Here is a 41,390-nt window from a genome sequence, read left to right as displayed (position 1 = left end):
TTGGGCATTGGGCATTGGGCATTGGGCATTGGGCATTGGGCATTGGGCATTGGGCATTGGGCATTGGGCATTGGGCATTGGGCATTGGGCATTGGTTATTCCCCTTGTCTGCCTCATCCCCCTCATCCCCCTCATCTCCCTCATCCCCCCTCATCCCCCCTACTCCCTACTCCCCACTCCCCACTCCCTCCTCTCCAGCATGATAGGAACTGCGAACCAGAGGCCCAGAACGAACATGATTGAATCCCATTTCCCATGCTAATCTGGCGAGTTGATCAAATTCCTCTGGAGTCCAATATTTTTGGACTGGCAGATGTTCAAGAGTTGGACGCATATACTGCCCAATAGTCAAACGATCGCACTCCACAGCCCTGAGATCAGCCATTGCTTCAACGACTTCATCAAGTGTTTCTCCATGTCCCAGCATCAAACCTGATTTGGTGGGAATTGTCGAATCGATTTCTTTGACCATAGCCAGCACCAACAGCGAGCGATCGTACTTGGCTCCCCGGCGCACTGGGCCAGTTAACCGTTGCACTGTCTCGATATTGTGATTGAAACAAGCTGGTTTAGTTTTCACAATCATCGCTATGCGCTGGCGTTGACCTGACTCCCCAACACCAGCACCACCCCAAAAATCTGGGGTCAGTACTTCAACTTGAGTCTCTGGGTTCAACTGGCGAATAGTCGCGATCGTTTTTACAAAGTGCGCTGCACCCTGATCGGACAAGTCATCACGGGCTACAGAAGTCAGTACCACATAACGCAATCCCAAAAGCTGCACCGCCTCGGCTACCTTTTGGGGTTCATCTAAATCAAGAGGCATTGGTGCATGACCTTTATCTACTTGACAGAAAGCACAAGAGCGTGTACAAGTAGGCCCCATTAGTAAGAATGTTGCAGTTTTTTGGGCGTAGCACTCTCCCCGGTTGGGACAGCGGCCTTCTTCGCAAATTGTGTGAATTTGGCGCTGCTTAATAATGCGTTGTACGGTAGAGATTTCACTGGCTTTGGCGATCGGGCGACGTAACCAGCTAGGCATTGCCGTAATTTCAGATTTTAGTTCGGCTTGTTGTGACGAAATCATAGAGATTCAAGCAAGATACGGATATGGAGTAGTGGTCTGTCAATTAACAAATGATAGATAAGAATAGACGCAAGGAGCGGGAACCCTCTTAATCAAGTCACCATGTCCCTTATGCCCTAGATCAAAGCTAAAGCCTTAAATATCACCATGACACAAATTGAAAAGAGCGCCAGCAAAAGTTTTGCAAAACACCTCTAGCAATGTCATTTATACCGAAATATACTATCCCCCAATTGCTAAGAATTTTGTATATAGTGGGAGAATTCTCAAGGACAATCGGCAAAGTCGCTATTTACACTTAAAGTTTCTATTAGAGAAAACAGTCGTGGCAAGCAACAAAATTTTAGTTATCGATGACACTACAGTTGTCAGGGTAAAAGTACGAGAAATGTTGCCTCCGGGCAATTTTGAGGTACTGGAAGCAAAAGACGGTGTGGAAGGACTAAATTTCATCCTTCATGAAAAACTCAGCCTGATTATGCTGGATTTTCTGTTGCCTAAAATGAGTGGCTGGGAGGTTTTCCAGCACGTCCAAGCCAACCCAGAGTTAAGGAAAATTCCTTTGGTGATCATGTCTGGTCGCAAGGAAGAGGTGACTGAGAAAATCACAGAACCATTTGAATATTTTGAATTTCTGGGCAAGCCTTTTGATCAGAAGCAACTAATTAGCGCAATTAAGTTAGCTATGACTAAGGCGAAACTACCACGCCCAGAAGTAGTCCCAGTAGCTGTAGCGGCTGGTGTAAAAAATAGCACAGTTGCAACTTCTGGTGTCGCTAATGCTACGGCAGTAGCCCCTAGTGTCACAAAAACGGCGATGCCTACGGCGGCAAGCAACGCAACCCCTAGTGTTGCAAATGCGGCGATGCCTACGGCGGCAAGCAACGCAACCCCTGTTGCGGCAAATGCAGCGATGCCTACGGCGGCAAGCAACGCAACCCCTAGCGTCGGAGGAGCCTCCAACGCCGAAATTAATGCGTTGAACGAGAAAATGGTCACAATGCAAGCAGAAATTGATGGCTTGAAGAAACAACTAACTCAGGTTGTGACTTTTATTAAACAAAAAATTAAGTAGTGTTTGTACTCATTATTATTATCGCAGCCGAAAATACCCCGTCTTTAATAACGGGTGTCCGATTGAAAGCGGGTAAAAATAGTTAGTTCAAAAACACTTACAGCAGAATTCAGAATTCAGAAGTAAACCAGGGTTTATACCTCGCTTTGGGACTTAGTATGTGTACTTCACTTTCTTTGAAATCTGCTGTATGTTGACAAATCATCGTTGACAATAAAATTCCAAAACAGGAAAAAATAACTAGCGATTAATTGAACTCAGTTGTTAGTCCAGCAAAGTAGCCCAATACCCCCTAAACCTGCCATAGTTTGCTCTGAAGCAAAGGAGAACGGCAGGCTTTTTTGTTATTTGGGCTGCTACTACAAACTTAATGCCTCAAATTGCTGCCAACAAAGGTATAATGCACGCGGTACGTGAAAACATCCTTTCCATTTCCCACCTTTAAGGTTTAACAATACTTCTCCACGCCGATTGAGATAGCCAAACCACTCACCGTATTCTGAATCGGCAAAATGTGACCAGGAGTAATCGTGCATCTTTTGATACCATTCCCAACACACCTCACGCCGGGTCAAGCGATAGCCCATCGCTAATGCAACCAAAGACTCTAGGTGAACCCACCACAGCTTTTGATCCCATTCCAATTGTTGTGGGGGATGACCGTCTGCATCCATAAAGTAATACAAGCCGCCGTACTCGCTATCCCAAGCAAAATTCAGGATATTTAACACCACATCAACGGCTTGGTTAATAGTTTTGGTGTCGTTTTTGCGACGGGCGATGTCCATGATGAACCACATAGCTTCGATACCGTGACCTGGGTTAATCAGCCGTCCCTCAAAACAATCAATGTGGGAACCATCAGGGGCAACGTTTTCGTACATTAGTCCCCGTTCTTGGTCGAGAAAATCGGTCATCACTTCGCCCTGAGTCTCAGCTAAGACATTATCTAATGTTTCTTTTGGCAGCAACCATTCCATTTCTAGAGTCAGGTTGGCTAAAATCATCGGTACAGCTAATGATTTCATCGGGCGTGTATCGGGATAGGTTTTATTATATTTGCCTTTCGGGTTGTCCTTGCGGCGTAATACGTTGTTATAAGCTTGCATTGCCACATCTTTTGCCCATTCTTCACCCCCAGCGAGTGCATATTGACTAAATGCCATCGCCGCAAAGCAATCAGAAAAGATATTGTAAGGCTGAACCAGTGGTTTCCCTTCGTCGGTGAGGGCAAAGTACCAGTTACCATCACTATCTCTGCCATGTTGGGCGAGAAAGTTAGCGCCATTGCTGGCAATTTTCAGCCAGTTTTCGCGTTTTTCTAGCTGGTTGTAAAGCATTGAAAAAGCCCACACCTGGCGGTTTTGCAGCCAGATGAATTTGTCTGTATCATAAATTTTGCCGTAGCGATCGAGGCTGGTGAAATAGCCGCCTTGCTGCCAATCGAGAGAATATTTTTCCCAAAATGGGAGGACGTCGTTGAGGAGGGCGTTTTTGTAAAGTTCAGCGTAGGCGTAGCCCGCCGGAGGCATCGCTTGAAAATTATACCCCATAAATTTCCTCCCCTTTTGTGCTAAAACCAACAGCTTAACAGTTATCACATTTTGGCTCAAACATGGAGCCGCAGCTACGCCCGTCGTAGACATCGCGTCAGTCTCTGACAAGATTTACTCAGCACAAGGTATACTTCTATCTTGTATCTTGCATTATTCTCAATAACCGTAGGATGAGCATTATAGTCTCCACCCGACAAGTTTTTTAGATATGAGGTTGTTATGATGAGTCAGATTGAGCGGGTTGCGATCGTTGGAGGAAACCACGGAAATGAGTTAACAGGAGTACATCTAGTCAAAAAGTTTCAGCAATATCCTAATTTAATCAACAGAGCAAGTTTTGAAACTCTGGCATTACTTGGCAATCTCAAAGCTATTGAAGAAGGCAAACGATACATTGAAAAAGATTTAAATCGTTGCTTCACCAATCAAGGCTTACAGAATCCCCAACTCTTAAGTTATGAAGATACGCGGGCGAAAGCAATTCACCAGATATTGCAACCGCAAAATCAGCCATTTGTAGATGTAATTGTTGATTTGCACAGCACAACTGCAAACATGGGGTTAACTCTGATTTTTTGTGATATGCACCCTTTATTACTTCGGTTAGGTGCTTATTTAAGTTCTATTAATCCTTTGGTGAAAGTCTGTATTAATCAGGAATCTAAAGAAAATGGTTTTCTCCGTTCTTTATGCGAATTAGGTTTTGTTATAGAAGTTGGTGCTGTGGCTCAGAATGTTTTAAACGCCGAATTATTTCAGAAAACGGAACAGCTTATTTATGCAATTTTAGACTATTTTCAAGGGTGCAATCAAGGTAATATTTTGCAGAAAAAAACTAAGCTTACATTATATAAAAATATTGAAACTATAGATTATCCTAGAAGCGATGTTTATGACGGGCTACGTCTACGTGGGGAGATTCAAGCCATGATTCACCCCCAGCTTCAGTTTCGGGATTATGAACCTATGAATCCCGGTGATCCAATGTTTCTGACTTTTGAAGGAAAAGATATTTTCTATGAGGGAGCGTCTACTGTTTATCCTATTTTTATTAATGAAGCAGCTTACTACGAGAAAGGAATTGCGATGTATTTAACTCAAAAGCAGCAAGAGGTAGTTTAATTTATTCGCCCTTCTAACCAAGATTGCAAATCAGCCAAGGTGGTAAAATCAAGCAGTGCATCGCTCAAATCTGCGAGAACAGACAAAGATAAACCAGAAATGGATGAGCGCATTTCCTCAGACAATTCTCCAAGCCGCTTAGTCAATAGTCGGGAAATAGCATTAGCCATCGCTTCTCGTCCTTCTTCTCGTCCTTCTTCTCGTCCTTCTTCTCGTCCTTCTTCCTTGATTTCTCGGTAAACTCGCGTTTGCTGTAGTGTTATTTCTAGCATAGACTCTACCTCCGCTTGGCTCAATTGTTCAAACCTGTACATCATTATCGTCGTTACCATTTCTATTATGGCGCGACTCCCTGCTAATGGTACTTCGTGCCGAGTTCTTGTTAACAAATACCTTGCTTCTTCAGGTGCTTGTTCTGACTCTACCGTAGTTAGTACCATCAGTGCCACCCATAAAGGTAATTGGCGAATATCCCCCAATTCATCCAAATACACCCGATGCACTTGGTTACTATTGAGAAATCCACGATGAGGGTAAATGTTACTTTGCTCGGTATTGCGAGATGGATAAATTACAACTGCTTGCCAGTCGTTAAATCTGGCGCGGTTGCGGTAGAAATATAGTGAAGATTCAGCAAATACTCTTTCATAAAGCTGTTCATCTTTTTGAAACTGTACCTCACAAAAATATACAACTCCTGGAGTCTCGCTTTCTGGTGGTAAAAATACCCCGTCAATTTCAAATTTGGGTTCCTTGACAGCTACCGAATCAAATCGATAAGCATCTGCGTTTGTCGGGGGATTTGTCAAGAGTTCAAATAAAAGAGTGGGGGATTGTTGAAACAGTTTGTAAAAAATTGAGTCTCGACGCATGAAGTATTCTATTTATTTCTTAAATCTGCGAAACATTTAATCACATATTTTTCTACATATAGCAATCTTAAATCAAACGCGCAGAAACAAGATCCCCGACTTCTTTGAGAAGTCGGGGATCTGCGGCTTGGTTAAGCTTAGAGTCAAAGCTGTTTTATGTCGTAATTACTGTAAATACTCAACTCGCCAGCCGATACACAATCACTTTTCCTTTCCAATTTTCTTCCACAAATACCAGATACTCACCATTTGAACGTCGAAAAGCGCGGATACCGTAAGGTATATCAATCCAGCCACTTTCGCTTCCAACTTCTGGGCCTGGTTTTAACTGTTGTACTTGCACTCCCGTTGTGGCATTGTAGACATATACCTCTGCGGTTTTAACTGTCACAGCGAATACATAGTCTTTTGCCACACTCATTGCAGCTGTAGACACTTCGCGTTTGCCAGTGGTGTCGTAGGGAATCACAATCCGCCACTTCGGAGTACGATTACCTTGACTCCAATTGTCAAAACGGGCAATCTCAGATCCAGCAACTCCTGTATCGTCGCCGAAGGCGGGGTGATCTACTGTGAAGCCTGACAAATACATGGTATCTGTTTGGGGGAAATATTCGAGCCGCCGCAAGTCGTTAAATATTTTGGGAGTAGTTTGCTTTTCCATCGAACTATAGCTGTAGATGGGGTTGCCTTTGGCATCTATTCCCTGTAACGGATAGTGTCGGATAGCAGTGCCATCTTGTGTTCGCAAAGCTTTCCAAACATCTCCTTTGCTGTCTACCCACCAGCCGCCGAGATAGGGATAATCTTTGCTGGTATCATATTCGTTGTTTTCAAATTTCCCATTACCGTTGCGATCGCGCCAGATCCATTCCCCTTGTTCTGGTTGATGCGGTGGCCAATTTCCGGTGAGAAATTTTTTATCTCCGCCACTACTACCGACAAACATTCCGGCTGGGATGGCAACTTGGCCATCTGTGGCTGGATTGAAACGATATATTTGCAGAAAGCTGCTATACATATCTGTGAGGAACAAAAACGGTTTCCCTTGGATGCGGCGAACAAAGGTTCCATCTGGTGATGTATGCAGACGTGGATCTTGAGGATATTTGAAAGCATTTAAGGTGTAGCCTTTGTAAGTCCATTGTTTACCAGCAGGCTTACTGTAGTTCATCAGATAGTGTTCTTGTTTGGTGAATAAATCTACACCATCACTTTTAGGATCAGCATCTGCATTATCGACGAATATCAATCCCAGCGATCGCCACATTAGTTTTCCCGATGGCGAAAATTTCCGCAAATCTGTTCCTGATTTGTTGAAACCATCACTATTTATATAGATATTACCTGAAGCATCTGTACCAACTCCGGTAAGTCCATAAAGTTTCAAATCTCCAACTTCTCCAGGAACTCCTGCATAGATACCGCCTTTACTGCCAAAACTACCCACCTGCACCGGCTGATCTTTGATGTCATAAATTAACATTTGCTGACGTGGGCCGTTTTCTGCCACTAACAGCTTACCTTGATGATCAACTGCGATCGCTGTTGGTTCGACAATATCTGCAATCTGTTGGGGCAATTGCTTTCCACTCTGAGAATAATGTATAATTTTGGCAGGATTACTACCATTTTTGCTTTGAATAATCCACAGACTTTTTTGTGGATCAATAGTTATTGCTCCCGGATTAGCAACGGTAAAGCTGCGGAGTTCCTTCATCGTATCAGTATCATAGACACGAATTCGGTTAGCAGCAAAATCACTCACATACAACTCGCTTTCCACAGTTGCTAATCCAGTGATTTCACTTTTAGTGCTGGTAATCAACATACTTTTATCCCAGCCACGCCCATTAGGAAACGGTGCAGGTTTTCCCGACAAGTCATAACGTCTAACACAATGCCAACTTGTTCCATCAGGGGGGTAATCTTCATTTGTTTTGCCCCTCGAACCTTGATTCATGGCAATGTAAACATATTTACTATTTGCTGTTACCGCTTTGCCACCACCACGACTCCAGCCGTGAGTATCTCCAATGGCATTAATAACTTTACCATCCTTATATATTGCTGCCTCCATTCCCGCTTCATCCCAATGGCTGTTGGTATAAACTGTCCCATCAGGGGCAACATACATTGCCTCAATATTGTTTTGTACCCGCAGATTTCCACTGCCAATAGTATTACCTATCCACGATGTTTTGTAAGTAAGCTTGGGTGTTCCAGTATTGTTTTGCACCCGCAGATTTTCACTGACAATAGTATTATTTATCGACGATGTTTTGTAGGGAAGCGTGGGTGTTTCAGTATTGTTTTGTACCCGCAGATTTTCACTGCTAATAGTATTACTTATCGACGATGTTTTGTAGGTAAGTGTGCGTGTTCCAGTTGTCGCCCAGTCTGTTGTAATTCCAAGGGTAGTAACAATGACTGCAACTGTCAGACTGAGTAAAAAGTTGAAAGTGTTACTTCTTTGTAAATATCTAGTCTTAGATATTTTTTTGATGTGCTGATTGAGCTTGTGACGCAGTTTTCCTAACTGCGTCAGTAATTTATTTCTCATATAATTTTTAAGCTTTTAATTATTTATATACAAACATTATTTATCAAATCCGCACAAAAAAAGATAACTATTTTTAACTGGATAATATACAAGTCATTTAGAGGGAGAACATCTGATGATATATCAATAACAAATATTCCAGATTAAAATTTTAATATTTACATAAACTTTATAAAAATCACATGGTTATTTAAAACTTCAGTTAATATCTTAAAAAAGATTGTTTAATGTACTAATGGTTACTTGTTTTTCCATAAAAATAGTAAGAATTAATACAAAATCCTTTGAAAATTATTGATTTATAGTGGTTTATCCCTCTTCCTGTCTAGCATTCACCTTCCTGATTGGTAAATATCATATCTGTCCTAGTCAGTGTTATCTGGTTAATAAAAACACATACTTTAATTCATTGTTGACGTTGGCATATAAATAGTTTATAAATTGGTGTTCTATGAAAAAACTGTTATTGGTAATGTGTATTCGTAAATTCTAGTAATTCAGATTGGGATAGAACAGGCTGTAGGGGCACAGCATTGCTGTGCCCCTGTTTTAATACATTTATAGGAGACACATCAATGGAAAACAAACAAGAAAGTTTTGCGTCAGCATCTGCATCTATTCTCACCCTTGGATTAGGCTGGTTTCCCAAAAGTCCTGGAGGATTAGAAAGGTATATTTATGAACTAACTCATAAATTAGCCGCAAATCAAGACCAGGTTGAATTATGTGGAGTCGGTCTACCAGAGGCGGAACTAAATTCACCAATTAAGCTGACTAACTTGGCGAGTCCCGATAGTGCTATTTGGCAAAGATTATGGTCGATTCGCACTAATTTTCAGAAAACAAGAACAAGCAAACCAGATGCTATTAATTTGCACTTTGCATTATACAGCTTTCCTATTTTAGATATTTTACCAAAGGGAATACCAGTTACTTTTAACTTTCATGGCCCTTGGGCTTCTGAGAGTCAGCAAGAGGTGGTTAATAAAAATCTCAGTCTTTTGATCAAGCACTGGCTAATAGAACAAAACACTTATAATCGGTGCGATCGCTTCATTGTTTTGAGCAAAGCCTTTGGGAAAATTTTACATCAAAAATATCAAATACCGTGGAGTAAAATTAATGTTATTCCTGGTGGAGTTGATATTAACTGGTTTCAACCAAATTTATCACCCCAAGAGGCTTGTAAACAGTTAGGCTGGCCAAATAATCGCCGAATTATATTTACATCACGCCGCTTAGTACATCGAACGGGAGTTGACAAATTATTGCAAGCTCTGGCTATAATTAAGCCCAGAATACCAGATGTTTGGCTAGCGATCGCAGGTCGTGGTCACATCCAAGCTGCACTACAACAGCAGGCTACAGAATTAGGTCTAGACGACAACGTTAAATTTTTAGGTTTTCTACCTGATCAGCAATTACCTATAGCTTACCAAGCTGCTGAATTAACTATCATGCCAAGTCAATCTTTTGAAGGATTTGGATTAGTAATAATCGAGTCTCTAGCCTGTGGTACTCCTGTTTTATGTACTCCAGTTGGGGGAATGCCAGAAATTTTATCAGAATTTTCACCCGATTTAATTACTACTTCAATCGAAGCCTCAGCTATTGCTGAAAAATTAGAACAAGCACTCTTGGGAAATATCCCCATACCTTCACGATCAGACTGTCGCCAGTACGCCACCACACACTACGACTGGAATCAAATCGCCCAACAAGTACGGAATATTTTATTAGCTTAAACAAGTGAATCTAATAAATATTAGGGGCGCTACGTGGGTAAAATTAGATAAAATAGAGGTTTAATGAGAATTCTTTTTCTAGACCAAAGCGGTAAACCAGGCGGTGCCGAATTATGTTTAATAGATATTGCTAAACCTTATGGCGATCGCGCTATGGTAGGTTTATTTGCAGATGGGTCATTTAAAGATTTACTACAGCAAAATAATATTCAGGTGGAAGTTCTCGCAACTCAAGCAATCCAAGTTCGCAAAGAAAGCAGTTTAGTACAAGGATTAAAGAGTTTGGGACAACTACTACCTTTGATTACTAAGGTAGTTAAAAAAGCGCGTGAATACGATTTAATCTACGCCAACACCCAAAAAGCATTAGTTGTCGGAGCATTGGCAAGTTTTTTCAGTCGTCGCCCTCTAGTTTATCATTTACATGATATTCTTTCCAAAGAACATTTTAGCCAAACTAATCTTCGCATTGCTGTTAACTTAGCTAATCGTTTTGCATCATTAGTAATTGCTAATTCCCAAGCTAGTCAAACAGCTTTTGTGCAAGCAGGAGGACGCCGAAACATCATCGAAGTTGTCTATAACGGCTTTGATCCAAAAACTTATCAAACTGATGAGTCTGACATTAAGAAATTGCAGCAACAGTTAGGATTAGAAGGTAAATTTGTCGTGGGACACTTTAGCCGTCTTGCACCTTGGAAAGGACAGCATATTTTAATTGATGCCCTTGCCAAATGTCCGCAAGAGGTGACAGCAATTTTAGTGGGTGATGCACTGTTTGGCGAACAAGATTATGTCCAAAAGTTACATCAACAAGTTGCTGAACTGGGATTAGAAAACCGCGTCAAATTTTTAGGATTTCGCTCAGATATTCCTCAATTAATGGCAGCTTGTAACTTGGTAGCACATACCTCCACTTCACCAGAACCCTTTGGTAGAGTGATTGTAGAGGCAATGCTATGTAGAAAACCTGTAGTTGCAGCAAAAGCTGGGGGTGTAATGGAATTAGTAGAACATGGATTTAATGGTTTTCTAGTGACACCAGGAGAACCCCAGGAACTTGCACAAGTAATTAACACCTGTCTTCAAGAGACGGAAATAACTGCAACTATAGGCAATAATGCCAGGACTACGGCTAGTCAGCGTTTTGATGTTGCAACTATTAATCAGCAAATTGCCCAACTGCTGTCCCAGAGATTCTAGTTATCTGATTACAGCAATTTTCATGTATTTGAACCACATCTGTCGTAGGGGCACAGCAGTGCTGTGCCCCTACCGCGTGGTCTATTTAGTTTTGTTATTATGAGCATATTGCAAACTCCCGCTTCGTTGCTATCCCGCCCGAAAATGAATTTTCTTTTCTTATAGCTCAAGTCGGTTTCAACCGACTAATCACAGTAGTCTAGTCCGTTTCAACGGATTTTTGCTATTAGCCAGTGACTTGAGTCACTGGCAGTTCTGGTGACGCAGATATTCCAGGCGATCGCATCGCTTAACACAGTATATTCAGTTTAATTCCCCAGCAAGACAGGCAGCAAGTTTTGATGTCTAAATCTAAATCCCCTATGCATTACTTAATTACGAATTACGAATTACGAATTATTTAAGCCGCTTCCCGCAGTTGTGGTTGTGACGGCACACTCACCTCTGGAAATAAAAGCGAGAGTTGTTCGGCTTGAGGTACCGCCGCCTGCTCCAAAACTTGAACTTCGATATTCACGCTCACCAAATAACTGCCTGTATCAGCACCAACCGCTTCAGCAATTAATTTGGCAATGTCTGGGCGTTTGGCAGTCAGAGGATCACGTAAAATACACCGATCCCATTCATGTTTGGCAGTCGGATTGAGGTTGAGAATGTAATGTTTCATCATCGAACTAACCCTTGAATCCATCTTCCAGAAGGTTTTCACAGAGCCGTTATGCATTTGGCTAGGCTTTGTGGACGCTATCTCCATTATAGTATATTTGTACTAAAAATGGGCAATGTCTGAGTGAAAAAGTAGGGAAGATAGACCATTAGTATGAGCGTACAGGCGTGCATTAGCGATATTCCCGTGTTATACCTCATTGTTTTAGGGACTATGTTTGAATCGAGACGCGAATAATGATAGGACTTACGCAAAATATCTCTCAAACTCTGATTTCTCCGTGTTCTCTGCGCCTCTGCGGTACCCTTCGGGAAGCCACTTCGTGTCTACGTTATTCCATAACTCGTGCGTAAGTCCTAAATGAAAGTGCGATGCCTACAGTGGGCAAAGCCAACGCCAAATTTATCTATTCCCTTCTTCTCCAATTTGGTAGCCGATCCCAATCTCCAATCCCAGAAAATCTACCTATAGGTTATTTATAATAAAAAGCTATTGCAACTAAGCTTACAAAGCAACACCTAATTTTTATATAAATCGCTATATGGTAGATATCTATATTATTGACCTATTTGTGATTGGTCTACTTTTGCTGATGGTAACATTAGGGTCAGGTTGGATTGTTCGCTTACCTCTTTCTTTTGCCATTATCTACCTACTAGTTGGTATTTTTCTAGGCCCTTACGGCTTCGGGCTGATTCAATTACGTCGAGATGAAGTTTTCAACGCCCAACTGCTGGAGAAAATAACAGAACTCGTAGTAATTATTTCTGTGTTTGGCTGCGGCTTAAAAATTGTTCGTCCTCTCAAATTGGGGGTTTGGGATATTACGGCGCGATTGATTATATTTCTGATGCCAATTTCAATTTTTGCTCTGGCTGTTGTGGGTAAATTGTTTTTAGGGATGAATTGGGGAGAAGCAATTTTATTAGGAGCAATTCTTGCACCTACCGATCCAGTATTAGCATCAGAAGTACAATTGACCAATACAAACGACCAAGATGAGTTGAGATTTGGTTTAACTTCTGAAGGGGGGTTAAATGATGCTTTAGCTTTTCCGTTCGTTTATTTTGGCATTCATGCCTTAGAAGATGACAACTGGGGCAACTGGTTTCAACAGTGGATTACGGTTGATTTAATTTGGGCGATCGCCAGTGGCATTGTGATGGGAATTGTTGTTGCCAAATCTATAGTTTGGATTGAACAAAAAATTCAAAAACGCCGTGCTGCCGATGAGTTAATGGAAGACTTTATTGCTATCAGCACAATTCTATTAACTTATTCCTTAACAGAAATGGTTAATGGCTATGGATTTCTGGCAGTATTTGTTGCTGGGTTAGTTGTCCAACGCAGTTACAGAAATCCTGAAAAACCGCTAGCAGAATTGGAATTTATTGAGCAAGTTGAAAAGCTGCTGGAAGTTGGGACAATTTTACTATTAGGTTCAATATTATTATTGAAACCAATGCTGAATTATGCTATGCAATCTTTGTTAGTGATAATTTTGTTATTTTTGATCATCAGACCTGTAGGAGTTTGGATTAGCACAATAGGTAAACGCCCTCTAGATTCAGAACGCCGAACCTTCCACCCAGGAACTCGGTGGTTATTTGGATGGTTTGGTATTCGCGGTGTTGGTTCTTTATATTATCTAGCCTATGCCTTTCGTCATGGCTTAAAAGGTGAAGCAGCCGAACAAATTGCTTGGATAACTTACACTACTATTGTAGTATCGGTGATTGTGCATGGAATTAGTGCAACTCCATTAATGAAGTGGTATGAGCGCAATCTTGCTAATCAGAGAAAGGCTACTTCATAAATGTAGGGTGTGTGATGCCAAAGGCTAACGCGAGCATCTCAATGAGTGTAAAAAGCCTTGTAAAACCTCACCCCAACCCTCTCCGTGGGTTCGGAGAGGGAGCAAGAGTCTTGTTTCTCATCTGGTATATTTGCACTCATTGAGATGCTCCCAAGGCTAACGCACCTGAAGTTGTTATGCCGTACTTTCGGCGGTAACACACCCGACAATTTAATTTTCTAAACTTCACTCAAAACCGGAGAGAGGCTTTGAGTGAAGTTTGGCTTCCTTTGTAGGAAATAAGTTAGAGGTTAGGTTTTTATTCCCTATTTACCCGTTACCTTTTCAAGAACTTCTTTCGCTTTTTCCCCAAAACTTTCTGGGGGATTTTGCTCTTTCTCAGCCTTCAAATTCCTTTCGTAAGTCTTCTCTATAGTATTAAGGTTTTTGGAATCTTTTATTGCTTGCTCATAAGCTTCTTCTCGGTTTTCTTCTTGAACGCCAACACCTGGGTCATATTCATTAGCACGATTAATTTTTTCTTCAGAATTTGGTTTATACTCTGGCGGTATTAGTTTTAATTCTTCAGTAGTAGTTGCATAACTAGCTTGCTGAACGAAAATGAATGAACCTGACAAGCTGATGGAAATCATCAAGCCAACAACCAAAAAGCTTGACAATACTTGTTTTAAAGTTAATAGAATTTTTTGCATGGAAAAAACCTCCTATTTTCTGTTATGAGCCTTGGTCATGTGTAAATATATTCAATATTCAAGGCTCACAGGCATCCTAAATGTTTAGGTACAGTTCTTCCTTCTACCGCAGGGTATATTAATTTTTACCTATAGTTCAGTTCATGCTGTCTGAAGCTTTTAGGACTTAGCACTACCTACATTTTTTTATAGTTAAATTGTCGTGCTTACTGATATCCCGCCCAGAACTCAAGTTCTGGGCTAATAGCTCAAGTCCACTCAAGTGGACTGAAATTTTCACTTGATTATATAGCGGTTCTCAATTGCATAGAATACAAACCATTTGTAAGGGCACAGTAATGCTGTGTCCCTAGCCATATTGCATTCAAACGAGAACCGTGAGATTTTCAAATATGGATAATGATAAACCCTTTAGCTTGCATGCTTAACCCAAGCGTATTAAGCTATAACCAACTGTGATTAATTTTAATTCCTCGGCTTTGCATTACCTCTTCAAATAAGTTTGTCGGTAGTGCTTCTTCCACAGGAAAAACACCTGGTTTCTTGAGTTTACCTTCTAGCAATAATTGGGCAATACTACCTGTGCCGCAACCAGAAGCCACGGCTGTATTTTCATGCACTACAGTTGAACAATAAACGGCTGTTTCACCATTTTTTTGGCCTGTAACTTCGGAACGAACTGCTACCCCAATTCCACTAAAATTATTAGTGACATTTGTCATGGAATGGCTAACGTGAGACAGAAATTCAATCATGTAACGGCGCTGCATTAACCACTTGGGGAAAATGTGTGCCGCAATCCAAGTTAGGTGATTGTAAAAATCGGGAACAGAGCCAAACTTAGTAATTACAGTTTTTACTGATGGGAAGGCGTGGGGTAGTGTAAAGGTTTCTGGCATATCAAACCAGTAAACTCCGGTGCGTCTGTATGGAGGTGGAAACTCAACTATTTCTCTTTCACTATAAGGCTTGACTATCTCCCATTTCCCATCTATCCAAGTCTCAAAAGGATATTGTAACCCCAGAAAAGTTGTTCGCATCACTGTAATGCCAGCACCGCCAGAACCCGAAACCAAATAACTTAAATGGATCTTTTCTGGTTTATCAAATTGTTCAACGCCTTCACGTACCATGCTGTTAGAAATACCAGGAAAAATGCCAGTATTAATAATTGCCGTCACACCAGCAGCAGCAGCTTGTTCATGATATTTGAGAGCTTTGCTGGTATAGGAACGATGGTCGCTGACATCTAGATAATTAACGCCTTGAGCAATACACATTTCAAGAACATTAGTATCTCGATAGTGAAATGGGCCAGCACAGTGGATGACTAAGTTAGAGTTTGCGATCGCATCTCGCAATTTGTCAACTTCTGCCAAGTCCAGTAACAAAAACTGCACTTGTCCCCCCGAAGACAAGCTAACAGCCCTCCCAAACTCCGCAGAACGTCCAGTAATCGTAATTTGTGCGTCCGTATGGGTAGCTAGATCGTGAGCAACAGTGCTACCAATCCGCCCCCGTCCACCAAGAATTAAAACGCTGTCTGTCATTACTCCAGATTAGCAATACTAACCTTATTTCATCAGTTTTCCGTCCTGTTTGCCATCGGTTACAAGGATGAATTGCTTGCTAATCAAGGAGGATTTTTCAATTACTGGTAGTTGATAACTTTTTGCGCCTCAATTTGCCTGACTACCGTTAGCGCCGAATAACTCACCCCAGCAGTACCTTCGCCTGGATGGGTGGAGTCACCAACTAACCATAGATGCTGGATTGGTGTACGATTGGCGAACCCAAAGGGGCCAAACGTCGGAATCCTTTGACCAATACCACCAACTATACCGCGATCGCGGGCTGTAAAATGAGCAAAGGTGCGCGGTGTTGCGGCTTCTTGATGAATAATAGTTTCTGGCTTGAGATAGAAGTATTGGGCAAGACAAGCGATCGCTTGCAGGGTAAACTTTTGTTTGAGTCCTTCATAATCATCAGTTTGCCACCACGGTGTCGGGTCTACAAATGAAGAAGCGATAATTGTTGCTTTCCCCTCCGGTGCGCGACCGTCTCCAGGATGACTGACGGAAACAAATAGAGAATTATTCTCGCCAATGGGGCCATTGACATCGTACATAAATTGTAGGTGGGGTGGACATCCAGGCGGAATCGCACTGGCATCTACACCCAAATACACCACAAACGCGCCCGATGCTTGGGGCAGTTTTTCCACCCGATTTTTATAACCAGATGGCGCTTGTTCTCCCAATAACTGCACCACATTTTGCACGGTGACATTGCTAACTATGTGGTCGGCTGCTTCTGTCCAGACTTCGCCAGTTTTCTGATTTCTAATGACTACAGCAGTAGCTTTGGTATTCTCTACTTTTATTTGTTCTACAGTGTGGCGCATTAATAATTTGCCGCCATCTCTTTCTAAAGATTGTACCAAGCGATCGCTTAATACCTGCATACTTCCCTGGAGGTGAAACAATCCTTGGGGCAGTTGGGATACACTCAACGCTGTGGCGGCATAAAGTAATGCTGTCTCCTCTGCATCCACCTGCGAGTATAGCTTCAGTTGCAAATCCAAAAAAGTCCTCAGTCGTTGGTCATTTGCCAGTCCACATAATCGTAAAGCGTCTCCTACCGTCAACAAAGTAAAGGGTACGGTAATTAATGTACTGGGACGCACCGCTTGCGTTAGTTGCCACAAATCCCATAAATTACGTGGTGGTAGCACCGGATCGCGTCCTTGAAATTCCCAACTGGCATTAAATAAAGTTGCCATCAATTGCCAGAACGGTTCGCTACCGGGAAACTGTTTTTGTCGTTCCTCTTGCCATTTCTCTTGGTCGCGCCAGATATTAATCGGTGTGCTTTCTCCAGGTAAATACACCGCACAAGCAGGGTCACAAGGCGTTGCTTCCGGTAAATCTATTTCTAATTCTGAGAAAATGCGGTGATGAATTCCCCCTGGTTCCAACCCCGCCACCTGAGTTGCTCCCACATCAAAGGTAAATCCTTGCCGTTTAAACGTTGAAGCACAGCCTCCTGGTACGAGAGCTTGATCCAAAATTAAGACACTGTAACCTTTATGAGCTAATAATGCTCCAGCAGTCAATCCACCTATTCCCGCACCGATAACGACAACATGAGAGTTACTTTTGTCAAGAGAAGTGCTGGACATTGATTAGCTTCTTTAAAATTCTTAATACTTTTACTTATAATTTTACCTTAATCTCTAAGCGTAGGCGTAGCCCGCCGCAGGCATCGCAGATAAAAGGGCGGTTAGAAACCGCGTCTACACGAGGCTTTACCCACCGACGTGGGTTAAAAAACTTTGATTTGACCTTATACCATTTCTTTATGAGGCTGCGCCAAACCCTTTTAACTTCTTTCTTTCTTTCTTTCTTTCTTTCTTTCTTTGTGTCCTTTGCGTCCTTTGCGGTTCGTTTTTCTTTGTTGTACTTAAATATGGTTTAGCGCATCTTCATACAAAATTGGTATTAGTCCACGAAGGTGGACTTTGTTTGTGTAGCCGCGAATTCCATTCGCTATTTTCAGGTAAATAAACCACGCGGATACGGGCACAGCAATGCTCATAGGTGTCAACTTAACGTGAAAGTTAGTCTAGAAGCAGCTTTTAGAGATTATCTCGTTATCTCGTTCCCAGTCTCCGACTGGGAATGCATTCCGGGAGGCTCCGGCTCCGGTAAAGGCTACGGCTCCGGCAAAGGCGAAGGCAAAGGCAAAGGCGAAGGCAAAGGCTACGGTTCCTAAACCTGTTGTCAAACCCTTATAAATGGTAATAATCCAAAAAACCAGCATCACAATTAGGGAGACTATCCCCGCGATGAAGTTTGCAGTCCTTTGGGCTTCGGTGTTAAAAAGATATGCTACAAATACACCAAAAGTAATTGAGAAAAACCCTGATATTCCTGATAGCAGCCATGAGGCTATAAGCAACCCAATAGTCCAACGTCGCTGTAGTCCAGCCTTAGTACCTGTGAAATCAGCATCTTTGAGAATCGCGTTGGTAAAATCTACCCCTTTAATATCCGCCTTGCTAAAGTTTGCCCCAGTCAGGTTTTGACCTTTAAAAGAGCGATCTTGCAGATTTTGACCGGAGTAGTCTGGCGACATAATTGCGTCAGCAAGAAGTTTTTAATGAGATTTTATACAACTGTACTCTGCAATATTTCGGATTTTGGGAAAATAAAGAAAATACAAAAATTTTCGATGTAACACGCGGTATAGGCGCATAACTGTGCGTGCTTACCTTTGAATGCTTAAGGTGTCATCAGCAATATTAAATAAGTTGGTATAACCATACTTAAGCTGTAGTTATGAATGTTGTAACGGGAGCGGTCTACATCGTGACGGGAGCGGTCTACATCGTGACGGGAATGGTTCCCTAACTTATGGGAGCGGTCTACCTTGCAACATTACTAACTAATACCATTTCACACAAACTCTGATACATATAGATTTCTCGTAGGGGCACAGCAATGCTCATGCGTGTCAACTTAAGCTCAAACCCCTTTAAAACCTCGTTTCCAGCCAGAGGCTGGAAATGCACCTCATTGCGGCTCTGCCGCTAGTCTTGAGGCGGAGCCTCAACGACAGGCATTCCCAGTCAGAGACTGGGAACTAGACTATCTCTAAAAGCTAGTTCTAGACTGGCTTTAACCTTAAGTTGACACCAATGAGCAATGCTGTGCCTCTACCAACGTATTTGTATGATTATTAAAGTAAAAGGGTATAAGACCCAATTTGCTAGTTAATACAACTTACGCATTGACAGAAAATACCAAATATATGTGATGGAAAAAACCGCATCTGTCGTAAGGGTAAAGCATTGCTCATACGTGTCAACTTAACGCAAAACTTATGTCCCACAAGGAACTTCAGTTCCTTGCTAATAGCTCAAGTCAATCTGTTGCATCAGCGATAATTGTTTGTAGCTACTCAACTACTCTAAAATTACATTACCCGACCAAACAAAAATCTCAAGATGGCTAGAGAATTCAACGTCATTATAGAACGCGACTCTGAAGGTTATTTTGTTGCCTCTGTGCCTAGTCTTGCTGGATCGCGTCGCGACCCAAGCCAAATCTCTAGACCAACTGATAGAGCGGATTAAAGAAGCGATTGAACTTTGTTTAGAGGTTGAACAAGAAAATGCCGAAGTATTAGAGTTTATCGGTGTGCAGAGAATTTCTGTTTAAGTGTAAGCAAACTACCGAGTTTGACTGGACGCGAGGTAATTACAGCTTTAAAAAAAGCAGGTTTTGAGGTTGCAAGAATCCGAGGTAGTCACCATTTTTTGATACACAGTGATGGTCGTCGAACTGTTGTTCCAGTGCATTCTAATACTGCTCGGGTTTTGGTGCATAGTCATTTGAGATCCCCCTTAGTCCCCCTTAAAAAGGGGGAAAAATAAAGCATTTTTAGCCCACCTTGGAAAGGGGAGTTGGGGGGATCGACTTAAAACCTACGCAGTAGTGCAGTGCATTCTGGTGAAACAATTGGTTCTGGTTTGTTAGCACAGATATTCCGTAACTCTCAGATCACCCGTGATGAATTCCGGGAACTATTTTGACGCACTCCCCCGCATGAATGACGGGAGATTCTTTCTTTCAAGCAGCAATTGCAGGTACACCCGTCTTACATTGCCTCGCCCACTGGACAACGCCCTGCCCAGGATATATATCTTATCATTAACGGCTGAAATTTATTCAGCCATCCGTTTATATCCCCCGCATAAATGGACGGGGGCTTTACGCATCACAACTCGTAAAAATAGGCAAAACTCACCTTTCCGGTATTATGGGTTCCTTTATTGAAAGCGATGGGAAACTCAATTCCCTTGAGTGGGTGGTCGAGGTTGCTCCTTCCGTCGCTTGGAGCATTGGACAAACAGGGCATTGGTAACTTCTTCCCCATGCCCCATTCCCGATGCCCAAAAACTCCATCCCCTTGTGGGTGGAGTTTTTTATCTATATAATGTGAGATTATTTCATTTTTTATTTCACCAGAGCTACTACAATTACTATTGATGCTAGATAATGGGAAGGCTTTGACATTTTCTTGCCAATCTAGCCCAGACAAACAGAACTAACACTTATGCGAACTCACTATTGCGGCGAACTCCGAAAAGAACATATAGGAGAAACTGTTACCTTTTACGGATGGATAGACCGTCGCCGCGATCACGGTGGTGTGATATTTTTAGATTTACGCGATCGCTCTGGAATTGTCCAAATCGTCAGCGACCCGCAACGCACCCCAGATTCATATCAGCAGGCGAACGCCCTGCGAAATGAATATGTTGTGGAGATTACTGGTAGAGTAACACAACGTCCCGAAGAATCGCTGAATACCCGCATTCCCACAGGCGAGGTGGAAATCTACGCCGATAAAATTGAACTACTCAATGCTGTTCGCAAACAGTTACCTTTCCAAGTTTCCCTAGCTGACACCGAGACAGTGCGCGAAGACTTACGACTAAAATATCGTTATTTGGATTTGCGACGCGATCGCATGGCCCAAAATTTGCAACTGCGTCATCAAATTGTCAAAGCCATGCGTCGTTATCTGGAAGATTTAGAAGGTTTTATCGAAGTCGAAACCCCAATACTGACCCGTTCTACCCCAGAAGGGGCGCGGGATTATGTTCTACCCAGTCGCGTCAATCCTGGTGAGTGGTATGCTTTGCCGCAATCACCCCAGCTATTTAAACAATTGCTGATGGTATCCGGCTTAGACAGATATTATCAGATTGCCCGTTGCTTTCGTGACGAAGACTTACGCGCCGACAGACAACCAGAATTCACCCAGTTGGACATGGAAATGAGCTTCATGTCCCAAGAAGAAATTATCGAACTGAATGAAAACTTAGTTTGCCATATCTACAAAACGGTTAAAGGAATTGAGTTACAGCGCCCTTTTCCCCGTCTCACTTATGCTGAGGGGATGGAACGCTACGGGAGTGATAAACCAGATACACGCTATGGTTTGGAATTAGTTGATGTCTCAGATATTGTGAAAGACTCTAGTTTCAAAGTCTTTCGGGACACTGTTATCAATGGTGGTATTGTCAAAATCTTGCCCATTCCCAACGGTAACGATGTAATTTCTAATGTCCGCATTAAACCAGGCGGCGACTTATTTAAAGAAGCCAGCGAAGCCGGTGCTAAAGGTTTAGCTTATATCCGAGTTAGGGATGATGGCGAAATTGACACCATTGGCGCGATTAAAGACAACCTCACAGAAGAACAAAAACAAGAAATTTTACACCGCACAGGTGCTAAAGCTGGACATTTGCTGTTGTTTGGGGCTGGCGATGCTGTTACAGTTAATAAAACATTAGATAGATTACGGCAAGCGATCGCTAAAGAATTTAACTTAATTGATCCAGTAAAAATCAACTTGCTGTGGATTACAGATTTCCCGATGTTCGAGTGGAATGCTGACGAAAAGCGCTTAGAAGCACTACACCACCCGTTTACAGCACCGCATCCTGATGATTTGAGCGATTTAAAAACTGCACGCGCCCAAGCTTACGACTTAGTACTCAACGGCGTGGAAGTTGGCGGCGGAAGTCTGCGGATTTATCAGCGAGAAATTCAACAGCAAGTATTTGAAGCGATCGGTTTATCTCCTGAGGAAGCACAAAATAAATTTGGTTTTCTCTTAGAAGCATTTGAATATGGTACACCGCCGCATGGTGGCATTGCCTACGGTTTAGATCGTTTGGTAATGTTGCTAGCTGGAGAAGAATCCATTCGAGATGTCATAGCTTTTCCGAAAACACAACAAGCACGTTGTTTGTTAACAGATGCACCTTCGAGTGTAGATGCTAAACAATTGAAAGAATTGCACGTTGCTTCGACATATAAACCAAAGTCTTAGTAAGGCGCAAGGGGAGCACAGAAAGTTAAAGCAAGCCTTTATAGCTCAGTTACTCTCTAACTCTTCTGTTATGTTTATTATGCTCCCTTTGCCTTTCATCAATTGCTGGACTGTATTTTAAGGGAGGCTCTAAACACTCTAAATGTTCTTTTTGTTCATTTTCATAAATTATGATGTGACGATCATTGGTCATTTTATGGATAGCGTAATACTCAAGATACTCAGCATCATCTTTTATCCCAAAAATAAAATTTATCTTCCAACCAGCTTGAAAAATTGAACCTTTCTGACGCTTTTGTATATTCTCTTCTGGTAAGGTAATTTTCCATTTATAAAAATATCTATTAAATTCATTCGTAATTGCATTTATGTTTCTACTCATTAGCCAAAGTCTTAGTCTAACTCCTTTAAATCCAAATATTTGGATATAAATACTATACTATGACAGTCAAAATAGATTGAATTATTCCAACGTAAATTCTGAATATTTTGATAAAATAAAACAGATGTGGAGGTAAGATTATGACCCAAGCCTTGCCTAAATTACTCACCTTCGATGAGTTTAGCGAATGGTATCCCAACGATGGTAAACGCTATGAATTGCACAAAGGAGTAATTGTTGAAATGCCACCTCCAACCGGAATGCATGAAAAAGTTGTAGGATTTATAGCCCGTAAGCTAACTGTCGAGTTCGATCGCCTGAACCTTCCCTACACTATACCTAAAACCGCATTAGTCAAAACTCCTTCTGCCGAATCCGCTTATTCGCCTGATGTGTTGCTGCTAAATCTTGATAATCTCGACAATGAACCGCTTTTTCAAAAACAGTCAACAGTAAGCCAGGCAGCATCGGTTCCAATAGTTATTGAAGTTGTTTCAACTAACTGGCGAGATGATTACTATAATAAATTTAGGGATTATGAAGAAATGGGCATTCCTGAATATTGGATTGCTGATTATGCTGCGTTGGGTGCAAGAAAGTTCATCGGCAATCCCAAACAATCCACTATTTTTGTATGCGAATTAGTTGATGGTGAATATCAAATGATACCGTTTCAAGCTAACACCGCGATTTCATCACCTACCTTTCCCAAATTAAATTTAACCGCACAACAAATTTTTGATGCGGCTAACTAAACCACATCCTGCTATAATTCATTATTAATCTGTACTAAAATCTCTTCTAACCGCCCATTAAAAGCTTTATTTAATCGGGAGCATCCCTATTTGGCAAAAATAAAATAATCCAGATTATTCAAAGCCTCTCTCCTCGTAGGAGAGAGGTTTGGAGAGAAGTCTATTTACCTGAAAATCGCTGTAAGTTAACACGCATGTGCATTGCAACCTCCCTACAGAGGTATTGTTTAGTTTACAGCAGCACTGACTAAACCATTGTGCCTGAGCAAAGCGATCGTACTTGGTTCACGACCCCGGAAAGTTTTAAACACCTCCATTGGATGCTGACCGCCACCAAGTGCCAGCACCGTATCCCGATAACGCCGACCTGTAGCTTTTATCGCTTCTTCATCTTCTAGCCCAGCTTCTTCAAAAGCAGCAAAAGCATCAGCGCTCAGTACCTCAGCCCACTTGTAACTGTAGTAGCCTGCTGCATAACCACCTTCAAAAATATGTCCAAAAGCACACAAAATAGAATCTTCTGGAAGTGGTGGTAAAACGGTAGTAGTCTTAGCGATGCGATGACGCACCTCTGAGGGAGTTTCATTACTACCAGGGCGATAACGATAATGTAGTTCTAAATCAAGACTGCTCAGGTGAATCTGCCGCAACGTAGCAGTACCACTCATATAATTACGCGCCGCTAGCAGCTTTTGATAATAATGCTCCGGTAGGGCTTCCCCAGTTTCGTAATGTTTCGCCATTCCAAACAAAGTGGGTCGCTCATAGCACCAGTTTTCCATAAACTGACTAGGTAGTTCCACTGCATCCCACTCGACGTTATTGATGCCTGCGGCTCCCGAATAGTCAACCTTGGTTAGCATATGGTGCAATCCATGACCAAACTCGTGGAACAAAGTCTCTACTTCCGAGAAAGTCATCAAACTAGGTTTACCATCTACGGGAGGACTTTGATTACACACCAAATAAGCTACAGGTAAGCGGATGGCAGTGACACCATTTTCAGTGATTTTACCGCGATTGATGCACACATCCATCCAAGCACCACCGCGTTTCTCGGCTGGACGGCTGTAGGGGTCTAAGTAGAAGTAGGCTATGGGAGAACCAGTTTCGTCAGCAATTTGGAAATAACGGACATCTTCATGCCATACTGGCGCTTGACCATCGGCAGAGGTGACAGTGACGCTAAACAGCCGCTTGACTAGTCCAAATAAGCCGTCTAACACTTGGGGAAGGGAGAAGTAGGGACGCAATTGTTCAGAGGTAAAGGCAAATTTTGCTTCTCGTTGGCGTTCCGCCCAAAAGCTGATATCCCAGTGTTTTAAATCCGTAGCTTCTGCTGCTCCCTGTGCTGCTGCAAAAGCTTTGAGTTGTGCCAAGTCTTTGACAGCAGCATCATAACTAGCGCGGCGTAGTTCTTCTAACAGGGCGTTAACGGCCTCAACGTTGGGAGCCATTTTACTCGCTAGGCTCAATTGGGCAAAACTTTTAAAGCCTAGTATCTCTGCGAGTTCTTGGCGCAACTTCAAAATGCGCTCAATTAAGGGGTTGTTATCCAAATCGCCAGCAGAAGCGCGGGTGATATGAGCTTTGTAGAGCTTTTCGCGCAAATCTCGACGGGTGCTGTGCTGCATGAAAGGGCCATAGCTGGGGAAGTCCAAAGTAATCCGCCAAGGGCCATTTTCAGGTGTGGCGTTGCTTTCGCCAGCAGCACGAGCTACTTGGGCTGCTAAACTCACTAAGCTTGGTGGTAAACCGTCAATTTCCGCTTGTGTTGTCAGGGTTAAGCTGAAGGCTTTAATGGCATCAAGTACATGGTTAGAGAATTTGGTAGAAAGTTCTGCTAACTCCATTTGTATGGCGTTGAAACGCTCTCTTGCTTCTCCTTCTAAGCCAACACCCGAAAGTTGTGCATCTCGAATCGCGGCTTCGACAATGCGCTGCTGGGCTAATTCTAAAGTTGCCCAATTATCACTGGCACGGAGTGCTTTAAAAGCATTGTAGATGGGTTGACTTTGACCGAGCTTGTTGATAAATTGTACAACTAGTGGCTGTACGATTTCATGAGCTTCGCGCAGTTCTGGGCTATTTTTAACACCCATTAAATGATTCACCACCCCCCAACTCCAAGTAAGCCGTTCTGTCAGCTTTTCTAAGGGTTCTACTAAACCACTCCAAGTAGGCTCTACACTAGCCTCTAAGATGGCAAGCTGCTGGTCGAGTTCTGCCAGCAACTGATTGAAGGCTGGTACTACTCGTCCTGGTTTAATCTCTGCAAAGGGAGGTAAACCAATGCCTTGAAGTAGGGGATTGTCGGAAATAATGGTACTTGCACTCATGTTTTTGTGTGAACTGCGGATGAATAAAAACCAACAATGATTTTTGTTTATATATCTTCTAATGTAGCGATCGCAGTGCTAAATATTCTTGCCATTGTAGAAAAAAGGCAAAAAAAGCGAGAATTCCTCACAAAAGTATCCTGATACAGCTATTTTGTTGGGTTTGTGAACGATACACTTCTAAAAAGATTAGGGCATTGGGCATGGGGCATGGGGCATGGGGCATTGGGCATGGGGCATTGGGCATGGGGCATTGGGCATGGGGCATTGGGCATTGGGCATTAGTTATTCTTCCCCCTGCTCTCCTGCCCCCTTCGTTTACTCAGCAGTTCCAGAAATATCAGCGAAAGTCTCTGAGATAATATAATCATGCACCCATCCTTTCAACCAGGTGGCTAATTATGACCGAAACAGACTCATGATACAGAGCAACTAAATTTATTTATGGTTACTGAGCTTGTCGAAGTATGGGGATTGTTAATTTTGAATTTTGAATTTTGAATTTTGAATTCGGAGCAAAGCGACGTGACTAGCCTCTTACCCAGTTCTCAATCAACAGAAGTTTTTTACCCAAGCTCGGATGGTGAACCTTTGGCAGAAAGTTATGTTCATTTATGTGCTCTACTGGCAACTTTAGAAGTATTGAGGCAATATTTGCTGGGTCAGCAAGCAACGGTTTTGAGTAACCAGTTTCTCTATTATGCTCAGGGTTTTCCGAGGTTACGGGTAGCCCCAGATGTAATGGTAATTTTTAATGTCGCTCCTGGAGGTCGGGATAATTACAAGATATGGGAAGAGGGACAAGTGCCTGTGGTAATCTTTGAAATGACCTCGGAGGGTACTAGAAACCAGGACACGGGCTTCAAGAAGACGCTGTATGAGCAGTTAGGGGTACTGGAATACTGGTTATTTGACCCCAAGGGAGAGTGGATTAAGGAGCAATTGCAAGGCTATCGGCTGCGAGGCGAGGTGTATGAGCCAATTAGAGATAGCCGATGTGAACCTTTGCAGCTGCGCTTGCAAATAGAGGGGCAACTGATTGGTTTTTATCGAGAAGACACTGGGGAAAAGTTACTGATTCCAGAGGAGTTGGCAGAGGCGCTGAAACAGGAAAGATTGGCGAGGGAACAAGCCCAAGAGCAAGTAAGACAAGCAGAATCGCAGGTGGAAAGGTTGAAGGAACAGTTACGATCGCTTGGCGTTGACCCTGATACTATCTAGCTATAGAGAATGCGATCGCCTATGACGGGTGCTTTGCACCATCACAGAATCCATTCGCCGAACTGAACCTGACAAAAGGCGATCGCTAAAAGACATCATAATGTATTATATCAAATTAACTGAGCGCAATCGAGCCTCCTTGCCGAACCGAGAAGCAAGGCTCTAGATTTATGATTTTATTTGGCAACTCATCTTTTTACTCGTAAAATCGAAGACAAGATCAAGGTAAGTAGAAAAGAGTCCCTAAATTAATGAATACGTTAATCAATCAGGGTGGAAGAGCTATCACTAAATTTCAGATGGTAGACCGAATAAACGATATCGCTTGGCAAGCTCACCAAGGTAGCGTTGCTGCGATTATTCAGCTATTGAATGAAAAGCTAGCCAAGTCTGGTGTCAGAACTAGAGCCATTTTTTCTAATGGTGTCTTACAACTTCTGTGCGAAGCGGCTAGGGTAGAGCAACTTGAGCAATCTCCCGTCGTCGAACAAATCCAGCAAATTCTTGAATCCATCACCCCGCGTCACATTCGCAAAGTCAATATCAACAGTCGAATTGTTCGGGAACAACAATTACTTTGGTTAAAAGAAATAGATAGCGATCGCGAAAACCAATTGCTTTGGTCACACGAAATTACATTAATTCAGCCTAATATTCTAAAGCAACTAATTAAAGATTTCACAGAAGCTCAAGCTGAACTAGGAAAACCAAATTTTCCTAAAACTCAAGTCTCTCGTCCTTTAGTACTCATTAACAAAGAAAAACACAAAAATAAACCTCAAACAACGATATTAGCAGCAGCTGGTTTATGCTCACTGTTGTTGCTTGCTTGGGTTGTTTATGCCCAGTTAGGCAATAAACTAAAAAACCTAATGCAACTAGAAACTTCCAAATCTCTAACTACAGAAAATACTAGCAATAAGAAAGCCGAAACACCATCCCGTGCTGCTAACAATAGCCTTTCTGAGCCATCTGATGACCCATTTCCAATATCTGTGCGAATTGCTAACCAAGCTTCTGTATCTGGCAAAACAGCCACAACCTCAACTCAGTGGTTAGAGATTGCTGCTAAATGGCAACGAGCTTCAGATTTAATGGGCACGGTGCCACAAAACTACAGCCGTTATCAGGAAGCTAAGATTCGGACTCAACTATATAAGAAATACAGTGAGGCGGCGCAGAAAGAAGCCGATAAGATTGACACTCCCCGCGATAAATCGACGGGGATTCTTGGCTCAATGAGATCACTTAACTTAGAGTCCTTGCGTCATCTAAGCCAGAGGTGAGACTCTCCACGCCAGGTGCTTCAAGTCGGCGCAGCCGCCCAACGCACTGGCTCCCAAGCGTTAACTTTCCGAGGCAAGAGCGGTAGTTGCATTGAGTCCAGCAGTGCGTTGGGCGGCTATGCCACTCTTGTTGCAACTGCCGTGCAAGTCCTGTTTAGTTTGAAACAAATAGTCTCAAAATTCTGAGTCGTCACGCTCGGTATAAATCTTTTACCTACTGCCAGGAGGAAACTAGAACAATGCAGTAGAACCGCATAGATTTAATTGTCAAGGAACAGAAAAGCCGTTAGGCAACAAGGTTTAAAGGCCAAGTTGATTACCTTTCCTGCTAGAATTAGCGTAGCATATACAGGCTACAAATGAATAGACCAAAAGTATACAATCTGAGATTTTCAGATGAAGAGTGGGCAAAGCTTAAAGCTTATGCAGAATCTAAGCAGATCACTCCGGCTGAAATTCTGCGTGATTATATTAAGCGATTGCCAAATACAAAGCCGTCGTAGAACGACGGGGCTTTAAACCCAATTTTTCGGTAAAAAAATCGACCTTTGGCAGTAAGGTCGATTGAATCAAGCGGATTGATTCGTGGGGTCAATCCAAAATCCAAAATCCAAAATTTTTATTAACTCAGGAGTTCTCCTGTTTCTTGCAGGGAGTGCAAGCGGCGGTAAATACCCTCGTGACGCAAGAGTTCATTGTGGCTACCCACTTCTACAATCTTTCCTTGCTCCAGAACCACAATTTTATCGGCTTCTCGCACTGTACTTAAACGGTGGGCAATGACGATGGTGGTGCAAGTTCCCTGAATCGATCGCATCGCTAGCTGAATTGAACGCTCAGACTCATAATCTAAACTAGAGGTGGCTTCGTCAAAAATTAGTACGTCTGGTTCCACTAGCAACGCCCTAGCAATTCCCAAGCGTTGTCTTTGTCCTCCAGATAACCTGACACCTCGTTCCCCCACAACGGTGTAATAACCTTGGGGTAACTGCTGCACTACTTCATCGACTCTGGCAATTTTACAAGCTTGGTGAACCTGCTCCAAAGTAGCATTCGTTCTACCGTAGGTGAGGTTATCCAAGATAGTACCGTTGAAAACGTCTACTTCTTGGTGAACGATCGCTAGCCTTCGTCTATACTTACCCACATCCAAAGTGCGAATATCTTGACCATCAATCAGAATTTGACCTTCTTGAGGTTCAAAATATCGCAACAGCAATTTCACTAAAGTAGACTTACCAGAACCGGAACGCCCCACTAATGCCACTGTTTGGTATGGCTCAATCAACAAGTTAATATCTTGCAAAACTTGACGGTTGGCATCATATCCAAAACTGAGGTGGGACAACTCAACTTTTCCAGTAAATTTATAGGGTAATTCTGTCTGATTGCTCTCTTCTAAAAGACTAGCTGAATCAGATGCAGTTGGCTCTTGGAGAAATTCGTGAAACCGCAGCATCGAAGAATAACGACGGGCAAAAACTTCTGCCAAAGTGCTAATAGGTTCTAATTCGGCATAAGCCATGCTAGAAAGAGTCAAGGTCATGATAAAGTGACCAAGAGAAATTTTCCCATGTACTGTTGCTGCTAGAGTCAAACCCAGGATAGTAAACACGCAAAACTGAATTACAGTCCTTTGCCAAGTAGCCAGTTTCACATAACTTTTGTGGATACGATACTCAACCAGCGTTAGTTCACGATCCAAACGTAGCTTTTGCCGTTTCAGTTCCTTAGCTTCTGTAGCAAATGCTTTCACCGTTTTGATGTTGGTGATCAGTTCCGAATTGCGGCTTTCCGTATCTTCTGCATATTTATCCAGAAGAGTTTCGTGCCAAATTATCTGCTGTAAATTCCTCAAGCTCAAGCTAAGGATAACTACAAAGGAAATCAGATATAAAATCGCAATTCGCCACTCAATTACTAAGATAAACACGAAAATTCCCAGTACACGAGCTAATCTAGGAATCAATTGTCCGGCAACTTCGGGATATGTATAGGTGTGGTTAGTTAGACCTCTAGCTATTCTTCCAGCAATGCGTCCGGGGTTATTTTGATCATAAAATTCCAGTGGGAGAGTGAGAATTTTTTCTATGGCTGTTTGGGCTTTCTGGCGACGCAACCTTAAGGATATATCCCAATGAAACCAATGGGTTAACCAAGGTTGTGTTGGCGCTCTCACTACGGTGACAACGAAAATTAAACCCAGTAATACACCCAAAGATAGAGTTTTAGTAACTGGGTAATTGGTGATGTCGGAAACAGTTGCAATCGCACTTTGAAGTGGTTTATCCAACGGTTGACCAGACAAAACGTTTAAAATCTGCCCGATCGCATAAGGGACAACCAAATCAATAATTTCGTAAATGCTGGATGTTGTAATGCTGAAAAGACTCAGCTTCCATTCAGAGTGAAAGTAATTGACAATATCTTGAAATTTAGCCATGATGCACACCGTCCAAGAGCGCGATCGTAAACTTGGAATTTATATACTACAAACGTATTACACTCTAGTCAATAGCTAGATGACAAATCACTCTTTAGGAGTAGTTGGTAGTTCTTGAGCGGAAAATTTGAGGCGATAGCGATAGAGGGCAACTGGTCGAGAACCAGCTTTAAAGTAATCTGGATCTTGGGGTGAAAGATAGACAGCAGTAATTTGATCTGCCTCAATCGCCGGATTAGCTGTTGGAAGTTTATGATAAGCGGTGGTAGATTCTACAGAGTTTAAATAGGGGCGTGAACCGCCTTTGAATAGTTGTTGAAACACTTCTGTAGTGATGAACTTGCCATCAGGCGTAGTTTCTATCGCCCGTGCAGTCACAATAGAAACTAGTTGACGACTGCTACGCAAGAACGTAATCTGACGATTAGGTGAATCTGGATCTACTTTCACTAATAACACTGCTTCATCCCCTAAATAAGCCCTTGCCAAATTCAAGCTATTAAACGCTCTATCTGCTACTAGAATGGGGGATTTGTAATCTATCTGAGGAAATATTTTGAACCCAGTAGTATGTGGTTGCTGTTTCACAAATCTTACTACAAAACTCACAGGCTGATTTAATTGTCGGCGATTACCTTCAAACCCTGGAGTTACAATATCTGGTGCTAAAGGTGCAGCTAAATCTACCAAAGTACTTGTAACTTGCCAATAACCAGCCATCCATTCAGGGTAAACCAAATCACCCGAAGCCGCTTGTACTGAAGTTAATTTTTCCCATTGGGGAAAATTTGCTAACCGTTCAGATAACTCTCCTCCAAGAGCTTCGCCAGTCCACAGCAGAAACGAAATAACTAAGCAAAAAATCCAAGTTTTTCTCATTGCAAGCATTACTAACTTTGTGCTTAATTTTTATTATTTATTAACTAAAAAATCATCAACAGGATAATAATTTAATTAAAGTATTGCTCATGATTATATTAGGCAATGAAACATTGACATTTAATGTCTAGTATACTGCGTTAAATAATTTTTCTTAAAATTTATAATTATAGCCTATAGCAATTCTATCTGAGTTGTGAAAATTACTGTTTTAACCAACCGCAGAGGCGCAGAGAGCGCAGAGAGAGGAATCAATAGAAATTTTCACAAATGATTTAGGACTGCTATATATTTTAACTATGGCAATCATTCTTGTTGCCTTTCACTCACTCACTCACTCATTTATGTATGTATGAGTATTTTTTTGTATTTTTATTTGATTATAATTTTTTAATTTGGAAATTAAGGTAGCTTGAGATTGCTAACATAATTAAAACTTTGAGATAATAAAATCTATATTTTTTAGTTTAACGGCTTTGCCTTAGCTAAATTAAATAACTGGTAATTGAAGATTACGTTTTCCCAATTACCAATTATCAATATTAAATCTCTGCTGGTAAAGGTTGCCAAACTTCCCCATATTGCTCTCGTAAAGCTTGCCAAGCTTCCACCTGTCCTGGTTCATATTCTCCGGGTTTACTCCATTGCAAAAATAAGCTTAAAGCAGGCTCTTGTTTATCATCTAAAAACCGAATAGCATAGGTTGTAAAATTACCTCTCTTCGCTTCACCAGTTTCAAATTTTACCTGAATAATTTTGTCCATATTCAAGTGAAACTCAAAGCCTTCGGTGTGCATATTCGCATACTTACCTTTAGGCAATTCTGCATAAAATAACTTTTCTACTTTACCTCGTGCTTCTAATACAGCAGCACTGCTAGTAACAATTAGACGCAAAGTTCCTAAATTTTCACAAGCGGCTAAAAATTCTTTTAATGTTGTGGTCATTTGTCATTTGTCCTTTGTCATTTGTTAAACGATGAGTCCTAACTAATCCCCCATGCCCAATGCCCAATGCCCAATGCCCAATACCTATTTTTCATATTGCTCATAAGCAGCGACAATGCGCTGAACTAGAGGATGGCGCACGACATCTTTTTGGGAAAATTCGCAAAAGGCAATGCCTTCAACGTGTTTTAGAATTTGTAAAGCTACTCCTAAACCCGATTGTTGGTGAAGTGGTAAATCAGTTTGTGTCATGTCGCCTGTAATCACCATCCGCGAACGGAAACCCAGACGAGTCAAAACCATTTTCATCTGAGCGGGTGTAGTATTTTGAGCTTCATCCACAATTACAAAGGCGTTATTGAGGGTGCGTCCCCGCATATAGGCGAGTGGTGCGACTTCAATCACACCGCGTTCCATTAAACTGGGTACTTTTTCTGGGTCGATGAATTCATAAATAGCATCATAAAGTGGGCGAAGATAGGGATTAACTTTCTGCTGTAAGTCTCCAGGTAAAAAACCGAGTTTTTCACCAGCTTCCACGGCAGGACGAGTTAAAATTAGCTTTTCAAACTGGTTAGCAAGGAGTGCTTGCACGGCGACAACCACAGCCAGATAAGTCTTACCGGTACCAGCAGGCCCAACACCAAAGGTAAGATCACGTCTACGGAGTGCGTCGATATATTGACGCTGGCGGAAGGTTTTGGCGCGGACTTCTTCACCTCGGCGACTTTTGGCGAGGACATCTCGCTGTAAATCTTGCAGTTCCCCTTGCCGATCGCTATCTATGGCTTGACGGGCTGTTAAAATATCGGCACTGGAAATAGTATTGCCTTTAATCCAGAGGTCTTCAAGCGATCGCACTAATCGAGAAGCCAGATCAATTTGCCCTTCGGTACCAGAAATCAGTAATTCCTGTCCGCGTAGCACTAAAATAGCTCCTGTTTGTCGAGATAGGATTTTGAGATTTTCTTCTCCATCCCCGGCAAGAGCGATCGCGCTGGGAACATTCGGCAGCTGAATTGTTAAAGCACCTGCCATATTATTTCTTAATTCGTGAGGATCTGTATTTGACAAAGGTTGATATTTTCTCGCTAACGGCGAAATTAAGCTTTTATTACTTACATTTTGGAAAAATCTTTGCAACAAATTAATTGGCTGTAGGGGCGTACAGGTGTACGCCCCTACTGGTGAAGAGTCCAAAAAAAGATCCAAAAATCTTTTTGCTACTTTCCATCCTGATAAAAATTCTGAGCGGAGGTAACGACAACCGCTCAGACTTGCTCTCTAGTTTTAATCTAGCGGAGGCGGGGTTTAACAATGGGTTTAGGCCCATCATTTCCACGAGGTTCTCTCCTAGTCGGCGGTGGCGATCGCTCTTCTGTGTCTTCATCAAAAGACATACCCTCGCGGCCCGGCGTGGTGCTGCCGTAGATATCCAGGTATACTGATTGCCCAGCAGTAGCAGCTGCTGCGGCAATTACTGTACGAATCGCCTGAATATTGCGTCCTCCTCGACCAAACACTTTCCCTTTATCTGTGCTTTCAAAGGCGATGCGAACCCAAACCCGGTTGAGGGCTTGAGAAATTTCACAATCGACGCTTAAAGTCTCTGGAGATTCCAAAAACGGCTGCACTAAAAACCTAACCAGCCCAACATAATTGGGACTAGCTGTTGGGAGTTTTGTTCCAAAATTATGATGCGGCTGTTGCACTGACCTGTTCAAAAACATTAGCTTTTACTAGAATGCGACGAACGGTGTCAGTGGGTTGAGCGCCTTGTTGTAGTCGCTTGACGATACCAGGAACGTCTAGTCGCACTTCATCAGTTCTGGGGTTATAAAATCCTAACTCTTCTAGGGGACGGCCATCACGGCGAGCGAGGTTGTTAATGGCGACAATGCGGTAACTTGCTTCCCGTTTTTTACCGAATCGCTTCAAGCGCAGTTTGATCATGGTTGAAGAATCATTCTCCTGTTGTTAGATATTAAGCAACTAGTTAGCGAGGAAGTAACCGAAATCTGGCTGTTGCCGAGAAATTGCGGGTTCAGTTTCCTCTGCTCATAAATTCTGAGGTCGAAATGCTAATTTTAGCACTGCCTAGCATTTGCTGCTATTAGTCATTGGTCATTGGTCATTGGTCATTGGTCATTGGTCTACTGACTAGCGACTAAAGATTGCCGAAGCCTTTTTTCTTTTTCTCCTTCTTTTTCTTTTTGGTGGCTGGGGCACCACCACCATAACCTCGCCATCCGGGGGCTGCGGGGCGATCGCCTGCACCGGCGAAGGCATTACCCATGCCGCCACCACCACCGAACATTCCCGGCATTCCAGGGAAGCCACCTTGACCCATTTGCTGCATGAGCGATCGCATTTTTTGGAAATCACCCACCAGTTTTGTGACATCTGACTCTCTATAACCGGAGCCAGAAGCAATCCGCCGCCGACGACTGGGAGAACTGGCTAATAAATCGGGGTCGTGGCGTTCTTGGCGAGTCATGGAGTTAATCATCGCCTCACACCGCTTGAGTTGGGTTTCTCCCTGCTTGAGTTGATCGTCTGAGAGCTTGTTCATCCCTGGAATCATCTTGATCAAGCCTCCCAGAGATCCCATATTCTTCAGCATCCGCAACTGCTTGAGAAAGTCAGTAAAGTCAAACTTCGCTGACAAAATTTTCTCCTGCATTTTCTCCGCATCTGCTAAGTCAAACTCTTCCTGGGCTTTTTCTACCAGGGTGAGAACATCACCCATTCCCAGAATCCGCGATGCCATGCGATCGGGATAAAATGGTTGCAGTGCCTCGACTTTCTCACCCACGCCCACAAACTTAATCGGCGCTCCCGAAATCTTTCGCACCGAAAGCGCTGCACCGCCACGGCTATCACCATCCAACTTGGTGAGAATCGCCCCAGTAATTCCGATCTTGTCATGGAAGGTGCGGGTAAGATTGGCTGCCTCTTGACCAGTCATCGCGTCCACCACCAACAGAGTTTCATGGGGTTGGACTGTTGCTTTGATCCGGGCTAATTCCGCCATCATTTCTTCGTCAATTTGCAGGCGTCCAGCAGTATCAATAATTACTGTGTTTACACCTTCTGCCCTAGCGCGTTCTACACCTTGCCGAGCAATTTCTACGGGATCGGCATCGCTTCCTAGTTCAAATACTGGTACGTCAATTTGCTTACCCAACGTCACCAACTGGTCGATCGCGGCTGGGCGATATACGTCTGTCGCCACCAATAAACAGCTACGATCTAATTTTCGCAGATGTAAGGCTAACTTAGCGGTAGCTGTGGTTTTACCAGTACCTTGCAACCCAGCCATTAGCACAATAGTAGGCTTTTCCTGGGCTTCTACTATGGGAACATTTTCTTCTCCCATCACCTGCACCAGTTCATCGTGAACAATTTTGATAAACTGTTGGTCAGGTCGCACGCCGGTAATCACCTCGGCTCCCTGTGCTTTGGCTTCGACTTCGCTAATAAAATCTTTGACTACCTGGAGGTTGACATCTGCTTCCAACAGGGCGCGGCGCACTTCGCGCAAAGCATCTTGAATGTTGGATTGAGAAATTTTGTCCTGTCCCCGCAGTTTTTTCCAGGCGGATTCTAAACGGTCAGATAATGCATCAAACATAATGTAATTACAGGTAGTTCGCCAATGGGGAATTTTAAATCGCCGATGAATGCGATTTGGAATTTCCGCTAAAGTTTAAACGTGCTATCTACCAGCTTAGTAGTTTTCAGCCCGACTGTAGCAACCAGATACTGAGCATGGGGCATGCGGCATGGGGACTCCGATGCTTGAATACTCGCTAATGCAACCCGATCGCGGCGATCGCTAATTTGTAATATTATCAGTTAGGTGTCTATGCGAGCCAAGATGTCACAGCGAATCAAAGTTTACTCTTACTCGATATACCACTCGTCAAATTCATATATAGGTATTGCCCTTGCCGAAAAAGCATTGCAGGGATTACCTGTTGATATTGAACGACGACCAATCTACATACCGAAGGAGCGAGGTATAAAGGTAGTTGACCTGCAAGGACGAACTGAAAACGCCCTATTATCTTCGTATCACAAAGAAGATTGTCTGCGGTGGGCGAAAAAGTACGGCATTGAAATTCGGCTCAAGGAGTATGAAGAATTTGGTAGGTGGATCAAGCGCTGGGAGAAAATGAAGTTTGGTCGGGAAGAACTGACCGCCAGAGCGTATTACGCTGCTTGTGGAACTGGGAAGGAGCATCTGCTTGATGCTGCTTTCTTTCGAGCGTCGTATATTGACCTGCTTGATGTCAACGATGAGTCTGTGATTAGGAAAGTTGCAAATGATGTTGGGCTGAATGGCGATCGCATTCTGGAATTAGTATACGGCGAAGCAGCTAAACAAGCAGCAGTGGCAGCCTTGGCAGAATACGAGCAATTTGGTTGTCCTGGAGTGCCAACCTGGATAGTGGAAGGCGAAAGGTTTTGGGGAAAGGATCGTGTCGATTGGGTAACAGAAAAGGTCAAACAATTAGTAATTCGTAATTAGTAGCTAATTCTCTTTGGAAAAACTCTGCCTCCGGCTTCCCTCTCCGAACTCATGGAGAGGGATTGAGGGTGAGGTTTGATTTTATGTTTAATTACGCCTACCTACTTAAATTATCATTTTTAACGTAACCATTACCATCCCTTAAATTAACCAAGATAATTTTTATATATTCTTAGTTTTAGTAAATTAGTGCATTTAAAATTATTAGGAATTACGCAAAATATCTCTGAAACTCTGATTTCTCCGTGTACTCTGCGCCTCTGCGGTTCGTTATTCCGTAACTCGTGCGTAAGTCCTAATTATGTATCTCTAGAATAAAAAATTAGGGAGTAATTTCCAGAAATATATAGTGCCTATCTGAGAATAATCTTTGAGAACGTAGCATTCTAAATTTAAAACAGACCCATCACAAATCTTGAGGTGGCGATTAGTCAGGACAATACTTTAAATTTCAAGGTTTTTTGGGTAATGCTTTTACTTCAAGGGGATAAATGTAAGTGCGAAAATACTTCGATAAAAGTACTTAAAAGTCGGCAAAAAGCCAAGATATTGTGGATAACATTAGGTTTACTCGCTTGTTTTTTTGTTGCTGAGTGGAGTGTGGGTTTGTGGAGTCAAAGTTTATCTCTACAAGCAGATGCAGGACATATATTATCTGATATTACAGCCTTGCTAATATCACTATTTGCAAGCTTCTTAGCACAGCAACCAGCTAAGAGTCAGGCAACATTCGGACATCAGCGTATCGAAGTTTTCGCAGCTTTGTTGAATGGATTAGGTTTGGTGGCGATCGCAACTTTTATCTCATGGGAAGCTATTGGGCGCTGGCAACATCCAGCAACTATTTTGGGCTTACCAATGTTAGGAATTGCGGTGTTAGGTTTAATCGTCAATATACTCAACATTACTTTGCTTCATCCCCACACTCACGACGACTTAAACTTACGGGGGGCTTTGCTTCATGTCATCGCCGATACTGCTAGTTCTGTTGGCGTAATTATCGCTGCTTTAGCAGTTCATCTTTGGGATTGGTGGTGGGCAGATGTCGCGATTAGTTTAGTAGTTGCAACTTTTACTGGTTTAAGTGCTTTACCCCTAGTCCAAGAAAGCCTGAAGATTTTTTTGGAGTATGCACCACAATCAATTGATCCGATCGAGGTGGAAATATTTCTCAAGTCTTTTGCTGGTGTTGTCCAAGTAGAAAAACTTCATATCTGGGCAATTAGCTCAAATAAGGTAATGCTTTGCGCCAATTTGACTGTTGAATGTACAACTATCCAAGAACGCGATCGCTTACTTACTCAGTTGCAAGATCACCTCCAAACAAACTTTAATATTGCTGAAATAACTTTGCAGCTAACTAGCTATAGAAAACCTTCATCAATGCCAATTCATCCTTTGTTTAACCAAGATATAGTTTTAATTTTGTCTGCGAATAAAACAAATTAAAACCAAATAATAGCTAAATCAAAAACTAAAGGATTTTTCATAAAACCAACATTTAAATATGATGCTTATTGGCATTATTACGATTGTTAATCGGTTATTTACTAAGAGGTTTACTCAATCATGAATTTAATTCCCAAATCCCAAATGATTTCATTACTAAAACAGTACAAACGCACATTAGTTTGGTTCATATCCGGTCTGTTTCTGGCAGTCCTGTTATTCTTCGGAACATCGAATCAACAACCAGCAACTGCCTCTAACCAGAGTCATACAATACCCTCTACTCAGCTAGATGTAACTCCTACGTACTCAGACTTCAGTGCTACTCATCTAGAACCCAATTTTTATCAGTATTAACGGCTAACAAATTAACTTTAAGGCGCACTGAAATGATTTCATTTTTGCGAAAGTACAAGCGATCGCTAACCTTGACTATGGTTGGCTTTCTCTGTAGCATTCTGCTGATATTTGCTAATTCTGTTTTTCAGCCCACTATGGCCGCTGGTAATGGAATTAATGTAATTATCATGATTGGCGATGGTATGGGTTGGAATCTGGCACGAGCCGCAGCCGTTGCCAAAGGTGCCCCTTTTTACACTAGTGGGAAAGGTTCAGGTCTGAGCTTCCAAAAGCTAACTGGATATGGATTAGTGACCACCTATGGCACAACGATTCAGGGAAATACACCAGAGAAGCCAAAAGATCAGCCCCACTTAACAACTAACTCTGCTCTGGATGGGTCTGATCCATTCACAGGTGCAAGTCCGGTTCGTCCCAACTTCTCATTCCAGCCTACTCCTTTTAATCCAGGCGATCGACTTGATGGCAACAGTTTGGCAGATGGGAATTTGACAGGTTACGACCCTACCAAGGGCGGCCCTGTTCCCTGGATTCCTCTGACTCCTGCTAATCCTGGTACTTACGACAAAGAGTACATCAAACACAGTTATCCCGACTCTGCTAACACCGCCACGACTCTTTATACGGGCGTAAAGAGCTTTAACAACGCGATGGGTGTAGACATTTACGAGAAAAAGTTGAAAACCATCCTGGAAATTGCCAAAGAAAAAGGTAAGTCTACAGGACTAGTTACTTCCGTACCCATTAGCCACGCAACGCCTGGTGCTGCCGCTTCTTTTGTAAATCGTCGTAGCAAATACGACAGTAAATACGACCCCACCAAAACTAACCAAGACAGTATTCTGCAACAGACGTTGCTAAACTTTCAGCCTAATGTTTTGTTGGGTGGCGGTCATCCTAAAGACTTTGACAATAGAAGTAGTACAACTACAGCAGAGGGTGTCTTTAACTACACTTATATTACAGAAGACACTTACAAACATCTCAGTGATAACCCTAAGTCCAATCGTTATGGCTATACCTTTTTGGAACGTGGCCCGAATGCAACTCAGACATTGCTAAAGACGGCTGCTAACATCGACCCAAATAAGGGAGGCAAATTATTTGGTCTATACGGTGCCCGTGGACAAGAAGGCAACCTTCCTACTAGCTCTTCTAAGGGAGACTACAGTCTGACAGGTCTGAACAACGCCTCGCTCTATAGCTCCGTCGTTAAGATTGTAAGTCCCTGTCCATCAGGTAAGATCATTCCTGGCACAGTTGGGGATTGTGTTCCTGTGGTTGATGCAGCAGGGAACCCAGTCTCTGGCCCCACACCTGATACTGTCCGTCCTCTGGCTCCCGGTGAAACCGATGCTAGTTTTATCGCCAGAGAGATTAACGAAAATCCGACTTTGGCTGATTTGAGCAAAGCAGCTCTAAAGGTTCTAGGTAAAGACAAAGACGGTTTCTGGCTGATGATTGAGGGAGGTGATGTAGACTGGTCTGCTCATGACAACAACATGGATAACCTAATCGGTACCATGAATGATTTTGATAAAGCTGTCCAGGAGGTGATTAGTTGGGTAAACAAGCATGGTGGTTGGAGTAAAAACCTGCTGCTTGTTACTGCTGATCATGACCACTACCTGACTCTGAATAATGACTTTGTTTCCAAGCTAACTCCCAATCCTGATCCTAATAAAGCTAGAGGCTTGAAGTATAACGCTAAGGACATCACCTTCAACAAGCACAACCCTAAAGACGCTGGTCACTTCTGGGGAGCTGATCCAAATTACAAGTACCTCTGGGGTAGCCATAGCCGACGGATTGTACCTGTTTACTACCAGGGTGCTTATTCATCAACTCTGACTCGATCCTTTGGACAAAAGCTCCAGTTCACAGATAGCTCTGGTACTTACAGTGCGCCCGGTGTTCGAGGAGTGGTTGATCAGAGTCATCTCTTCCAGGCTATGAAAACTGCGATCGTTAGTCCGTGAACTTAATACACCGCTTCACTGAACACTGACCGAATTTTAGATTTTAGACTTCGGCGTGAGCGCTCAGTCGAACGCTTTTGGATTTTGGATTAAAAGATTCAAAATCCAAATTCCTCACAGTAAGCGGATTGACCCTACGGATCAATAAATCTAAAATCCCAAATTGTCTGACTGGAAAACTTTGTGTTGCAGAGACGTAGGAACAGATGTCTCTGTTTCATCAAACTTAGGACTTACGCACGAGTTACGGAATAACGAACCGCAGAGGCGCAGAGTACACGGAGAGAAGTCGGAGCGGCGGCTTCCGCCGTTGGCACCTGAACTTCTCCCAAGGGGAGACGCTGCGCGAACGGTGAAAATCAGAGTTTGAGAGATATTTTGCGTAAGTCCTAAAACTATTCCGGTATTTTTGTATCTATTAGACCTCTTGCAAAAGTCCCAGATGCGTGGGACAAATAAGTTAGAGTTGGGTAGCATTAATGACCTACGAACAAGTAAAGATCCTAAAGC

General features: G+C 42.6%; 35 protein-coding genes. 15 read left to right on the top strand and 20 right to left on the bottom strand.

Annotation, left to right across the window (positions count from 1 at the left end):
* Positions 1-166: 166 nt before the first annotated feature.
* Positions 167-1,087 (bottom strand): lipoyl synthase, encoded by a 921-nt coding sequence (lipA, locus tag V7L05_RS15390; RefSeq protein ID WP_335165194.1) that lies wholly within the window; start codon positions 1,085-1,087, stop codon positions 167-169.
* Between the two features lie 325 nt (positions 1,088-1,412).
* Here lipA and V7L05_RS15385 point away from each other — a divergent pair, with 325 nt between their 5' ends.
* A complete protein-coding gene (locus tag V7L05_RS15385; RefSeq protein WP_335165192.1) occupies positions 1,413-2,162 on the top strand; it encodes a response regulator in 750 nt (249 codons plus the stop codon).
* Positions 2,163-2,521: 359 nt separating this feature from the next.
* Here V7L05_RS15385 and V7L05_RS15380 read toward each other — a convergent pair whose 3' ends face one another.
* Entirely contained in the window at positions 2,522-3,715 is a 1,194-nt protein-coding gene (locus tag V7L05_RS15380; protein WP_335165190.1) for an AGE family epimerase/isomerase, read from the bottom strand.
* Between the two features lie 225 nt (positions 3,716-3,940).
* Here V7L05_RS15380 and V7L05_RS15375 point away from each other — a divergent pair, with 225 nt between their 5' ends.
* Positions 3,941-4,840 (top strand): aspartoacylase, encoded by a 900-nt coding sequence (locus V7L05_RS15375; RefSeq protein WP_335165197.1) that lies wholly within the window; start codon positions 3,941-3,943, stop codon positions 4,838-4,840.
* Here V7L05_RS15375 and V7L05_RS15370 read toward each other — a convergent pair.
* Both V7L05_RS15370 and V7L05_RS15365 read right to left on the bottom strand, forming a co-directional pair.
* Entirely contained in the window at positions 4,837-5,712 is an 876-nt protein-coding gene (locus V7L05_RS15370; protein ID WP_335165189.1) for an Rpn family recombination-promoting nuclease/putative transposase, read from the bottom strand. The two genes, V7L05_RS15375 and V7L05_RS15370, sit on opposite strands and share 4 nt — an antisense overlap.
* Before the next feature lie 178 nt (positions 5,713-5,890).
* Complete coding sequence (locus V7L05_RS15365; RefSeq protein ID WP_335165187.1) at positions 5,891-8,275, bottom strand: hypothetical protein; 2,385 nt, start codon at positions 8,273-8,275, stop codon at positions 5,891-5,893.
* A gap of 575 nt (positions 8,276-8,850) precedes the next feature.
* Between V7L05_RS15365 and V7L05_RS15360 the strand changes: the two genes are divergently transcribed.
* Positions 8,851-10,020 carry a glycosyltransferase family 4 protein gene (locus V7L05_RS15360; RefSeq protein ID WP_335165186.1) on the top strand — a complete coding sequence of 390 codons (1,170 nt, stop codon included), beginning with the start codon at positions 8,851-8,853 and terminating at the stop codon, positions 10,018-10,020.
* A gap of 63 nt (positions 10,021-10,083) precedes the next feature.
* Positions 10,084-11,223: a glycosyltransferase family 4 protein gene (locus tag V7L05_RS15355; RefSeq protein WP_335165184.1), complete on the top strand. Its 1,140-nt coding sequence runs from the start codon at positions 10,084-10,086 to the stop codon at positions 11,221-11,223.
* Positions 11,224-11,623: 400 nt separating this feature from the next.
* Here V7L05_RS15355 and V7L05_RS15350 read toward each other — a convergent pair whose 3' ends face one another.
* Entirely contained in the window at positions 11,624-11,893 is a 270-nt protein-coding gene (locus tag V7L05_RS15350; RefSeq protein WP_335165183.1) for a hypothetical protein, read from the bottom strand.
* A 538-nt stretch (positions 11,894-12,431) separates the two neighbouring features.
* Between V7L05_RS15350 and V7L05_RS15345 the strand changes: the two genes are divergently transcribed.
* A complete protein-coding gene (locus tag V7L05_RS15345) occupies positions 12,432-13,706 on the top strand; it encodes a cation:proton antiporter (RefSeq protein ID WP_335165181.1) in 1,275 nt (424 codons plus the stop codon).
* A 305-nt stretch (positions 13,707-14,011) separates the two neighbouring features.
* On the opposite strand, the gene V7L05_RS15340 is transcribed toward V7L05_RS15345, so the two are convergent.
* The 4 genes from V7L05_RS15340 to V7L05_RS15325 all read right to left on the bottom strand — a co-directional run bounded on the left by V7L05_RS15340 (position 14,012) and on the right by V7L05_RS15325 (position 18,535).
* A complete protein-coding gene (locus V7L05_RS15340; RefSeq protein ID WP_335165180.1) occupies positions 14,012-14,398 on the bottom strand; it encodes a hypothetical protein in 387 nt (128 codons plus the stop codon).
* Between the two features lie 443 nt (positions 14,399-14,841).
* On the bottom strand, positions 14,842-15,948 hold the full coding sequence (locus V7L05_RS15335) for a saccharopine dehydrogenase family protein (RefSeq protein ID WP_335165178.1): 1,107 nt from the start codon (positions 15,946-15,948) through the stop codon (positions 14,842-14,844).
* Positions 15,949-16,049: 101 nt separating this feature from the next.
* Positions 16,050-17,579, bottom strand: coding sequence for a C-3',4' desaturase CrtD (crtD, locus tag V7L05_RS15330; protein WP_335165177.1), 1,530 nt, complete (start codon positions 17,577-17,579; stop codon positions 16,050-16,052).
* Positions 17,580-18,022: 443 nt separating this feature from the next.
* On the bottom strand, positions 18,023-18,535 hold the full coding sequence (locus V7L05_RS15325; protein ID WP_335165176.1) for a pentapeptide repeat-containing protein: 513 nt from the start codon (positions 18,533-18,535) through the stop codon (positions 18,023-18,025).
* A 923-nt stretch (positions 18,536-19,458) separates the two neighbouring features.
* Between V7L05_RS15325 and V7L05_RS15320 the strand changes: the two genes are divergently transcribed.
* From V7L05_RS15320 to aspS, 3 genes are all read left to right on the top strand, one after another.
* Positions 19,459-19,620: a type II toxin-antitoxin system HicB family antitoxin gene (locus tag V7L05_RS15320; RefSeq protein ID WP_335165175.1), complete on the top strand. Its 162-nt coding sequence runs from the start codon at positions 19,459-19,461 to the stop codon at positions 19,618-19,620.
* Positions 19,621-19,640: 20 nt separating this feature from the next.
* Complete coding sequence (locus tag V7L05_RS15315) at positions 19,641-19,835, top strand: type II toxin-antitoxin system HicA family toxin (protein WP_335165174.1); 195 nt, start codon at positions 19,641-19,643, stop codon at positions 19,833-19,835.
* Positions 19,836-20,518: 683 nt separating this feature from the next.
* Entirely contained in the window at positions 20,519-22,306 is a 1,788-nt protein-coding gene (gene aspS, locus V7L05_RS15310; RefSeq protein WP_335165173.1) for an aspartate--tRNA ligase, read from the top strand.
* A 49-nt stretch (positions 22,307-22,355) separates the two neighbouring features.
* On the opposite strand, the gene V7L05_RS15305 is transcribed toward aspS, so the two are convergent.
* Positions 22,356-22,688 carry a hypothetical protein gene (locus V7L05_RS15305; protein ID WP_335165171.1) on the bottom strand — a complete coding sequence of 111 codons (333 nt, stop codon included), beginning with the start codon at positions 22,686-22,688 and terminating at the stop codon, positions 22,356-22,358.
* A 140-nt stretch (positions 22,689-22,828) separates the two neighbouring features.
* On the opposite strand from V7L05_RS15305, the gene V7L05_RS15300 reads away from it, so the two are divergent.
* Positions 22,829-23,443 (top strand): Uma2 family endonuclease, encoded by a 615-nt coding sequence (locus V7L05_RS15300; RefSeq protein ID WP_335165170.1) that lies wholly within the window; start codon positions 22,829-22,831, stop codon positions 23,441-23,443.
* A gap of 227 nt (positions 23,444-23,670) precedes the next feature.
* On the opposite strand, the gene V7L05_RS15295 is transcribed toward V7L05_RS15300, so the two are convergent.
* On the bottom strand, positions 23,671-25,782 hold the full coding sequence (locus V7L05_RS15295; protein WP_335165166.1) for a M3 family metallopeptidase: 2,112 nt from the start codon (positions 25,780-25,782) through the stop codon (positions 23,671-23,673).
* A 127-nt stretch (positions 25,783-25,909) separates the two neighbouring features.
* On the bottom strand, positions 25,910-26,050 hold the full coding sequence (locus V7L05_RS15290; protein ID WP_335165165.1) for a hypothetical protein: 141 nt from the start codon (positions 26,048-26,050) through the stop codon (positions 25,910-25,912).
* A 257-nt stretch (positions 26,051-26,307) separates the two neighbouring features.
* On the opposite strand from V7L05_RS15290, the gene V7L05_RS15285 reads away from it, so the two are divergent.
* The 3 genes from V7L05_RS15285 (at position 26,308) to V7L05_RS15275 (ending at position 28,792) form a co-directional block, all read left to right on the top strand.
* Positions 26,308-27,003, top strand: coding sequence for a Uma2 family endonuclease (locus tag V7L05_RS15285; protein ID WP_335165163.1), 696 nt, complete (start codon positions 26,308-26,310; stop codon positions 27,001-27,003).
* Between the two features lie 251 nt (positions 27,004-27,254).
* Complete coding sequence (locus V7L05_RS15280) at positions 27,255-28,289, top strand: hypothetical protein (protein ID WP_335165161.1); 1,035 nt, start codon at positions 27,255-27,257, stop codon at positions 28,287-28,289.
* 359 nt (positions 28,290-28,648) lie between these two features.
* Positions 28,649-28,792, top strand: coding sequence for a hypothetical protein (locus V7L05_RS15275; RefSeq protein WP_335165160.1), 144 nt, complete (start codon positions 28,649-28,651; stop codon positions 28,790-28,792).
* 119 nt (positions 28,793-28,911) lie between these two features.
* On the opposite strand, the gene V7L05_RS15270 is transcribed toward V7L05_RS15275, so the two are convergent.
* The 7 genes from V7L05_RS15270 to ffh all read right to left on the bottom strand — a co-directional run bounded on the left by V7L05_RS15270 (position 28,912) and on the right by ffh (position 36,192).
* Positions 28,912-30,732: an ABC transporter ATP-binding protein gene (locus V7L05_RS15270; RefSeq protein WP_335165159.1), complete on the bottom strand. Its 1,821-nt coding sequence runs from the start codon at positions 30,730-30,732 to the stop codon at positions 28,912-28,914.
* A gap of 87 nt (positions 30,733-30,819) precedes the next feature.
* A complete protein-coding gene (locus V7L05_RS15265) occupies positions 30,820-31,611 on the bottom strand; it encodes a DUF6816 family protein (RefSeq protein WP_442937863.1) in 792 nt (263 codons plus the stop codon).
* 542 nt (positions 31,612-32,153) lie between these two features.
* Positions 32,154-32,558, bottom strand: coding sequence for a ChuX/HutX family heme-like substrate-binding protein (locus V7L05_RS15260; RefSeq protein WP_335165157.1), 405 nt, complete (start codon positions 32,556-32,558; stop codon positions 32,154-32,156).
* Between the two features lie 84 nt (positions 32,559-32,642).
* A complete protein-coding gene (locus V7L05_RS15255; protein ID WP_335165195.1) occupies positions 32,643-33,596 on the bottom strand; it encodes a PhoH family protein in 954 nt (317 codons plus the stop codon).
* 257 nt (positions 33,597-33,853) lie between these two features.
* Positions 33,854-34,288, bottom strand: coding sequence for a KH domain-containing protein (locus V7L05_RS15250; RefSeq protein ID WP_335165155.1), 435 nt, complete (start codon positions 34,286-34,288; stop codon positions 33,854-33,856).
* Complete coding sequence (rpsP, locus tag V7L05_RS15245; RefSeq protein WP_012409382.1) at positions 34,251-34,511, bottom strand: 30S ribosomal protein S16; 261 nt, start codon at positions 34,509-34,511, stop codon at positions 34,251-34,253. Before rpsP ends, V7L05_RS15250 begins: the two co-directional genes overlap by 38 nt.
* Positions 34,512-34,725: 214 nt before the next feature.
* On the bottom strand, positions 34,726-36,192 hold the full coding sequence (ffh, locus tag V7L05_RS15240) for a signal recognition particle protein (protein WP_335165154.1): 1,467 nt from the start codon (positions 36,190-36,192) through the stop codon (positions 34,726-34,728).
* A gap of 246 nt (positions 36,193-36,438) precedes the next feature.
* Between ffh and V7L05_RS15235 the strand changes: the two genes are divergently transcribed.
* From V7L05_RS15235 to V7L05_RS15225, 3 genes are all read left to right on the top strand, one after another.
* Positions 36,439-37,092 carry a DsbA family protein gene (locus V7L05_RS15235; RefSeq protein WP_335165152.1) on the top strand — a complete coding sequence of 218 codons (654 nt, stop codon included), beginning with the start codon at positions 36,439-36,441 and terminating at the stop codon, positions 37,090-37,092.
* Between the two features lie 420 nt (positions 37,093-37,512).
* Complete coding sequence (locus tag V7L05_RS15230; protein WP_335165150.1) at positions 37,513-38,541, top strand: cation diffusion facilitator family transporter; 1,029 nt, start codon at positions 37,513-37,515, stop codon at positions 38,539-38,541.
* A 389-nt stretch (positions 38,542-38,930) separates the two neighbouring features.
* Complete coding sequence (locus tag V7L05_RS15225) at positions 38,931-40,880, top strand: alkaline phosphatase (RefSeq protein WP_335165148.1); 1,950 nt, start codon at positions 38,931-38,933, stop codon at positions 40,878-40,880.
* A gap of 150 nt (positions 40,881-41,030) precedes the next feature.
* Here the strand turns inward: V7L05_RS15225 and V7L05_RS15220 are convergent.
* On the bottom strand, positions 41,031-41,390 hold a 360-nt coding region (locus V7L05_RS15220), incomplete at its 5' end, for a hypothetical protein (RefSeq protein ID WP_335165146.1).

Source organism: Nostoc sp. (assembly GCF_036917755.1).
Lineage (GTDB): Bacteria > Cyanobacteriota > Cyanobacteriia > Cyanobacteriales > Nostocaceae > Nostoc.
The sequence above is the reverse complement of the archived record's forward strand: the minus strand, read 5'-3'. Positions and strand labels throughout refer to the sequence as shown.

What these genes read in the sequence shown, in the direction of transcription:
- lipA (WP_335165194.1), bottom strand. Translation starts at nt 1,087, where the DNA reads ATGATTTCGTCACAACAAGCCGAACTAAAATCTGAAATTACGGCAATG.
- V7L05_RS15380 (WP_335165190.1), bottom strand. Translation starts at nt 3,715, where the DNA reads ATGGGGTATAATTTTCAAGCGATGCCTCCGGCGGGCTACGCCTACGCT.
- V7L05_RS15375 (WP_335165197.1), top strand. Translation starts at nt 3,941, where the DNA reads ATGAGTCAGATTGAGCGGGTTGCGATCGTTGGAGGAAACCACGGAAAT.
- V7L05_RS15370 (WP_335165189.1), bottom strand. Translation starts at nt 5,712, where the DNA reads ATGCGTCGAGACTCAATTTTTTACAAACTGTTTCAACAATCCCCCACT.
- V7L05_RS15365 (WP_335165187.1), bottom strand. Translation starts at nt 8,275, where the DNA reads ATGAGAAATAAATTACTGACGCAGTTAGGAAAACTGCGTCACAAGCTC.
- V7L05_RS15360 (WP_335165186.1), top strand. Translation starts at nt 8,851, where the DNA reads ATGGAAAACAAACAAGAAAGTTTTGCGTCAGCATCTGCATCTATTCTC.
- V7L05_RS15355 (WP_335165184.1), top strand. Translation starts at nt 10,084, where the DNA reads ATGAGAATTCTTTTTCTAGACCAAAGCGGTAAACCAGGCGGTGCCGAA.
- V7L05_RS15350 (WP_335165183.1), bottom strand. Translation starts at nt 11,893, where the DNA reads ATGATGAAACATTACATTCTCAACCTCAATCCGACTGCCAAACATGAA.
- V7L05_RS15345 (WP_335165181.1), top strand. Translation starts at nt 12,432, where the DNA reads ATGGTAGATATCTATATTATTGACCTATTTGTGATTGGTCTACTTTTG.
- V7L05_RS15340 (WP_335165180.1), bottom strand. Translation starts at nt 14,398, where the DNA reads ATGCAAAAAATTCTATTAACTTTAAAACAAGTATTGTCAAGCTTTTTG.
- V7L05_RS15335 (WP_335165178.1), bottom strand. Translation starts at nt 15,948, where the DNA reads ATGACAGACAGCGTTTTAATTCTTGGTGGACGGGGGCGGATTGGTAGC.
- crtD (WP_335165177.1), bottom strand. Translation starts at nt 17,579, where the DNA reads ATGTCCAGCACTTCTCTTGACAAAAGTAACTCTCATGTTGTCGTTATC.
- V7L05_RS15325 (WP_335165176.1), bottom strand. Translation starts at nt 18,535, where the DNA reads ATGTCGCCAGACTACTCCGGTCAAAATCTGCAAGATCGCTCTTTTAAA.
- aspS (WP_335165173.1), top strand. Translation starts at nt 20,519, where the DNA reads ATGCGAACTCACTATTGCGGCGAACTCCGAAAAGAACATATAGGAGAA.
- V7L05_RS15305 (WP_335165171.1), bottom strand. Translation starts at nt 22,688, where the DNA reads ATGAGTAGAAACATAAATGCAATTACGAATGAATTTAATAGATATTTT.
- V7L05_RS15300 (WP_335165170.1), top strand. Translation starts at nt 22,829, where the DNA reads ATGACCCAAGCCTTGCCTAAATTACTCACCTTCGATGAGTTTAGCGAA.
- V7L05_RS15295 (WP_335165166.1), bottom strand. Translation starts at nt 25,782, where the DNA reads ATGAGTGCAAGTACCATTATTTCCGACAATCCCCTACTTCAAGGCATT.
- V7L05_RS15290 (WP_335165165.1), bottom strand. Translation starts at nt 26,050, where the DNA reads ATGCCCCATGCCCAATGCCCCATGCCCAATGCCCCATGCCCAATGCCC.
- V7L05_RS15280 (WP_335165161.1), top strand. Translation starts at nt 27,255, where the DNA reads ATGAATACGTTAATCAATCAGGGTGGAAGAGCTATCACTAAATTTCAG.
- V7L05_RS15275 (WP_335165160.1), top strand. Translation starts at nt 28,649, where the DNA reads ATGAATAGACCAAAAGTATACAATCTGAGATTTTCAGATGAAGAGTGG.
- V7L05_RS15270 (WP_335165159.1), bottom strand. Translation starts at nt 30,732, where the DNA reads ATGGCTAAATTTCAAGATATTGTCAATTACTTTCACTCTGAATGGAAG.
- V7L05_RS15265 (WP_442937863.1), bottom strand. Translation starts at nt 31,611, where the DNA reads ATGAGAAAAACTTGGATTTTTTGCTTAGTTATTTCGTTTCTGCTGTGG.
- V7L05_RS15260 (WP_335165157.1), bottom strand. Translation starts at nt 32,558, where the DNA reads ATGACCACAACATTAAAAGAATTTTTAGCCGCTTGTGAAAATTTAGGA.
- V7L05_RS15255 (WP_335165195.1), bottom strand. Translation starts at nt 33,596, where the DNA reads ATGGCAGGTGCTTTAACAATTCAGCTGCCGAATGTTCCCAGCGCGATC.
- V7L05_RS15250 (WP_335165155.1), bottom strand. Translation starts at nt 34,288, where the DNA reads ATGTTTTTGAACAGGTCAGTGCAACAGCCGCATCATAATTTTGGAACA.
- rpsP (WP_012409382.1), bottom strand. Translation starts at nt 34,511, where the DNA reads ATGATCAAACTGCGCTTGAAGCGATTCGGTAAAAAACGGGAAGCAAGT.
- ffh (WP_335165154.1), bottom strand. Translation starts at nt 36,192, where the DNA reads ATGTTTGATGCATTATCTGACCGTTTAGAATCCGCCTGGAAAAAACTG.
- V7L05_RS15235 (WP_335165152.1), top strand. Translation starts at nt 36,439, where the DNA reads ATGTCACAGCGAATCAAAGTTTACTCTTACTCGATATACCACTCGTCA.
- V7L05_RS15225 (WP_335165148.1), top strand. Translation starts at nt 38,931, where the DNA reads ATGATTTCATTTTTGCGAAAGTACAAGCGATCGCTAACCTTGACTATG.